The sequence below is a fragment of the Rahnella sp. BIGb0603 genome, from assembly GCF_024808755.1.
Lineage (GTDB): Bacteria > Pseudomonadota > Gammaproteobacteria > Enterobacterales > Enterobacteriaceae > Rahnella > Rahnella contaminans.
In genome coordinates this window covers 1-53090 of record NZ_JANUEX010000011.1, presented here as the reverse complement: position 1 = coordinate 53090, position 53090 = coordinate 1, and the positions used below count along the sequence as shown (strand labels likewise).

Sequence of the window (53090 nt, the reverse complement as noted above, 5' to 3'; positions counted from 1 at the left end):
CAGGCAGACCATGGACCATCAACACCGTTCCACGCCCCCGTCATGGAGCGGGTGAATTGCCGCCCGTTATTGTTAAAGGCAATCTGCTGCGTGGCATTCGGACCCCAGGTCACGAAAATCACACCGACAAAATTATTCATCGGATAGCCTTTGTCCATCGTCGCTGCCGCCACGCCTGGTACGCCGTAATGCCCAAACATGCCGCTGCCGCGCAGGGTGTTCGGGGTATCGGTTGCGGTTAGGTTCGTGCGGATTTTAAAGGCTGTTGCAATTTCATCAGACAGCGCCTTTTCACTGGCGGCGCTTTGCGCTGCCGTCCATGCGCCCACGTCTGCGGCTGTCGGTTTGTTGTTGGTGCCATATGCGGCCACCCACGGCCGCCAGGGTCCATCTTTCCCGTTCCAGTTGGTGGAAAGGCCGCGCATCCAGACGTTGCACGTATCGAAAGTGATATACATCTGCTGGCAGCCATAGGCGCTGCCGGTCACAAAGAGCGTGCCCGCTTTGGCTTCGGGGTAATTCCGGTCTGCTGTCGCGGAGGCATTGGCCGACTGGTGATAAATGACGGCTTGCACCGCCGTAAGACTGAAACCTACCGTGTTCAGGTCAGTTGAGCCGAGGGCGGTGTTTGCCGCAACGGAACCGGCGGTGCTGGCCTGCACCCAGTCACGCCAGGGTCCGTCCGTACCATTCCAGGACGCATTCAGCGCACGCGTCCACACCATGCCGGTGTTTTGCACCGTGTAACGCTGGAGTACTCCACCCGTCCAGGAGGCAGGGATAATCTCCAGCACGCCCGCCGCCTGCGAGCCTGGCGGATAGCCGTTTGCTACCGTGGCATTCGCGCCGGTGCTTTGCACATACAGGCCAATTTTTGCCAGGTTAAACGTGTTGATGTTGGCGGTGCCCAGAACGGCAGAAGCGACGGGCAGCGCGCCGACCTCAGAAGCCGTCGGCGGGTTGGCGGTGTCGTACACTTTGCGCCATCCGTAAGGCAGCACGCCGTCGGTCTGACGCCATTGCCAGCCCGTCGGGTCTGTCGTACTGACAATGCCCACGCGCACGTAAATTGTGCCGGTTGTGCAATGCAGATACTGAGTCAGCGCCGCGCCTGCGTTATACCACCGGCGATAAGTCATCAGCGTATCCGCTGCCTGAAAGGTTGCCCCGAGAGGGTGATCGTCGAAATAGCCCGCCAGGGTAACGCCACCGGTCAGCGCAACAATTGACGGGTCATAAATGGTCTTCACCGTAGCGTTATCGACGTTAGTCAGAATGTTACTGACCGCCCCCACATCCGCCGCCGCCAGGGTGATGTCAGCGCCCAGCGCTTTATTATTGACCTTGCGGGTGGAAGGCACGCGGGTATTGGCGTTGTCATTGGCGGCCTTGACCGCCTTTGGCGTAGCGGCCAGAATTTCGCTGGTACTGCTGACCGAGCTGCTGAGCTGGACAAAACCTTTTGCCGTCAGCGTGCCGTCGGGATGATTGCGGGATTTTTCATGCGCGGCCAGCAGGTCATTCACATACTGTTCCGTTGCCATAATCACCGAGTCGTCGATCAGCAAACTGATGGCTTCAGTGTTACTGACGGCAATCACCATCCGCAGCGTCTGCGTGCGGCCGGAACCTTCCGCCAGGGTCGGTTTGTAGGTGTCCGCCATATTGCAGACGGCAATCAGCACGCCGTCGTCAGCAAACAGCCCCATTTCGCGCATCCAGAAGCCGCCGACACTGGCAGAAATCACCGCCTCAGCAATCACCCAGTTGCCGTGAGTAGGATCCAGCTTTAAGGAATTGAGCGGCGTGCGGTACACCTCTTTAACCAGTTTGGTCTGGGTGGCGACGGGCGTGGTCGCCTTGCCGTTGCCGTCACCGACGGCAAGCTGCGTAATGTTGATGTCAGTCCCCGCCGCAATGGCTGCCGCGATACGCGACTGGCCGAGCGTGGTGACGACGGATTTAAATGTGCTCATAGCGTCCTCTTATGCGGGGTAAACGGTCAGCAGTTCGCCGGTGTACTGCGCTGCGCCAATGTAAACATCACCTTTGATATCCTGGGTGATGGTCAGGCCGATCAGATGGCGGCTGGCCGGTTTGGCGTCGGCAATCAGCCTTTCCATCTCGTTATACATCTCTTCGGTGATGCCGGTTTCCAGCACGCCGATATCCAGCCGAAACGTCCCGGGCTCGTCATTGGTTTCCCACCACTCGGTCACGTTAATCAGGTAGCCGAGCGGCTCCACCACGCGCCGGATGGCACCGAGGGTTCCCTTGTGGCAGTGAATGAACCACGCCGACTGAATGACGCGGCGCTTGGTGGCGACAGGCCAGTTTTCATCCCAGCGGTCAACCGACAGCGCCCACGCCAGGTACGGCAAAAACCTGGCCGGACAGGTCAGCGGATCCCAGAGCTGCCGCAGCGGCACCGGCACGTTTTCCAGCGCGGCGCAGGCATCAGCAGCAGCAACCTCAAGAACAGAGGAACCGACGGGCAGCAGGCGATCACTCATCGTAGCCGCCCACTTTCAGTGTGTACGCGGTGCAGAATGACGCCTGCGTTTTATCCAGCTCGATATCAGCGGCAGGGCTTTTCAGCTCCACCCGCTGCACGCCTTCAACGTGCAGCGCGGCATAAATGGCGGACAGCCGGATGTCGCGGCCTAAACGGTGCTGCGCGGTGGTGTAGGCGATAAGCTTCGTCTCGGCGGCTTCGCGGATGGGTTCGGCTTCCGGACCAGGGAATAAATACAGCACGGCATCAATGGTGTAATTCACGACAGTTGCCGACTGGACAGTCACGCGGTCTGCCACGGGGCGCACGTTCTCGTCATTGAGCGCGGCCTGAACCACCGCCAGCAGGTCAGCGGGGGCGGTGCCGTTGCCGGTCTGTGCCAGCACGGAAATCGTCACGCAGGCGGGCGACGGACTGATAACTGAAATGTCCGCCACGCGCCCGTCAGCCGAACGCCCGTGATATTCATAAGAGCCGACCGGACCGGCTACGCTCAGTCCTTCAAACGCCTGCTGCGCACGGATACGCAAATCCGCATCGTTTTCCATCACAGCAGCCACGGCGGGCACGCTGACCGTATCGGCAGGGATGATCGTCAGGCGTTCCACGCTGAACGTGGCGGCGATATTGTCGAGATCATTACCGGAGGCATAAGCCAGCATCACCGCCTGCGCCGCCTCGTTTACCCGCTGACGCAGGATCACTTCGCGGTAGGCGTTCTCCTCCAGCAGCTTCACAATGGGTTCAGATTCCAGCGTCAGCGTGCGCGAAATCGCTGCCTGCTGGTCTTCGGGGTACAGCGATACCAGCGTGGCTTTGCGTTCTGCCAGCAGGGTTTCGTAATCCAGCACCTCCACCACGTCGGGGGCGGGTAACTGGCTCAGGTCGATAGTTGCCATGGTTAGCTCACGGGTAAAGTTAAGGAAATGGCGGCGGACGTGTCTTTGCGGGTGCCGGTGATATCCACCACCATTTTCCCGTCGAACGTCGTTTCAAAGGTGATGCCGGTCAGGCTGACGCGTGGCTCCCACTTGAGGATCGCGCTGTAGCAGGCCGCCATGATTTGCAGGCGCAGCGCCGCATTCTGCGGGCGGTCAGTCAGTTCCGACAGCAGTGAACCATAGTCACGGCGCATGACGCGGGAACCGACGGGCGTGCGCAGAATGTCGCTGACCGACTGCTGAATGTGCGCCAGGTCTTCGACGCTGCGCCCCGTATCCGAAGCCAGGCCGATGTATTTTGCATTTGTCATGAAGGCACCTGAGTCTGACCGCCGCCCGTCTGGACGCCGCCGTGTTTATGGGTATGAACCACCACGCCGTTTGACGTGATGCTGCCGCCTGAATGGGTGAGGTTGCCGGTCATCGTGCCGCCCTTTTTAATCTCGATAGTGCCAGTGGTGAGTTTGTTGGTGCAGACCACTTCCGGCGTATCAAGCGTGATGCGCGTTTTTGCCGTGCAGGTGATTAGCGGGGCGGTGACGGCCACCTTATCGGCGGCGTTCACCGTGGCGGACTTGATGCCGGTAGCCAGCAGCGCGCCGGTTTTGGGTTCGTACTCGATCACCGCACCGTCAGGGAATGACACATGCAGGGCATCGGCTGACGCCGACGGTGCCGGGAATTCATCAGAAAAAATGCCGGGCATCACAAAGGCGGTATCCAGTTCGCCTCCCAGGCAGAACAGCAAAACCTGCTCACCGGCAGACGGTGCCCACCAGGAACGGGCGCGCCCTGCGCGGGTGGTCAGCCAGTGCAACCAGTCGGTGACGTTGCCGCCGGTGTTGACGCGACAGGTGCCCGCAACCAAATCCACCTCGGCAACGGTGCCAATACGGATCAGATTGCGCAGCAGGCGCGGAATGTCGTTCTTTGGGATGGAAGTATTCATGCATAAAAGAATGCCGACCTGTCAGACGGCATACAATTTGAGGCGGGTTGATGGTTGATGGAACAACGTAGGGATCACTGACTGAGGAGTATTAACTCAAACTTCAGCTGACACAATTCGTAGGTAGAACACCATCAAATCTGACAGTCTGGTTTGAGCGAAGAGCGGACGCCTGCATCAAGTAAACAGGTGCCCGCTAATATGAAGTGAATAGATTACTTAACCCGCTTCCCTGTTTCGTCAGTGACCTTTTCACCATCCTCTTTCGTGAATGCTCCTTGCTGAGCCTCCGGCAGTATATCCAGTACGACTTCGGAAGGTCTGCACAGGCGGGTTCCAAGAGGAGTCACGACGATGGGACGGTTAATTAAAATGGGGTGTTCGAGCATAAAACCAATCAGTTGCTCATCGCTGAATGTTTCTTCTGAAAGTCCTAATTGCTCGTAAGGCTCCACGTTTTTACGCAACAGAGCACGGACTGTGATCCCCATATCTGCAATAAGTTTAACCAGTTCATCGTGAGCCGGGGGCGTTTCAAGGTAATAAATAATGGTGGGCTCATTGCCACTGTTGCGGATCATCTCCAGCGTATTACGTGACGTGCCACAGGCTGGGTTGTGATAGATGGTTATGTTGCTCATATCAGTATCTCATTACAAAGTGACAGAGAGCCGCAGCGCCAGCGCGGCCAGAGTGACAAACAGCACAGGCAGGGTCATGATGATACCCGTGCGGAAGTAATACCCCCAGCTGATGGTCATATTTTTCTGCGACAGGACGTGCAGCCACAACAGGGTCGCCAGACTGCCTATTGGCGTGATTTTGGGGCCTAAATCGCAGCCAATCACGTTGGCGTAAATCATCGCTTCCTTGATGACGCCGGACGCCGTGCTTCCGTCAATCGACAGTGCTCCAACAAGAACGGTTGGCATATTGTTCATGACTGATGACAGGAATGCAGTCAGGAAACCCGTGCCAAACGTTGCCGCCAGCAGTCCCTTATCCGCCAGCATATTCAGAACCCCGGAAAGATACTCCGTTAAGCCAGCATTGCGCAGGCCGTAGACCACCAGGTACATACCCAGTGAGAACACAACGATCTGCCACGGCGCACCGCGCAGCACTTTTCCGGTATTAATGGCATGACCCTTTTTCGCAACGGCGAACAGCACTGCTGCGCCGACGGCTGCAATAGCGCTGACGGGGATCCCCAGAGGCTCAAGCACAAAGAACCCGGCAAGCAACAGAACCAGAACAACCCAACCGGCTTTGAAGGTTGCGGGATCTTTAATCGCACTGGCAGGTGCTTTCAGTAGAGTGACGTTGTAGGTTGCAGGAATATCCCGGCGGAAAAACAGATGCAGCATACCCAGAGTGGCGGCGATGGCAGCAATATCAACGGGAAGCATGACGGATGCGTATTCCGTAAAGCCAAGCCGGAAGAAGTCAGCAGAGACGATGTTCACCAGGTTCGACACGATAAGCGGCAGGCTGGCGGTATCGGCAATAAACCCGGCAGCCATGACAAAGGCCAGCGTTGTCTGTTTGCTGAACCCCAGCGCTAGCAACATGGCGATGACGATGGGGGTCAGGATAAGCGCTGCGCCATCGTTAGCAAACAGCGCCGCAACTGCCGCGCCCAACAGGACAATCCAGGTAAACAACAGACGACCACGTCCGTTGCCCCAACGGGAGACATGCAGCGCAGCCCATTCGAAAAAACCCGACTCATCGAGCAGCAGGCTGATGATAATTACCGCGATAAAGGTTGCGGTTGCGTTCCAGACGATATTCCAGACCACCGGAATATCACCCATATGAATAACACCAAATACCAAGGCCAGCGCAGCACCAATGCTGGCGCTCCAGCCAATACTGAGTCCCCCGGGTTGCCAGATAACCAGGATCAGTGTCAGTAAAAATATACTCCCTGCCAGTAACATTTCCGACTCCATTACATATGATTAAAAGAATGTGTTCGATTCATCTCAGCAGGATGATGCCGCTGATTTATCCAGCCACTGACGAACGTCTTCCCGCAGGCAGTGCCAGGATGTCTTGATGGTTTCTGCTGCCCATGCGGGCATATGTGGAGAAAGTCGGTAATGGACCCATTTCCCTTCCCGACGGTCCAGAACGAGCTCAGCCTCCCGCAGAATTGCCATATGCCGGGAAACTTTGGGCTGCGACTCGGAGGTGGCCCCGCAAAGGTCACACACGCACATCTCGCCTGATTCCCTGAGAAGCATCACGATAGCCAGACGGGTTTCGTCTGACAGAATTTTGAAAAGCTGAACAGGCTGTAGCATTTTCTCTTCCGGTAAATTTAGAATACACATATGATAAAACATATGTATTGGTTTGAACATTATCGATTTTAGAGAGGAAGAAAAAATGGATCAGTTTCCAGCCCTGAATGCTGAGTGTTTCGACAGGCAGATCGCTGAGCGGCTTCAGCATCCGACACCACCACGTATCCTGATTCTGTATGGGTCAGTACGTGAACGTTCATACAGCCGTTTTGCTGCCGAGGAAGCGGGTCGATTGCTCATTGCTATGGGTGCTGAGGTCAAAACGTTTAACCCGTCCGGCTTGCCTCTGCCTGATGATGCACCAGAAACTCACCCTAAAGTGACGGAGCTGCGCGAACTGGTGAGATGGTGTGATGGCATGGTTTGGAGTTCCCCGGAGCGTCACGGGGCGATGAGCGCAATAATGAAGGCGCAAATTGACTGGATCCCTTTGTCAGAGGGCGCTGTTCGTCCTTCCCAGGGAAAAACGCTGGCGGTCATGCAGGTATGTGGGGGTTCTCAGTCCTTCAATGCCGTCAATCAGATGCGTATTCTGGGACGCTGGATGCGCATGTTCACCATCCCGAATCAGTCCTCCGTGGCGAGAGCCTGGCAGGAATTTGATGAAAACGGGCGAATGAAACCATCATCCTGGTATGACCGCATCGTGGATGTGGCAGAAGAGCTGTTCAAAATCACGCTGCTGCTGAAAGGTCATACGGAGTACCTTGCCGATCGTTACAGCGAACGCAAGGAAAGCCATCAGGAACTGTCAGCCCGCGTCAATCAGGAGAAAATATAGAGTTCCTTGTATCGTGAACCCATCCTGAGTGAACTCAACAACGTCCGCTCCTGGCACAGAGCTGCCTGTCAGATTAGATTTGGCTCTGTGCCGCAGTTATGTCAGGTGAAGTCTGAGCTAATAAGTTTTAGCAATTCATCTTCCACAATTTTCATATCCTCCGCGTCCAGTCCTAACAGCGGGCGCGCCGGATACTGCATTTCTTTTGCACGGACAGACGGGCGATCCCGCAGCCCGTACTGATGCACTTTCGCCATGCGCTGAACCTGGCCGGTAAATTCCACCACCGCGTCCTCAGCGGTGCCTTTGGCCTTCATGTATTTAGCCGTGCGCAGTTTGGCGAACATCTCCCGCTTAATGCGGCCTTTCTTTGCCCGCAGCGGCTGCGGGCGGCGCGGCGTGAAAGGCTGCCCCTCCGGCGTAACCTGCTGCTTAATACGCTGCTGCTGATGTTTGCGCAGACGCTTCGCAATGGTTGCCGCCATCGCCTTCCGGCTTTGCGGTGACAGCGCCGCAATCAGCCCCGCCAGGCGGGTATCAAACGCTGACAGCTCACTCATTCCACTGACTCACTAACTCGCCGTGCAGGTACAGTTCACGCGGCCTTTCCACCGGCTCCGGCAGTGGCGGTTCCGGAAAATGCTCCACGTACAGACCGGCATCAACCTGTTTCACGATCACGCGCTCTGTGAGCTGCACGTCAATCGCGATATCGTAGGAACCATCATCCAGCATATCAGCCTTGAATTTAAAGCCGGTCTGCTGCTTTTCCGGTGTCGCCATGATGTCCGGCTGGTTCTCACGCAGCCAGGCCAGGATTGGGACAATGATCAGATCGCAGTCCTGGGCAAAGTTGGTGATCAGCAGCTCGGTCTGATACTGGTATTCAAACGACAGCGAGCTGGCTAACGTGGAAACGATGCGCCCGTTATCCACAAACATCCGCAGGGTGTCGGGGCTGGTTTGCAGCACCGGCACGGCGTCAGTCAGGGCTTTTCGCAGCTGTGCGGGTTTTAACACGGTGTTCCTCCTGGCATTGTTTGACCGCTTCCACCTGGAGGCCGCAGGCGGTCAGCGCGGCCTCCAGGTTTCTGACGTCACTGCTTAAATCGCCGTTAGTGACCGGTTCGCTTGCCGGTATCGGGCAACTGGCTACCGCCGGACAGCCAACGTAAATAATCTGCGGCGCTGGCAAATGCGGGACGTTGGTGCATCCGGCTAATACCGTCAGGCAGGCGAGCGCTATACCAATCGCGCATTTCCTGATTTTCATTAAGTAACCTTTGAATGTCATATTCACGATCCCGCGCCTGCTGACTTGCCCGTGCGAGCTGGGTGCGCAGGCTTTGCTCCTGGCGTTCGCGCGTCACGGCCTCATCGCTCAGGCGGTTAATGGCGTTGTCGCGGCTTTCGATACCGGCGGACAGCGTGCCGATGATTAGCTGCGCCTGGTCGGCTTTTTCAGTCAGGCCGCCGATACGCCAGGTTTGCAGCCCCGCCAGCGCGCAGGCTGCCAGCAGTAAAACAATCACAATGCGCATCAGACACCCCGAAGGCAGTAGGCCAGCTCATTCGCGCGGCGGCGCTCCAGGCCGGTGACGCGCTCGCCCTTCACAAACACCCAGCGCGGCAACTGCTCGCAGGCGTCACGCCATCGCCCTTTGTTGATGAAAAACGCCAGTGTGGACTTGCACGCCGCCGTCACGCCGACGTTGAACGCGAACGACACCACGGCGTCGTACACCGGCTGCGGCATGGCAACCGGCATACAGCGCGCAATGCTTTTCTCCACCCGCATCACGTCTTCCATCAGATTCACGGCGGCCTGACGTTCGCTGATGTGCGTCTGCGGCTTCACGCCCGCCGTGTGCCCGATGCCGTTTGTCCAGACGCCCGCGCTGCACTGGTACGCCGACAGGCGGCAGCCTTCAAAATCAGCGATAAGTGCCAGACCGGCGGCGGACGTTTTCAACGTCGGCGTTTGTGGCAGCACTGCGGCAATCGCCAGGACAGCGGCGACGGCGCAGCGTCTAACGATTGATGGCTGCATTGATTTCCCCTCTCACGCCCATTTGTTTGAGCAGGCGGTAAGTTTTGCGCCTGTAGTACCAGTTCACCAGGAAGGTCGCGACGCCGACGCCTGCGCCCACCAGGAAGGCGATATCCTGCGGTGACATTGCGCCGAGCCAGGCTAGAAAAGCCGCGACGCAGTAACAGATAAACGAGGTGATGCGCTCCATGGTCATCAGTCCCAAAGTGAGACGGTTTCACTGACTGCGGCCTGAGTAATATCCGGCAGCTCCACCGCGTAGCCATGGGGCAATATTGCCCCGGCGGCAGCTAACCCAACGTTAGCCGCGTAAACCTGCTCAACCACCGATTCGGTGCGCCCGTAGTAACGCCAGCAGAGCGAATCCACGGTGTCGCCCTGTTCGGCAATGACTTTCATCAGAGCAGCCCGATGATGCAGTGAGACACACCGGCGACGTCGCTGATCGCATTTCTACCGTCACGCCATAAATCATCAACGGTGCTTTCGACAATCACGGCCTTTTTGCTGCCCGCGTCGGTGGTGTCGCTGTTCGGGTAACGCTCCGCCAGAAAGGCCGCCGCAATGGACGCCACGGCGCGTTGATAGGCACCGACCTTCACGCTTTCATCGTCAATCTGATCGGCGGGTACGTCTTCCAGCGTCTTAAATCCCTGGGACTTTTGCGCTTCGCGATAGCTGTACAGCTCGGCGTTTACCTCGGTCATGGCGAACTTCGCGGCGGCGCGCAGGCGCTTAGGCGTGACAGTGCCCTCCAGCCGCAGCGTGTCGCGCAGCTCAACCGGATCAACATCAGGCCAAAAATGGGTGTTCTTAATCGCGGGTTCCGTCGCGGCGTCCGGCTTTGGTGCAGGTATAACAAGAGACGACATGTTGACCTCTGAATGGGGGGCGGTGGACGCCAGCGTTGAACAGGGTCAAAGACCTGTCTCGGCTGGCGTGCCGCCCTGCGCGGGGCGCATTCTTTTAGCTGCCGGATGCCTTTCTGATGGCGGATTCCAGGCGCTCAATGTCTTTCTTAACGCCTGATTTGTTATCAAGAATTAAGGCATTTTTCAGGCGTTCCAGGGCTAACGCCTCCTTGCCGCCGTCGCGGTAGAGATAGCCGATAATCTTGTGCAGCTGGGCACGGACTTTATCGGGCATATCCTCGGCGTCGGTCAGCTCCAGCACTTCCAGCATCAGGTCAATGCTGACCGGTTCACCGGCGGCGCGGGCACGCGCCGCCTGCTCAATCACTTCCTCAGTGAAAGCGCAGCCCGCTGTACGGGTGCCAAACGGCATCGCCAGCCGGTGTTTAAAGGCGTAGCGGGCAATGTCCAGCGCACCGGCAATATCACCGGCATCAATACGCCAGATCATGACGGTCATCAGGATGGCATCCTGTGCGCCGTTCCCTCCGGCGAGTACGCCCGACACCCATGGGGCGTATTCCGGCAACAGCTTGCGTTTCAGTTCCGCTTTCGCCTGGAAGGACTGGAGTTTGTGCAGTGCCTGTTTATCCGCATTGAGCTTCTGCATTTGCAGTTCGTAGCCGGTGGCATGGGTCAGCTGACCGGCGGCCTGCTGTGCGGCGATGATGGCTGACTGTCGCAACATGTGACGACGGCAAGGGCTAATCATGACGTCCCCCTTTATTCCGCTGGTTTATCTGCGGTGGTTTTGAAGGTGCCGAGCTGAATGTTTTCGACCAGGCAGCCGCCGCGGTAATCTTCAACCACGAAATCCTCATTAATGGATTCGTAGTTTTCGATGCGGTCACGCTTTGGCACTTCTTCAATGTGACGGCGGTGCGTACCGTCCTGCCAGTAGATGGACAGGTTATCCAGGCGGGTGATCATGAAGGCATTGGCAGGGAAGCCAGGTACACGCACCGCCGGTAAGTTACCGATGCGTTTCTGGCTGATAATCATATCCGCCGCCAGGCTTTCCGAGTTCTCCTGAGCCTTGTTCACCAGCGGGAAATACTTGTCTGCCAGCAGCTGACGGCCGCAGATCACCACCAGTCCGGTATCATCCTGATAAATCGGGTCAACCATATTGTTGGTGGCATCCATCACCAGCGCGTCGAGGTTCTCAAAGTCGCCCCCGGCACCGACGCGGACAGTCGCGGAAATCACGGCGTCATCCTCACCGAGAATTTTGCTCATCACGCGCTCCGGCGCATTGTTGCGGTACTTTTGCAGCCAGCCCACGTTCACGTCCTGCAACAGCGGGTTTTTGGTGCGGTTTGATGTCGCCGCACGCTCAACACCGTTAAAGCCGATGGTGATGCGATCCAGCGCCTGGCGTTTCACGATGGCATCACGTAAACGCGCCTGGAAATCCTGATAGCGTGCCCAGAGATCGAGCGTGGCGTAACGGAAATGGAAATCGTAGTTCGTCTGGCGGCACTCATAACCCTCAGCGGTCAGGGTATTAAAATCAGCCGTCTGACGTTCGCCGGTGCCGCTGGTGTCTGCGGTGCTGGCAATGGAACCGGACACGCCGACGCCGACCTTTTCACCCTTCATTTCATCCACCGGAATGATGTTAATCATCTGCAGGAAGGCGGAAGATTCCTGCACGCGGGTCATCAGCGTCTGCGTCACCGACGGCTCCACGCTGAATTTTTTATCCAGGTCGCCGGTGTCAACCGAGTTCAGCTCGGCAATGCGGGACAGGTAGGCGTTAAATTGAAAGCGGGTTGTTTGTTTCATGCGTTTTTTTCCAAATGGGTTAACGGTTAATCGCGAGCGCAGTGCTTAGCAGTCGGTGAAATGGGCTGCATCACCCTTGCCGCCGCCGCTTGAAACAGGGCGCTGCGTGTAGTTCTGCGGCGCGGATTTCTCCAGCTTGCCTTTGAGCGTGCTGAACTGTTCGCGGTCATCTTTTGCGGTTTGCTCCAGCGCGTTCAGGCGTTGTGTCACGGTGTTTTCCAGCGCGGACAGCTTTTCATCCGTGTCTTTCATGCCGGTTTCAACGTGCGCAACCACCACTTCAACCGCGTCATGGACGTCTTTAAAACGGGCATCGTCTGAGGTGGATTTGCTGGACAGCAGCTGTTTCACACGCGTGAACAGCGACGGCGCAGCCGGTTTCTCTTCCTCAAACTCGAACGCCGTTTCTTCGGCGGCGGTAAAGAGGTTTCCGGCATCTTGTTTGCGGCCAGCCAGCGGGTTTTGCTGTGCCTTCGCGCTGAATTGCAGGTACTCGGTGCCGAGGCTGGCGGGGCTGTCGGTCACGGCCAGGCCGATCAGGTAGGCTTTGCCGGTGTCGGAAAACGAGGGGTTCACTTCGATGGAGGTGTAAACCTTCTGGCGGGCTTTCACCATTGACACTAAATCAGGCGTCGGGTCGATATCGGCATACAGTGCCAGCTTGCCTTTCAGGGCACCGTCCGCCACTTCATCGGCGTAAACGCCGGTGACATCGCCGTACATACGAAACGCACTGTCAGGGAAATAGCCCTTGATGTGCTCCATGTTGATGCGCGCGCCGTAGACCTTCGGGTCATAGGTCGCGGCCATCTGTTCGATCCAGTCGCGGGTAATTTCGCGGCCGTCGGTGGTTGCCCCTTCGGTACAGATACGAAAGCGCTTTGTTGCTTTTGCCATTTGTCGGACTCCAGTCGGTGTGTACTTCTGAGAACCCCAAGTTTCCAGACACACGCCCGACACCGCTAGCCGATGCGGGTTGATGCTCGATGGCACAACGTGGACAGCAGGAAAATCAGCAGGCCGCTCGTTAACGTGGCAGTCATGAAAATGACAAACTCAACCATCATCAGCGACCCACGGCGACAGGCGGCACTGCTTTACTGGCAGGGTTTTTCAGTGCGTCAAATTGCGGAACTGCTGACCCAAAAAATACCGACAGTGCAGAGCTGGAAAACACGCGACGCCTGGGATAACGCCGCGCCCATTTCACGCGTGGAATCCAGCCTGGAAGCACGGTTGATTCAGCTCACCACCAAAGACGTGAAAGGGAATGCGGATTACAAAGAAATGGAGGCGTTAGGCCGGTTAATGGAACGCCTGGCAAGGGTGAACCGCTACAGCCAGAGCGGAAACGAGGTGGATTTAAATCCCAACGTCGCCAACCGGAACAAAGGGGAACGTAAGAAGCCAACTAAGAACTATTTCAGCGACGAAGCCCTGGAAAAGCTGGAGGATATTTTCCTTGCCCAGTGCTTCCAGTATCAGCGCGTGTGGTACGACGCGGGGCTTAAACATCGTATCCGCGACATCCTCAAATCCCGCCAGATTGGTGCGACGTTCTTCTTTGCCCGCGAGGCGTTACTGCGCGCCCTGGCAACCGGCCACAACCAGATTTTTCTGTCGGCCAGTAAAACCCAGGCTTATGTGTTCCGTGAGTACATCATTCAGTTTGCGCGCCTGGCCGGTGTTGAGCTGACCGGCGACCCGATTGTGATCGGCAACAACGGCGCAAAGCTGATTTTCTTAGGCACCAACTCCAACACCGCACAAAGCCATAACGGCGACCTGTACGTGGATGAAATCTTTTGGATCCCCAACTTCCAGAAGCTGCGCAAGGTCGCCAGCGGAATGGCATCGCAGGAACATTTGCGCACCACCTATTTTTCCACGCCGTCGGCACTGACGCACGGTGCTTACCCGTTCTGGTCAGGCGAGCTGTTCAACAAAGGGCGGGAAGATCGCAACGACCGGATTGAGCTGGATATCAGCCATCACGCCCTGGCGAAAGGACAGCTTTGCGGCGACGGGCAGTGGCGGCAAATCGTCACGATTGAGGATGCCTTAGCCGGTGGTTGCAACCTGTTCAACATCGACACGCTGAAACAGGAAAACAGCGCGGAGGATTTCCGCAACCTGTTCATGTGTGAATTTGTAGACGACCAGGCGTCGGTTTTCCCGTTCGCCGAGCTGCAACGCTGCATGGTGGAGAGTGCGGAGGAATGGGAGGATTTCAGCCCGTTCGCGACGCGTCCGTTTGGTTATCGCGCCGTCTGGATTGGTTATGACCCGTCGCACACCGGCGACAGTGCAGGCTGTGCCGTGCTGGCTCCGCCGCTGGTGGACGGCGGCAAATTCCGCGTACTGGAACGCCACCAGTGGAAGGGTATGGATTTTGCCGCCCAGGCGAAAAGCATTGAGGAATTAACAAAACGCTACTGCGTGGAATATATCGGCATTGATGCCACCGGCATCGGTCAGGGCGTTTTCCAGCTTGTCCGGCAGTTCTTCCCCGCCGCGATGGAAATCCGCTATAGCCCGGAAACCAAAACGAAAATGGTACTGAAAGCGAAGGACACCATCACGTCCGGACGCCTGGAGTACGACACCAACCACAAAGACATCACGTCGTCATTCATGGCGATCCGCAAAACCATGACCGCCAGCGGCAGCCGCTCCACCTACGAGGCCAGCCGCAGCGAGGAAGCCAGCCACGCCGATGTCGCCTGGGCAATCATGCACGCACTGCTCAATGAACCACTGACCGCCGCCAGCGGCGGCCAAAGCCCTAACATCCTGGAGTTTTACTAATGAAAACCACCCACATCAGCAGCCACGTCGCCCCACAAAAAAACGTCTGGACGGGCAAGGATAATTCCAGCGAGCCGCATCGCCTGAAACATCAGCCGTCAGCGGATGAATTCCGTGCGCAATACCAGGGCGGCGCGCACATCAACCACCCACACCCAAAAGGTGAACAACGTGGCTAAGCGCAAATTCCGCAAGGCGGCACAAAGCACGGTCACGGCAACGGCGCAGCAGACCAGCGGCGCGGAGGCGTTCAGCTTTGGCGACCCGACGCCAGTTTTAGACCGTCGTGAAATTCTGGATTACATCGAATGTATCGGTAACGGCCAGTGGTACGAGCCGCCGGTTAGCTTTGACGGACTGGCTCGCACGCTGCGGGCAGCGGTTCACCATAGCTCGTCACTGTACGTAAAGCGTAATATTCTGGCCTCGACCTTTGTCCCGCATCCACTGTTATCACAGCAGGAATTCAGCCGGTTTGCCCTGGATTACCTGGTGTTCGGGAATGCGTTTTTAGAAGTGATCCGCAACCAGCTCGGCGACGCCGTAGTGATGAAAACCGTACCCGCCAAATATGCGCGGCGCGGCGTGGAGCCAGATACCTACTGGTTTGTGCAGCAATGGAAAGAAGCGCACCTGTTTGAAACGGGCAGCGTATTTCATCTAATTGAGCCGGATATTAATCAGGAGCTGTACGGCCTGCCGGAATATCTCAGCGCCCTGAATTCTGCCTGGCTGAATGAGGCCGCCACGCTTTTCCGCCGCAAGTACTATCAGAACGGCGCGCACGCCGGATATATCCTGTACATGACTGACGCGGCACAAAGCAGCTCGGATATCGATCAGATGCGCAAAGCGATGCGGGACACGAAAGGCCTGGGCAACTTCCGGAATCTTTTCATGTACGCCCCAAACGGCAAGCCAGACGGGATCAAGATTTTGCCGCTGAGTGAAGTCGCCACCAAAGACGATTTCTTTAACATCAAGAAAGCCAGTCAGAATGATTTGCTGTGCGCGCACCGCGTGCCGCCGCAGATGATGGGCATTATTCCGGAGAACAGCGGCGGGTTTGGTGATTCGGTTAAGGCATCGCAGGTGTTTGTCCGGAACGAGCTGACGCCGTTGCAGGAACGTTTCAAAGAATTAAATGCCTGGTTTGGGAGTGAGGTAATCAAATTTACATCATATGAGTTGACGCCAGAATAAAACAATAAGCCCTGTGCTGCGGGGCTTTATCGCATATTACCGTTCAGAATAGACGTTCCTCCACTCCTCGCCGTGTATCTCATAGGCGCAACTCCACGCATCACCACAGCTTTCAAATATGCGCGCAGGGTTGCGCACCCACCCCGTTTTCCATTTGTGCCGAAGGATCTCAAAACCACCCTCAACAGGATGAAGAAGGAAAGTATTGTCCGTGCAGATTTTAAAATCTTTTTGGGGGATTTCTTCGCCTGGCTCCATAAACACGAATAACGCCCCGATCTTTATCATTCTCACCTGCAACCTCCCGTCATCCGAGCGCCTCAGAGCCACGCAGAGCGCGCCCGCCTGAAACCTCACCAAATCCCGCCGAATATGAGAAAACGCCCCTGCGCGCTGCTGGCTGCGTCGTTTTCGTGGTTCTGCACCTCGGCGCGCGCAATGTTACCCGCCTGCCCGCTTCTGACTTAGCTCAACGTTTTTAATGCATTACTCAGATCGTCCCTAAGCACAGCCATAGGGACGATCAGGCGTTTTTTGATCCTTACGGGATCATGCAAAACAATGCACGTAACGCATGCTATCAAGGGAGGGGGTCTTCTTTCACTGAAAACGCGTCAAAAGATTTATAGGTTGATGTATCAAAGAGAGAAATGGCTTCTACCTGATCCATAGGTACTACGTGCCTAAAATGTTGAAGGTTTAATGGATCCGAATCAGCTGTGATGTTTTTATCAAGGTAGAGTTCATAGTAGCGGTGCTGTTCGTGATAACGAAGAGTATCTTTATCTCTGTATCCACTGATATAGGGGATTAACGCAAGGTGTTGAGTATGGGAGTGTTCTATTCTAGGCGCCGCGACATACCCGATATAAACCTTTCGAGATTTGAGCGTGACGAAGATTAATTTACCTTCATCAATGGCTTGAACGAGCAGTGCTTCAATACCGTCCATTGCAGCCATTTCTCTATACGCTAGCAGTCTTTCCTTTTCATCTTGCATTTTTTGTTTAGCGTTATTGCCTGCTGCGAAGGCAAAAAGACAAGCAAGACCTAGGGAAAGAACAAAACTCCACGGATAGGACATTACATTTTTATCAGTCAGCCACCAATAAAGGTTTTTATATTCATATACATCTGCCCAAAATAGATGTGGAATCGAGATAATCAGGCTGATAAAAAAAAGTAAGGCGTATAAAGCTAAAACAGTAAAAAATCCCTGAACAACGAACTTGCATCCATGCATTGCTACTGAAAAATAAGATGTCCAACCATTTGTTCTGGCGTGGCGTATGCGGGACTGGTAATGATTTTCCGTGTACCAAAACCCGCATACCAAAACGACCATTATGACTAGTGGTCCCATCGATTTTCCTTATCGTCTGTTCGCCAACTCTTCCATACGAGCACGCATAGAGTTACGAACTTGCTGATTTTCCATGTTCAGCGTGGCATTACCATTTGTATCAGTAATGATTTTACTGTCGTTCGATTGCTTGATTTCCGAACTAATCACGCTTTGCATGACTTCACTTGGCGCTGACAGGATCTTAGCTATGTTACGTCGGCTAAATAGAGTAGTCATAAACCCTCCTCGGTGTTACCAGCCTCTGATGAGGTGTGAATATTGCCTGTTGTTTTTATAATTTGATTATAGGTTAACGCTGAATAATAAGCGCGTATTGAGGTTTGTTATCTACCTTGTTTCATAGCCCCTTGCAATGAAAACCGGCAGGCTAAATGATTACTTTACACACAACACTACATATTGTGTCTTATGCAGTTATTGACAACTATTTTCTTTCACAGTTGCTTAAATCATTAAAGCAACTGTAATTCAATCGTGGCCACTATGTTCTATCATCGTGTCAGCAAGGTCTGAAATCATTTCAAGGACCATATTCTGTTCGTCGATGTTGCATTGAGCAGAACGCGCAATATCAGCCATAAGCCGGATTTTTATCAGAGCAATTTTTAGCTCATGCGAGGAATCCATTACTCACTCCTGATTTATGACTACTGTTTATGTATACAGTACTATAAATTTGTTAGGGGACAATTTCCATAAAAATCTGCTAGTTATTTTTTAAATTATTGACTCAGTGAGTGAAATTTCTTGTTGATTGCACGCAAATTTTTACAAAGCTCACTCATTTCAGAAGAAGGCTGATGACCAAGGCCACGATTGAGACGAGTAACGCTATTACTGAGATAAACAAACTCACTGCTGTAAGCCATATAGACAACATTACATGCATGCCAGAACGGTAAAACTCCTTCATATCAACAATCTCCTTGGCAGCAAATTTGGGATCGGTGTTGTTAGGGTAACTCTCCTGGAAAGCCTTAATAGCTCTTATGTTTACTTCATGCGTGAACATACCGTTCCAAGTTTCAGCACCGTTCATAATTTTTAAAATAACCCACCGTTGAAACTTTATAAATTTCATACTATTAAATCTCCATCGCTATGATTTTTGACTGATTGCAATAGCAACACTTTGCTGTCTTTGAACAACCCATATTACAACCTTTTATTGAATTCAGCCCAATCCGGCAGCGGTTCAAAACTCATAACCTGATCCCCAAAGCTGAATTTCGCCCCACGGCTTAGCGCCTCCAGTTCCCAACGTTCCGCTATGATGCTGTGCTTCCTCAATTCGCTCTCAATTTGCGGCAGGCGTGCCCGTTCTTCGGTCGTCAATCTTGCCGACGGGGCAATATCACGGCCTTTTGTCGGGTCAAAACTTCGCTGCGCCTTGCTGACTCTCGGTGTTTCCTCCCTTATTCGCGCCACAATCGCCCTCACGGCGGCAGTGTCTGACCAGTCAATAACTCGCAGGTTGTCAGAAGTGGACGCTGTAGGCGCGCTCCCAGCCTGGCTATCACGCCAATTTGTAGCCGGTTTAATTACACCTAACCCACAGTTATTGACAGGACTCCGAGGCGCGCCGGAGGCGCTTTTTAAGGTCAAAACCTCAACGTCAACGGCAGAAGAAACGATCCGCCATTGTGTTGTACGGGTTTCATAAACACGGGAGTCGCCGAGGTGAGGCGCGAAAATACCGACAACCTTTTTCACTTCCTCATCGTATGCGTTCAGCTCATCAGCCACTCGGCGGGCTACACGCACAGTCTGATCGTCGCGAGGCACATTAGCGCCGCCCTGGGCTGACATGTACGCCATAAAATCACCGGCATCAGCAGCAGCGCGGACAGCCTCCACTTCTTCGTCAAAGGTTTCGGTCAGACTGATGGAGCGGATACGGCGACACTCACGGTATGAGCCCATGGTTGGCAGGCCGATAGGGTGAAACTGAGGAATGCGCCAGGTAGCAGCCCAGGCAGTAACAGCGGCGGCGGAATCTGTCAGCAGCTCGCCGGTTTCGTGGTCGCGTTCGCCTTCCAGTGCATAACCGTCAATGTTCTTTGCAATATATTTAGCAATGTAGCCAGCCGCGCCGCCACGGTTCAGGTGCTTACAGTCAAAGCGATTTTTAGCAGCGCCACGCTCGTCACCATCTTCTTTCATGGCGTATTTGCGCATGATATCGATCACCGGCTGACGCATGGCGGGCTTAGTGAATAACATCATATGCCAGTGCGGCGTCGCGTCGTGGTGTGGTTCCACTACCCGCATACCGTATACAGACAAATCGTTATCTTTAAACGCGGTGCGCATTTTGCTCCAGATGCCGCACAGATAACGCTGCGCATCTTTCGGGGTAAAGGCTTCCTTGTCCCAAGAGTGATTTCGCTGGACGCGTTTTTTATCGCCCTTGCCGACCATGCGGGTCGGGTGATATTTAGAAGGAGTGGTGATGGTCAGGAACATCCCAACGTCACCATTTGCGGCAGCATATTTTTCGGTGCCGGCGATCGTGCTCATTAACTCCATGCGACGGATTTCAGGGTTTGAAATGCTCGCCATCACTTTGTCGATCAGACTGAAACGCTCGCCGGTTTCGATGTTCTCCAGGTCGCAGCTTTTCAGGTAGTCGAGATTAGACAGACGGCGCGCACGTACTTCACGGATAGCCTGCTTACTGGCATAGGGAGAGGCGTCACGGTTTACTTTGCCGATGGCGATCAGCAAAGACTCACGCCAGCGGGTGCGCTGGCCTTTCAACTGACTTATCCACCAATCCGGATTTACCAGCCGTGACATACCGGCGATTGCGGAAACTGCATCTAATTTCCCTTTGCAGTATTTCTTCCAGTACATCGGCGCGACGTTGAAAGCGCGAGCCATTCCGGCGATTTCACCGTACAGGTGGCCTTGCGTGAAAGCTGAGAAAAGCGCTGTATTATCTCCGCCATTTTCTTCCAGCAATTGATCGCAATAGTCTTCATAGATTTCTTTCAGTTGTCCGGCGATATCCTGTGCGAACCGGCGCAGCGGTTTATCGCTCATGCTCGGCAGGCCGTGATACGTGTCCGCCTCCGACATGAATTTTATGGACGCATGAAGATTCATTTCATGCGCTGAATTGACGGCATCCACACGCGGCAGAATGCTGCGCCCAAGGGTATAAACCAGGTATTTATTGGCGGCGTGGATACCCTGGGTTTTCAGCAGATGCGAATGGCGGCCTGTGAAAATTTCCCGCAAGTCAGTAGAGAGGGCTTTTATTTTGATTAAAACAGCTTGCCCCTGATCGTATTCATCACGGGTAAGCAGTCTTTCCAGGCCAGAAACGGCCTGACGTGGTTTGTTCCAGGAAAACGCCCAGACTTCGGGCGTTTTAATCTGCGGAGTGAAGCGGCTTAAAATCACTTCACCTCCGACTTTTTGCAGCCCTGGAAAACGTTATAAGCTTCCTTGCGACACATTCCACAAGTTACATCGCCAATGAAAAGATCGGACCACTCTCCAGCATCGCACCACCCGCAAAGCGTAGCGTGGTTAATTCCTACAAGATGGTTAAGCCCGGCGCCGTCTACCGCACGGCTTCCCGATTCATCTTTCATACGGATCACAAATGCCATTAATCAGTCCCTTCCGTTTCTTCTTCACAAACCAGAGGGAGGTATTGCGGATTTTTAGGGGTGATTTTGGCGATGATTTCAGGGGCTGTTTTAATACTACCGGCAGCCGCACCAACTGAACGCGGCGCATCAAAAGAGGCAATTTTAAATTTCCCGTAGAGGCCACGCGCTTCACGGGTATCCGCATTTGATGCGATCACGGGATAGCTACGCTCAGCCAGTACGAGCAAGTTGGCACTCAGTTGCTCATGCTCAAGCTTGCCAAAACAGGCAGCGGCATAGCCGGTAAAATTTGCAGTTGAAGAAGCAGGAAGATATGGAGGATCACAATAAATAACATCACCAGGAAGAACCATCGCCAGCGCTTCATCAAAAGAACAGCAGATGAAAGTTGCTCGTTTCGCTTTTTCTGCGAATGCACGGATTTCTTTTTCAGGGAAATATGGGGCTTTATACTTACCATATGGAGAATTAAATCCGCCAGACCGGTTATATCGGCAAAGTCCGTTAAAACAGTGGCGGTTTAAATAAAGAAACATTACCGCACGTTCTTCGCTGGCAGATGAAAGATTGAAATCTGCACGCACGATATAGAAATCTTCTGCACTATTGCACAATTCGAAAAATTTTCTTGCGTAAGCAATAAAACGCTCTGGGTTTAATTTTATATTCTGATAAAGGTTAATTAAATCAGGATTAATATCCGCAATAAGATACTCCTCATAATCAGTATTCATCATCACAGCACAGGAACCCGCAAACGGCTCAACCAGGCGGCGGCCTGCTGGCAGATGTTGTTTTAAAATATCCATGATGCGGATTTTAGAACCCGCCCATTTCAGCACAGTGCGCACTTGTTCCATTACATGCCGCCTTTCATATCAATAAAGAAATAACCGGCGGCATTAACCGCCAGGATAAGAACAGCCACGGATAAACTGATCATTGATTGCCTCGATAATGCTTAGCGTTGAGTTCAGCCAATTCTTTGCAATACACGCACAGCTCAACACCTGGCAGAGCTGCGCGGCGTTCTTCGGGAATAGGTCGGTCACAGTCCAGACAGAACATTGCAGAAATGCCCGCAACTGGTGTGCGAGCGGCGTAGATTTGGGCAGCCAAAATCAGGTCTGCGCGTTCCTGGGCGTTGTCGATAACATCAGCCATTTGCCACCTCCGGCTGTTGCAGTTTCACCAGGGCAGCAAACACCAGATCAGCAGCTCGGTTGTACTCATTGCGCATCGCTGTTGCGCTAGTGATTTTCTTAGCCCATATAGCGCGGTCAACGCAGCGGTTGATGAATTCGGTAGCGAGGGAAAACCTCAACTGAAACACGGCCAGCGTGGAGCAATACTGCGTGTGGGTTTCTTTATCCGTCTTAATTTCAGCCAGAATCAGATCACCGTTCTTTTTAGGAATGATGGTGAATGCCAGATCGATATCAATGCGGCTCGCCATGGCTTCCGCCATTTCTGGCGTGGCTTCTTCATGCTTCATCATTAGTGCAGGTCTCCCGATTCGTTTTGAACGCGTGTAGCTTCCTGGCGTAATGCCTCGGCAGCTTCGATTCCTGTCATTTCGTTCTGAATGATGAAGCAGGCGATAGCTTCCAGACGTGCGGCAAACACCTGTGCACGATTACCGCGCTCGTCATTACGTGCAGCATTGAGCATCAGAGTCAGATCAGGAGAGTAATCGCCCTCCGGTGAAGCCAGATCAACGCCGATAATTGCTGAACCAGCAAAACCGAATCGGGATTTATTAATCATTTCTTTCATATATAGAACTCCTGTTTTTGGGCAAAAGAATGCCCGGCGGGTTTACGCCTGTTAATTTCAATTTGGATTAATGTTTAATATTTATTTTGCAATCATCTTTACTGATAAATTTCGGCAGTGATTCAGTCAAACCAATAAAAGAATTCAGCGCCGCAACCACTTGATGCCTTTCGGTAGGTGTTAATTCTGCAAACTTCATTTCAACATGGCGACTTTTCAGGCCAGCGTGAAAGCAGATTGTTTTGCGCATATGTAGCGGCTGACTATCAAATGTTTCCTGCGCTACATTCTTTTTGTGTTCCAACATCTCTTTAATTTTAGAAAGATGCTTTATACCGATTTGAATATGTTCTTCATTTCCTAAAAACATAACCACCTCAACTAAACAGGCGCTTTAAAAGCGGCTTTGCATTTCTCACCGCCTGCGGGGCAGTGGCTTTTGACTGTGAAGGATTCCAACGCTTTCCGCCTGGTAGCTCAATGCAACCGTGACCGAAATGGCGTGAAGGGCTTTGCTGTTTTAGTAATGGAGCAATTGAAATCACCATGTTCAAACCATCCCGTTAGTGGCAACGCTGGCAACAGCACCAACAACGGAAGCCAAAGCGGGCGATGCTTCAACGCGCCCCTGCATGGCTAAACCGATTAGCGAAAGATGGCGAATGCCAGCATTAACACTTTCGATAATTGAGTTTTTAACCTGACGGGATTGACGTTCTGGTGAAACGGCGCTATTTGCGAGAGCACCCACGGCAGCAGCTGCGTGCAAAGTATAATTTGCAATATTGCCGTCTGATAATTCATTAACCGGAACCGCTGGCATGCATTGTAATTGAGCCAAAAGGCCATCAAGTAAAGTAGGGTCTTCTGTTAAATCTGTAAGACTTAGAAGTTCCTGACAGCTTAAGTTGTGAGCCTGGTCTGGATTAAGCTTATTTCTCAAAACCTGCGCACTAACACCCATTTTGTTAGCTAAATCTGTAACGTTATGTTTTTTAACGAAAGAGACGCAAGCTAAATCAAAATGCGGTTGTTTGGATTCACGGTAATCAAACATGACAACCTCCGGTAATTCTTGAATACTCAAGATTAATTAAACGCGTTATTAACGAATGTACTTACAGTCTTTAGCTTGCTGATGCTGCTTAGCACGCCAGGCTGTCATGTTGATAAGAGTGCGTGATCTGCTGACACCACTTTTTTTAGAGGCGCGAATTTTAGAGGCGTCTTTAGTCGGTGCCGGTAACAAAATGCCATCTTCCAGCCATTGCCATACAAGCCGCTCACTGATTCCGACGGATGTAGCAAAGTCGCTGACAGTCACTGATTCAGCAGTATTGATACCAACCGAGCGAGACAGACTAGGCAATAAAGCTTCAACCAAAGCTGGAACAAGCAAAGAAACAAGCTGGTTTAACTGCGGTATTGAAGAAGGGATTTCTTGAGGTTGAACGGGTGAGTGCGTTGCAATTTGTAGTGTCATATCGCATTATCTCCGGTTATGTGTATTTTTAGTGCAGTGTTGTGCATCTTGGTCGATGAACGACACTTTAGATCACATTGTGTGATGTTGTAAACAATCATTCTGTGTGTTTTAGGGCGGTGTATGAAAGAAAATCTCGATTCCTCAGGCGCGATTATCGAAAGAATGCTTATTTCTTATGGGGTTAAGACTCAAAAGGAATTGGGCGAAAAATTAGAGATCCCAGCTAATGCTGTAAGCAATTGGCAGCAGCGCGGCAGCGTTCCAGGTAAGGCCATCATTGATTGTGCTATATCCACTGGCGTGGATCTCAACTGGCTTGTTAATGGAAATCTCACAGATGCAAGAAAGTTGGTGGGAGAAGGTGAGGGGCTTCGTGGAAGCCAGCTCCGCGAGAAGCTATTAAAAGCCTCTGGTGGCAAAGAGCTAATTCGGCGGATTATGGATGCCTATGGGTTCAAAACTCAGACAGAGCTTGGTGATTATCTTGGACTTTCATCAGGCACTATCAGCACCTGGATTCGTCGAGAGTTTTTCCCTGGGGAGGTCGTCGTTACTTGTGCCCTCGATACTGGTGCGCCGCTTTACTGGCTCGCTACTGGGCTGCAATCAAAATTCTCACCAAAACAAGTCGAGCCTGACAATGAACTCCCAAGCGGGAGAACAACTTTAATCAGCATCAACAAATACCAACTCACAGCAGGACAACTGAAAGAGTCCGGCAGTGTATTCTGTGACCCGGAAATATTACCTCAAACGGTGAACAAACCTGCCTATATCTTCTCCGGTCGTTATATTTGGCTAGCAGATATGGGAGTGACTAACATTGCCAATGGCAAATGGCTCATAGATTTAGACGGTAATGTCGATGTCTACAGCATTTCACGTTTACCAGGTAATAAGTTACAAGTAAAAAATGATTCTACTGAGTTTCAATGCTCCCCCGATGAGTTAAAAGCAATCGGATTAATTTCTGCAACAACAGAGGCACATTTCTAAGGAGTTTAAATTAAATGGATTTTTATTCATCAGGGTTTATGTAAGTACTTTATATACAGGATAGTTATTAACTAAGGATATCTTCATGGGAACTTTATTAGCATTAATTTCTTTTGCAGCATTCATTGCCTTTTTTGTAGGCCTGGCTAAACCTAAACTTGTTCTAATGCCGAACAGGAAACGATCGAGCGTCATCTATATTGCCGTTTTTATAATTGCAGCAGTGGCCGGAGCAAAGCTCGATCCAACCCCTAAGACCGCGGTGGATGCCAACACTAAAAATGAACCGAAGGTTGCAGAACCAGCAAAATTTGAATACGCAAATTTATCTTTAAGCGATTATCGACGCGAAGCCCAGTCAAAACGGCATGAAATTATTAGCGACTATGTAAATTTCAAAAAAATTGATTCTAAAAGTAGCGATCCGTTTTATGCGTGCATGAGTGAAAATAGTTTATTAAAAGATGGGAACCTACCTTTAAGCACTGCCTTAGGATGGTGCGAGGGTGAGTATGAAACGAACCCCGCCGCTTTATCGAAACGTATCAATCTCGATGCTTTCCAGGGTAATTTTAGCGGCTGGAATGGGGCTTACCGCCCACTTGAAAAACTCATCAAGAAAAGCATGAATGATGATGATTCCTACAAGCATGTTGAAACAGTATCGAGCATTGTTTTAGGAAAGGATCCCCATGGTATTGTCAAAACAACATTCAAAGGAAAGAACGCTTACGGGGCAGTTGTTAAGGAGCAAGTTGCCGCAAGAGTTGATTTGAATACCGGTGATATCGTGAGCATTATCGAAAATTAAGCTCTCTCATCAGCCATGTGTCGATTTATGACCATGGCTAATCATCTCATTTTTGCGTAGGTACTACATGACCGTAAGAAAGCTACCTTCCGGACAATGGTTAGTTGAAAGCTATCCTAACGGGCGTGACAAAAAACGCCTGCGAAAAACTTTTGCAACTAAAGGGGAAGCCATTGCTTTTGAAACCTACACCCAAGATGAAACAAATAATAAACCGTGGTTAGGTGAGAAGGAAGATCGCCGTAAACTTAGTGAGCTTATCGAATTATGGGATAAGCTGCATGGTCAGACCCTATCAGCCGGAAAGTCTCGCATGGGTAAACTGCATATCATTTGCAACGGACTTAAAGATCCAATTGCCTCGCAATTAACCGCTAAAGATTGGTCAACATATCGTGGCAAGAGACTACGTGGTGAAATCAGCAACGGCTACCATGAAAACCCTGAAAAATGGATTGCTAAGCCTGTAACTGTAAACAGAGAGCAGCAATACCTTGATGCCATGTTTAATGAGCTAAAGCGCTTAGGGGAATGGTCTTTACCTAACCCACTTGATGGGGTCAGGACATTCAAAGAAGAAGAAAAAGAAATGTCCTGGCTGACAGAAGCTCAAATCAAAGAATTGTTGGCCGCATGCGAAAGCTACGGGAAGGATAATTTAACTTGCATTGTCAAGATATGCCTAGCGACTGGAGCTCGCTGGAGTGAGGCAGAAGGGCTGAGCCGTTCTCAATTATCACCAAATAAACTGACTTTTTTTAAAACAAAAGGGAAGAAAAACCGAACGGTTCCGATAGCGAATTGGCTCTATGATGAACTGAAAATGAGTCAGGGGAAGATGTTTAAACCTTGCTACCAAGAGTTCAAAAAAGCATTGGCTTTAACAAATATTGAGCTTCCGGAAGGGCAAAAAACACACGTTTTAAGGCACACTTTTGCATCTCATTTTATGATGAGCGGAGGCAATATTTTAGTGCTCCAGCGCATACTCGGACATGCCAATATTCGGGAAACTATGCGCTATGCTCACTTCGCTCCCGACCACCTGGAAGAGGCTGTAAACCTGAACCCCTTGGCATTTAAAAATGGCGGCAAAGTGGCGGCAGAGGTTGCATGACACTGCATTTCATTGCATTAAATATAGATTTAACTATATGAATAATAATGAAAATCTATATTTATCAATGCACTCCCTTAAAAGCGTCTTAACTAAGGTATCGCTAACGCGACATCGACTAGTTAATAGAGAACAAGGGGTTAGCCATCGGCTAACCCCTTTTTTTGTGTTCAGTGGCGGCAAAATGGCGGAAAATTGACTACGCAGCAGGGCGCTGGCTGCCGGGTTTTGAGATGACCCGGGCGACGGATTCGTGGGTGGCAAACGTACAGCTGCATTCAATATTCTGGCACTGATGATAACGTTCTTTAGTTGATTCACTCAGATAGCGGCTTGAACGGGTATGAGCGACTTTTCCACACAGCGGGCAATGCATCATAAAAACCTCCGGCATGACAGGTAAGCGATGGAGTCATTATGAAATTCATAACTTGCAAAAGCAAGTTATAATTGCGATGTTGAAGATTTATAAGTGATGTCTGCAATATAAATCTTCAAATCCAATGTCGTGGTAAACCCTTTGGCATTGATGTCATGTTTTGCCGAGTTAATGACCCAATTTTCATTATCAATAACCTCCTTAAAACCTTGTACATTGACCGGCGTTTGCGCACTCAGGTCTGCCCGCCCAAGTGCCAGCTGAATAGTGAAGGAAGACGAGTCGTTCTGGATTTGGTTAAAAACAGAATCAGCCGCACGTTTTGCCGTTTCCTCATCAGGATAAATTTTACTCAGCTGAAGAGGGTTTTGATTTTTACCCGCGATATAGCTGTTGTCTGCGTCCCCTTTGTTCTGGCCAGCGGTTCGTTTGAGATCGACGTTGCTGGTGGTCGCCGTTTTGACGTCATGCCATTGCGCTTTCACACCGCCATACGCCAGTTGATCAACCAGTTTAAAGGCGTATTTATCCCCATCACTGCGCTCGATGGTTCTCCACGGCAATGCCTGACCGGACGCGGTACGTCCTACGCTGGCTTTGTAGAAAATGATCGAACCGTTTTTGACTGTTACCTGAGCGCCGTAAATTTGCGCCAGCCGTGTCAGGAAATAGCTGTCGGCTTCGTTCGTCTGATCGATGTGCGAGATCTTGATGCTATCCAGCTCCGCCGGGATCACCGGAAGGGTGAGTTTATTCCGCGCAGAAATGATACGAACGATCGCGCCCAGCGTGTAATCGTCATACGACTGGCTGAGTTTGGTATCAAAGGAACCACTCAGGTCTGCACTGCGGGCAGTGACGGTGATGATGTCCGGTGCGCCGGAATATGTCACCGTATCGACGATAAAATAGCCGCAGTCATATAACGCCAGCTTCGACCACCCGAGATGCAAATGCAAAACGGTTCCCCGGGCAGGCATCTGCAACCGACCATCGCTGTCGTCGAAGGTCAGGTTCAGAGTATCCGCCACAAAACCGCTGTTATCTGTAACGGATAAACTGATGATACGGCTGGAAATATTCTCTTCCAGGACTTTGTTTTTTACCGTCAGGGTAAACGCCGGCGCAATGCGTGCGCCAGCCGGTAACTGATAATCGGTAATCATAGTCAGACTCCCTGAACGAAGTTGCTGACTGCCGAACTGGCCTTGTTAAATAGCCCTTCAGCCTGAGCCAGCAGATCGCCAAACATGGCCGCCTGAGATTCATCGACGCGTTTTAAACTGACCGAAAAGCTGATGCTCCGTGCCTGACCGTTCGAATTAATTTCGGTGTTATCGTGTGTCATGTTCTCAATAATAAACATACCGTAGATGGTTCCGCTGCCTTCGATCAATGGCCACGCCCGCCCGGACTCGGCCATACCTTCTAAAACTTGCAAATAGCTTATTCCACCGGTAACTTCCGGCAAAAGCAGCCCGCTGAGTTTCATCGACTCTTTCCCCAGCCCCAGAAACTGGGAAACCGGACGTTGCCCGATACGCGTGTTTTCCTGCCAGTTGTAATTTACTTCCCGGTGAAGCGTCTGATAGGGAAGGGTATTTAGTTTAAAAACGAACAAACCCAGTGACATCATCATCCGTAAAACCCTCCGTTAGTAAACTGGCTGTACCCGGCGTTGGTGGCGTTCCATTCCCGCTCGTTCATGGTGTTTGCGATAAGCTCACGAATTTGATTCTGATCGGTGTCCGGCGTGGCGGTGAAACTGACATTGACGGTGGTTGCGCGGTTGTCGGTCAGGTTATTCGCCACACTGTTTTTGGCCGGCTGATACATGCCCAGAATGCCGCCCGTAGGGGAAATGCTCTCCACTGGCGGCGTTGACATATCCGGGGCAGCGCCAGGTTCGTCGCCGCCGAAAATAGAATCCCACCCTTTTTTAGCCCAGCTAAAGATTTCGCCGATCTGGGAAACCGCCTTGTTCAGCGTGACAAAAACTTCACCGATTGCGATGCCGACTTCTTTACCTATATTGGTGAAGCCACTCAGTTCGTCCTGACTGAATTTTATCGGTTCGAACAAATCCGTGATCCAGCCCAGCGCGCTTTTGAAAGGCGCAAACGCTTCACTGACCGGCCCCATCACGGAACTGAAGCCTTCAATTATGCCGCCAACAACGGCACTGATCGGCTCCCAGAGTTTCACCACGGCAATGCCAATACCGGCTATCAGCGCGATGACGGGCAGAAGTGGAAGCCCGATGGCGGCGAAAGCCGCGGCAATCGCGCCGCCCGTGCCGGTAAAAATGGTGCCTAACAGACCGGCACCGGCGATCAGCATGTTTACACCGCTCAGAACCGGCGCAATGACCATGCCCAGCGAGCCCAACCCGCCAACAATCCCGGTGACGCCTAATGCCAGCCCGAGCAGTGAACTCACCAGCTGCGGATTATCGGTGATCCAGGTATTAAGCGTGTTTAGCCATCCGGAAGCTGTCTGCGTCAGCTCGCGCAGCGCAGAATTCTGACCTTCGAACAGGTTTATGCGCAGCGTGTCCCAACCTGCGAACAGCTTTTTGACGTCACCATCCAGATTGTCGCCTTTCACCGTCACGGCCATTTTCGCCTCCGGCGTGGCGCCATTCAGTTCGCCAGGCGTTTGAGCCAGAACCTGATCGGCATTCATGCCTTTTGCAGCCAGATCTTTTTGTTTCGCCACGACTTCAGAAGGCGCATGGCCGGAAACCGCCATGGAAAGCCCCTGCTGGCGCAACGCAGCAATGCGCGGATCGCCATTTTTCAGGCGGAGGAGAGACTGAACCTCGGAAATCCCGGCCTCAAAATCTGCGCCGGGTTTGAGAACGCTTTTGGCCAGCTCGAGTTTCGGCTGTGCAAAAGCGAGGGCCGACGAAGCCGCACTTTTGAGCTGCCCGGTTTGCTGTTCACGCGTCTTGAATTGCTGCCCGATTTCCAGCCCTTTTTGTTCTATCAACATCGGTCGTTGCTGGCGGCGTTGTTCCCCGGGCTGTTCTTTTGCGGCTGTTTTTACGCCGCGATAGGCCTGTTTTTCTGCCGTTTTATCCGGCTCGAAAATCGACTCGCGGAGCGATAAAGAAGCATCAGTAATATCTTGCGACATCGTGCTGAATAAATTCTTGTCGGGCACGGTCATGTAGGTCTGCCAGACGTTGGCCGTCGCCTTGCGCAGCGACGCCAGTTCGTCGTTCATTTTTCCCATCGTCGTGGGTAACTGTTCGAGATTACTCATCTGTTTTTACTCCGCTGCGTTGCAAAGCCTTATGCCGCCAGTTCAGGAGCTCCGTCAGCGACATGCCGCCCATTTCGGACGGCGGCCAGTGGAAGATCACCGCGATGTCTGCCATCAGATCATCGACGGTGAGACGGGACGCGATTTTTACGCCTCCGGTTTCGGTGATAAAAAACCAATCACCTTGCCTGCCAGCGCAATCAGGTCCGGCAATTCAAGGCGCGCGCATTCTTCTTTGGTCAGGTTGGGCATCGTGATGCGCGGCAAAATAGTGATTAACGCGTCAACATCCGCATTGGCCAGTGCCGCAAGGCCGATACCGCGCAGGCTGCCCGCGGTCGGTTTAGTGACCTGGATTTCGGTGATTTCGGTTTCACCGCGTTTTAGCGGAACATCCAAAATGACGGTGTTGTATTCAGTCTGGCTCATGATTTTTCCTGTTAAAGGAGAAGAAGCCGGCAAGGTTCTGCCGGCTGAGGGAAGGGGGTTACAGGCCGAGCGCGGTGCGGTGTTCCGCCAGGCGGTCAACGCCATTGACGATTTCCACCATATTGACGGTGTCGATCTCAATCAGCTCTTTGCCGTCGATGGTCAGCTTGAAGTAAGTACACTGCGTGGTGACTTTGGTTTCAGTGTCTTCGCCCTGTTTGTATTCGCCGAAATCAAACTCTTTGTGGCGGCCACGCATCATCACTTCGACTGCGGAAACGTCACCGGTGTCGTCGCGTTGCAGTGAACCGGCAAAGCGCAGCGGAATATCCGACGTGCTGCCCCATTGCTGTAAAACCAGCTCATCCAGGCCGCCGATAGACCATTCCAGGGTCAGCGCGTCGTCGTCCAGACCGAAGTCCACGGCGACCGAACCGCTCATGCCGCCGCCGCGATAATTCTCCAGCTTGCGGGTCAGTTTCGGCAGGGTCAGGGAAGAGACCAGGCCCAGATAGCTGTTCCCATCGTTGAACAGGTTCAGGTATTTCAATTTCTTAGGAAGTGCCATGAGTCATTGTCTCCTTAGCTGTTAATGGACGCGGCAAAATTCACCAGATAAGAGTCGGTGATGCGCTGGCGCAGGGTCAGATCTTCCAGTGGAGGAACCGGGGTGTAGTCGTAATCGATAAACAATTTCCCGGCTTTCAGGGTTTCAGCGGTGTTCGCGGTTTCGTCGTACCAGCAGTCGCCGTCGATGATGTAACCGGCTGATTTCATTTCACGCATTTTGGCTTTAATGCCGTCGATCATGTCGCGAACCAGCGTCGGGGTCATTGGCTTATCGACCGCCCACATATGTGCTTCAGCCATCGTGTCCGCCAGAACCTGCGCCGTGCGGGTATAGTTTTCAAACAGGAAGAGGGTGTCATCGCTACAGGTACGGTTGCCCCAGAAACGGAAGCCGTCTTTGCGCACCAGTGTGGTGACGCAGGCTTCGTTCAGCAGATCGGCGTCAGTGCCGCTAGCCTGCAAATCCCAGAAGACGCTGGCAGAAAGGCCGGTAACCCCGTTGACGCCCACGTTGGATAACGTTTTGTGCCAGCCGGTTTCCTGGTCAATTTTGGCGCGCAGGCCCAGGGCTCTTGCGGTGGCATAAGCAACGTCAGGCTGGCTGGTGGCAGTATTCCAGTTCACGAAATCAGGCCAGATCAGCATCAGTTCGCGCTGGCTGAAGTTATCGCGATACTTGATGGCATCGGAAATATTTTTTGCGCCATACACGCCGACATAGCCGAAAGCGCGCAGCTGCTGGCAAACGCCTGCCAGTGCCGTGGCAACGGCCTGATTATCCAGCCCCGGAACGCCCAAAATACGCGGTTTCACGCCAAGTTCTGCCTGTGCGGAAAGCAGCGCTTTCATGCCGGTGTAGCGGCCATTGGCATCGGAACCGCCAATAATATTGGTGGTCGTTTCTGCTTCATCTTCACCTGTCGCGACGCGTACTACGACGGTGACCGGTTTACATTGATCGGCAATCGCCAGCAGTGCTGCACGCAGCGTACCGGAAGTGCCCGCTTTACCGCTGGCGGCCAGAACGTCGGTGATCAGAACCGGCGTGTTGAGGGGAAATAAAGTGGCATCCGCATCTTCTGCGGTACACACCATGCCGATAATTGCTGTTGAAACGGTGGAAATAACGCGGGTGCCGTCGTTGATTTCGACGACGCGTACGCCGTGATGATAATCAGCCATCAGGTCGACTCTCTCTGTTGTGGGTGGTGAAGCAAGGATGCCGGTTCACAAAAGAAAGCGCATTCGATGGCAGGCGTGGCAGGAGTGGCACAACAGAGGGGGAATAAAAAAGAGATAATGAAAATTATCTCTTTAAAAATAGTAGGTAATATTAGTAAGTTAAATCAGAATCAGGCTGCCCGGACTATATAATTAAAAGCGATATTGCGGGGACGCATAGTGATCCATATCCCTGCGGGGTTTGATAGATTGGCAGGTAATTGTACGGCGGTCATGCTGTTATCCGCCATGATGGCAGCAAGTGTAGCATTGGACGGCGTTTTAGCTCCCGCAGGCTGTCCGGCAATCGCTGAGTCAGCGGAAACAAAAGGAGTGCCTATTGTTCCTCCTGTTGTTGTTTCATCAACTCCGAAGTAATCCAGTGCAGCGGTTCTGATACCGGTTGCTCCCTGAGCGCCATAGATGACCCGCCCTGCATCAACCCCTCGTCCATCATCCCAGCCACGAATAAATTCGCCTCGCAAATCAGGCAACAAACCCAGAGGGTAAACAGCGGCAAGTTTTGGATACTTTGCCTTATCAAATGCCGCGCCATTACATTTTAACCACCCTGCTGGTGGCGTTGCTGTCGGCCAGGGGAGGGGAATACCCACTGGCAGATCGTATTGCGGATGTGGATTCGCTGCCGCCACATGGTTCGCCATCACATTGTCTGCGTACGCTTTGACCTCAATGACTTTATCATCGACATATTTGCGCGTCGCCAGCACCACCGACGGGTCAATTTTCAGCGTCACTGCGTCTGTGCTGTTTACCACTAAGATCATGCGAACCGTCTGAGTCCGGCCGCTGCCTTCCTGCAATTGCGGTTTATAAGTTTCCGGGCAGTTGGCAATGGCAATCAGCGTATTGTCCTGATCGAATAAGCCAATCTCACGGATCCAGAACCCCCCCTGATCTTCAGGAATGATTTGTTCTGCGATGATCTGGTTAGTATTCGCCGGATCAACTGTGAGTGAGTTGAGTGAGGCTCGACGCTTTTCGCCGATCAATTTTGTTTGCGCCGGATCGGGGGTTGGCAAAATACCGCCACCGTCTCCCACTGCCATTTGTGTCAGGCTAAGTTGTGTACCCAGCGCAGTCGCATTAGCCAGTTTCGCTGCACCCAGATTGGTCAGCAACGCATAATATTTAGCTGTCATAATTAACTCTCAGGTTGTCGATTAAATGAATGGCTGAACCGCTATATACAGAGCCGGAGGCAGTAATGGTTTCAGGGAAATAGGGATAAACCGTCAGCTCTTCGCCGTCGTAAGTCGCTGCGGCGAGATAAAAATCTCCCGTGACGTCCAGATTGATAGACAGACCAATCAGATGGCGGCTACAGGGTTTAGCATCGGTGATCAGGCGTTCGAGTTCCTGATACATTTCTTCTGTAATGCCCGTTTCAAGAACGCCGACATCGAGGCGAAAAGTGCCGGGAGCATCCCTGGTCTGCCACCATTCGGTGACGCGAATTAAATATCCCAGCGGTTCAACAACCCGGCGTAATGCGCCGATGGTGCCTTTGTGTTTATGCACGAACCAGGCGGCGCTAACGGCAGAGCGTTTTGCCTGTTCGGTCCAGTTCTCATCCCATCGGTCGACCGAAAATGCCCAGGCCAGATAAGGTAATAATTCCAGCGGGCAGGAATCAGGATCCCAAAGTTTACGCAGAGGTACGTTGATATTGCCGATTTGAGAAAGCGCCTGAGCCGCGGCAATTTCAAGCTGTGTTGAGCCAGAGGGAAGGAGCCGCTCATTCATCCGAGCCTCCGACGGTAAGCGAGTAGGCCGTACATAAAGAGGCCTGAGTTTTATCAAGCACGATGTCCGCCATCGGCGACGACAGCTCGACCCGCTGAACGCCTTCAACATGCAAGGCGGCATAGATTGCAGAAAGCCGGATGTCCCGACCTAGCCGGCTTTGCGTGTTGATATAGGTTTTGAGTTGCGCTTCAGAAGCTGCGCGGACAGGCTCAATTTCTGGCGTTGGCAAGACATAGAGCACGGCATTAATCTGATAAGGCACAATTTCAGCGGCCTGGACTGTGACGCGATCGGCAACCGGACGGACATCTTCATCGTTCAGGGCTTTTTCTACCGCAATGAGCAAATCACCGGAGGCAGCGCCGTTGTTGTCACGTGACAAAATAGTCACTGTCACTACCGCGGGCGACGGGCTGATTGCCGATGCATCTGCAATACGTCCGTCTGCCGAGCGGGCATGATATTCGTAAGCGCCCGTCGGACCGGCCACGCTTAGTCCTTCAAACGCCTGAGGGATGCGCATACGTAAATCGCTATCGGTTTCCAGAATGGCAGCTGTTGGCGGAATAGTGGTGGTATCCGCAGGCTGTAAAATCAGACGCTGGACGTTGAAATTCGCTGCCAGCTGATCCAGATCGCTGCCCGTGGCATACGCTACCATCACCGCGCGGGCGGCTTCGTTTACCCGCTGGCGCAGGATCAGTTCGCGGTAGGCATTCTCTTGTAAGAGTTTGACCAGTGGCTCGGATTCCAGCGTCAGCGTACGGCTGATGGCTTCCTGCTGATCGGTGGGATACAGGGAAATCAGCGTGGTTTTACGTTCTTCAAACAGACTTTCATAATCCAGTTTTTCGACCACATCGGGGGCCGGTAACTGGCTCAAATCGATCGTTGCCATAGTGTCAGCTCACAGGAATATTGAGAGAGAAATCGGTTGCCGTATCGCTACGGTTTCCGGTCAGTTCCACGACCATTTTGCCGGTGTAACTGGTGTCAAAAGTAATGGCCGAGAGTGAAATACGCGGTTCCCAGTGCAACAAAGCGGTGTAGCAGATCGCCATCATTTGCAGGCGCAGTGCGTCGTTTTGCGGCTGGTCGATGAGCGATGAAAGCAGTGAACCGTAGTTCCGGCGCATCACCCTGGAACCGGCCGGTGTGTTCAAAATATCGCTGACGGACTGGCGGATATGATCGAAATCTTCAATCGCCGTGCCGCTGTTTTTGTTCATCCCCAGGTACTTTGGATTACTCATTGCGGGCCTCCGGTTTGACCGCCGCCAGTCTGAACGCCGCTGTGGCGATGGGTATGTACCACGATGCCGTTGGACGTCAGGCTTCCGCCGCTGTGGGTTAAATTGCCGGTCAGCGTGCCGCCTTGTTTAACTTCAAGAGAGCCGGTGGTCAGTTTGCGGGTGCAGACGACTTCCGGCGTATCCAGCGTGATGCGTGTGGTGGCGGTGCAGCGGATTTCCGGCGCGGTGACATCAACCTGCTCCGACGCGTCGATCACCGCCGTTTTGATGCCGCTGACTTTCAGGGCGCCGTTCGCCGGTTCGTACTCAAAAATCGCGCCGTCCGGAAATGCCAGATGCAGGGCATCTGCCGAAGCTGACGGTGCCGGTGAGGCATTGGAAAACACGGCCGGTAAGACGAATGCGGTATTGAGTTCGCCGCCCATCGACAGCAGTAAAACCTGTTCGCCCGGAGAGGGCGCCCACCAGCTGCGGGTCCGGCCCGCGCGGTGCGTCATCCACGGCAACCACGCCGTCACGTTGCTTCCGGTCGTAACGCGGCAGCGGGCGTTGGGTAAATCCAGTTCTGACACTGTTCCGATGCGTACCAGATTGCCAATCAGACGCATGATGTCGTTGAGTTGAAAGTTTGTATTCATGGGATTAAGGATGCCGTTTCACAGGGTTGAGCGACAACTGATGGCCGTCTGCCAGCGGATGGCACAACAGTTGTTATCGGGTTATTCGGTCCAGCTGCTGATCAGTTCTCCGTTGAGATAAACCTGGCGCGGCAACGCGACGTTCTCCGGCAGCGGCGGTTCCGGCAGGTGAGTGATCGTCCGTACGACATTCTCGTCGGCGACCTGAACCCGCTCAGTGAGTTGCAGCGTGAATGACAGCGCTGCGCCCGGCTGCACAAAAGCAAAATCGGTCAGCCGGTGCGCCGCGTTGCCGAGAATCTCAGGCTGATTGATCCGGAGCCAGTCGAGGATGGCGACCACCATCTGGTCAGTCAGACTTTCATCGGGCGCGTTGTCGCTGCTGACGCTTAACGTCAGCGGATAGCGATATTCGAAAGAAAGTGAAGAGGCCGAGGTGGCGACGACATTTCCCGCACCGGTGGTCATCACCAGCTTTTCAGGGGCGGATTGGAAAAAGGGGATTTGCTCAATCAGCCGTTGTTTTAGCTGTAGTGGTTTTTGCATGTTGTGCCTCCTGACACTTTTTGATGGTCTCAATCTGCAGGCCGCAGCTCAGCAGGGCGGATTCCAGCTGGAGAATATCGGCGCTCAGCGCCGCGTTAGTGCGCGGATGGCTGGACGGAACCGGGCAGGAACTGACCGCCGGACAGCCAATGTAAATAATCGCTGGCGGAGCTGAAGGCTGGCCGGTCGTGCAGCCGGCTAACATCAGCAGGCAGCTCAGCGTCAGCCCACTGGCGCGATTGCGGATTGTCATGAAGGCTCCTTTGCCGTTCCTGTTCCCGGGACTGCATCACCTGCGCGGCGGTGCTCAGGTCTTGACGTAACGCCAGTTCGGCGTCCGCGCGTTGCTGCATTTGCTGATTCAGCTCTGTAATCAGTTGATCCCGCTGGTGTAATTGCACGGTCAGCGCGTCGTGCTGCTGAACGGCGTTGTTGAGGTCGTGCTGTAGTGAACGGTTGGAAAGCAGCAGGATGACGATTAACAGCGCCATTCCTGCCAGAAGTGCCAGCATTGCTTTCATTCAATTCCCTTCAGGCAAACGGTGAATTCGGCGTTTCTCCGGCGTTCCAGCCCGCTGCTGCGCTGGCCTTTCACATAAACCCAGCGAGGAAGTTGTCCGCAGGCCTGCCGCCATTGTTGTTTGTTGATGAAATACGCCAGCGTGGATTTGCAAGCCGCGCCGGTACCGACGTTAAAACTAAATGACACCACGGCATCAAAGACCGGCTGCGGCATGTCGGCGGGCATGCACTTTTTGACGGCGCGCTCGGTTTGCTGGATATCCTGAAACAGTTTTTCTGCCGCCTGATGCTCGCTGATCGCTTTTCCGGGAACCACGCCTGCCGTATGGCCAATGCCGCTGGTCCAGACGCCCGCGCTGCACTGATAGGGTTGCAGCTGGCAACCTTCAAAGTCAGTAATCAGCCGCAGCCCTTCATCTGAAACCTGTAAGGCGTGATAACCGGGCAGCGCCGCCATCAGCGCCAGAACCGCGGCGGCGCTGCACCGCTTAAGAGTTGAGGTCTTCATAGGTGTTCGGATTCAGGTTGCTGCGCGCCAGAAGCTGGAAGCTTTTACGCCGGTAATACCAGTTGACGAGAAAAGTCCCGACGCCCACGCCGGAGCCGACTAAAAAAGCCACATCCTGTGATGTCAGGCCCGCCAGCCAGGTCAGCGACGTGGCAATGAAATAGGCGCAGGCCGAGCTGATGCGTTCAGTATTCAGTCCCATAACTTGATCGCTTCCTGAACCGGTTGTTCAGCGATATCAGGCATTTCAACGGCGGTGCCGTGAGGCAATAACGGGCCTAAGTCCGCGATGCCTTTATTGGCGGCGTACACTTTTTCCACGACAACCGCGGTGCGGCCGTAATAACGCCAGCACATGGAATCGAGGGTATCGCCCTGTTCTGCATAGAGTTTCATCGGTTTTCTCCGCAAGTGAGTGAAATCGTCAGGAAGTGAAATCAGTCTGCGGAATATGGCCGGAGGCAGCAATCTGAGAGGGTTGTTAAACGTGTGGCACAACAGGGAATTGAAGAGGGAGAAATGGCGGGGCGCTTAGCCCGAACAGAAGCCGGAGGAGTAAGCGCCACAACAGGAAAATACCGCCCGCAGATCAGGTTTTCAGTGTGCTTCGTCTGCGCTCCCGTGGTAACAGAGCGCGTCCTGATCCTCACCGGTCAGAGCCTGGCCAGCCAGTTCAGAAATCAGTGACATCACGACAAGAAATTCTTTTGGATTGCATTGCGCTGTCTGCGAAATGTCTGCGATCAATTGTATCCTGGACAACGTTAGCTGTTGTTTAGTCAGGTTTTCCATTTTCTCCCCTCGCCAGATACTGTGTTTATATACAGTATTCTTTAATTGATCTAATACGTCAACACTCACAGCATTTTAAAAAATATAATTCATTGAATTAATGCGGAAATTTTTATTGGCGCGGTTTTTGTATGGATTTCAGCATTCACGGCAGGGAAACCGATCCACAGTTATTGACAGAACTCCAAGGTGAGTAAAAAGGCGGAGTTTCAGGGCGTGGCTGGCGGTGACGGACAATGCGCCATTGTTCGGTATGCGTCAGGAATATCTGCGACTCGCCGATATGTGGCGCATAAATGCCGATGACTTTTTGTCGCGGTTCATCGTAGGCGTTGAGCTGTTCACTGATCTTGCGGGCAACGCGCACGGTCTGATCTTTTCGCCGGATATGGATGCCGCCCTGCGCCTGAATGTAACGGGAAAAGCTTCCCTGATCCGCCGAGCTGCGAACTTCTTCAACACGTTCGTCAAACCGGCTGGCGAGGCTCTGGTTTCTGATTCGGCGGCACTCGCGCCAGGCACCGACAGAAGGGATGCCAATGGCGTGAAACTGCGGGATCCGCCAGGTCGATGCCCAGGCGGTGACGGCGGTGGCGACATCGGTCAGCAACCGGCCAGAATCATGATCGGTTTCGCCTTCCAGCGCGTAGCCATCGATATTTTTAGCGACATATTTGGCAATGTACCCGGCAGCGCCTCCGCGGTTGAGCGGTTTGCAGTGAAAACGGGATTCCGCTGCACCGGGTTCGTCGGGATCTTCTTCAAGCGCGTAACGGCGCATCACGTCGATCACTTTTTGCTGCTGTTCAGGCGGCGTGAACAACATCATATGCCAGTGTGGCGTTCCGTCGTGATGGGGCTCAACTACGCGAACTCCGTAAACTTTCAGGCCTTTATCTTTAAATGTGGTGCGGATCTTTGCCCAGACGGCGACCAGGTATCTCTGCGCATTCTTAGGCGTAAAAGCGTGCTGATTCCATTTGGGATTGAACGTCGGAGCTGAATGCGGACTGTAAGTTTTCATCGGATGGTATTTTGACGGCGTCGTCATCGTGATGAACAGGCCCCGATCCTGCTGCTGACAGGCAACATCTTCGACGCCGGCAATCAGTGTCATCAATTCCATGCGCCGCAGTTTAGGGTTCGAAACGCTGGCTAAAACGGTATCCAGCAGGCTCAGTCTGTCACCGGATTCGACGTTTTCCAGCTCACACTGCTTCAGGTAACTGAGCGTGGAGAGGCGCCGGGAAACCACGTCACGGATGGCATTTTTGCTGGCATAAGGCGAAGTAGACCGGTTTACATAACCGCAGGCGATCATCAGCGCTTCGCGCCACAGACGCTGCTGCGAACGCAGTTGCCTTTCCCACCATTCACCGCTGACCAGCCGCGAAATACTGGCGACCGCCGCCTGCGCGGTCATCCGGCCTTTTTGCCATGCATTCCAGTACAGTGGCTGTACGCGAACGGAACGCGCCATCGCCGACAGATGCCCGAAAATCTCACGCTGCGTGCTGTCTTGCAGTAAAACGTCCGGTTCAGGCACCTGTTCCAGCCAGCGTTCACAATGATGTTCGTAAGCATCCTGCATATGAATGGCCAGGGTGTTTGCCAGCCGTTTCAGTGCGTCATCATTCAGATCGGGCAGGCGGTTGAAGGTTTCCTCTTCTGTCAGCAGCTTTTCCGAATACTGGCGGTAAAGTCTGTGGCGCGCGCTGACCCGCTGGATACGCGGCCATAATCGCTGTACAAACACGGTCATCAGGAAATGAAATGCCGGATGCACGCCCTTTGTCTCCAGTAAAAACTGATACCGCTGATGCAGGGGCGCGCGCAGGCAGCGCGGAAGGGCGGCAATCTGAGAAAGTGCCGCCTGCTGGCGCTGGCAAAAATCACGGCTCAGCGGTTTTTCCAACGGGCTGCTTATTGCCGGGCGCGGCGCATTCCACCACCACGGACCGGCTTCATTTTTTCCGGTCAGGGGAGCGAACGCAGAAGATGATGTTATCTCCGGCAAATTAATTTTCATAAACTAGTTCCCCCAAACGGTTTTGCAGAAAAAAGGCAGCAACATGCCTTCCCGGAAAAGGAATATTTCCAGAATGAATTTATTAAAAACTGAAAAAGAAAAGTTACTTATACGGGGCGGTAATTCTTTTTCCTGAGCTCATTAATCTCCTGACACTCAATACAACGCTGAACGCCCGGAATAATCTTTCTGCGCTTTTCCGGAATGACACTCCCGCAATCCTCACAGAAGTATGCAGACGGGGCACGCGTCGTGCGGGTTGCGCGGGCGATTTGTTCCTGTAAAACAGTTAACTGATATTCCTGGGATTCATCCATCCAGTCTGCCATCAGCAAAATTCTCCTGTATATCGCGCGGTAAAATGGCGCAGGGATAATATGGCCTGAGCAATTTTTAATTGCTCCTCGGGTTTTAATTCTGAATACGTCAATAAGGTATGACGGCGCTTAAGTCCGGCATGGAAACATAATGTGGTTTTCAATTTATCCGAAGCCTGATCAAAAATTGTTTCCAGTTTATTTTTTCTGTCAGAAAAATAGGTTTCCTTTAAATGCGCGATCTGGCGCAAGCCTGTGAGCCGCTGCTGCTCTGTGCCTAAAAACATAGCCCCTCCTCAATGACCCCATTCCGTGAGCAGGAGATCCTCCTCTCTTTGCCGCCTGTTGCTTCAGGAACGCATTGCGGATTCTCCACTGCGCCGTAAATTTGGTATCATGGCTTTCTATTGGTACATTACATAATCAATCTAAACTTGTATTTGCAAGTTGTCAAGATGATATTTACAGGCCCAGGGGTTTTCGCCAGATGCAATTAGATGAACTCGAAGGTGGGAAAGCCGTTCTGACGCGTATGCTTCAGGCTTACGGCTTTAGCATGCAGAAAGAACTTGGTGATCTGTATGGGTTATCCTCTGGAACGATAAGTACCTGGGTAAGAAGAGATTATTTTCCCGGTGATGTGGTTGTCGCCTGTGCGCTGGATACCGGTGTTTCACTGCGCTGGCTTGCAACGGGCAAAGGGAATATGCAGGATGCGCCGTCCGCAGGATCATCCGCTTCTGCAAGTGTGCTTCAGCTTAAAAAGTTGAGATTGCGAGGTGGCGCTTTAGAAGAGGAAGGCATGTGGGTAGTCGATCCTTCTTTACTGGACGGTTCTCTGGCTGAACCGGCTTACATCGTTAAAGGCAATCACTCCTGGATCATCGATTTAGGCAGCACAATTCCGGGCAACGGGCGCTGGCTTTTGAATATCGATGGCGATGTGGATGTCTATGACGTGGCGCGTATCCCGGGAAATCGCATTAAAGTGACGCGGCAGGACAGCCATTTCGAATGCGGCGTGGAAGAAGTCACGGCGTTAGGGCAGGTCTTTATTACGCTTGATCGCAATCTGTAATTCTTCACCCTCAGCAACCGACCGGACGCTGAGGGAAATCCCGTAAAATTCCCCTTATCTTTCTGACTTCCCAATCTGACTTTTCCTTATCCTTTCACACTGTGTGTAATTTTCACGGTACAGCAGGTTCAACCCCTGAAGAATTAGTGTAAACTTAACTTTCCATATTCTGGTTTAAAGGCTGGTAATGGTAATTTTAAGTTTACAACTAAGGCTTGATAAGTTTACGCGCTGTGTTAATGTTGTCCGCAGATGCCTCAATGGCAGCCCATTTTCCTGATAAGCGGAACACCATCATGCAAAAAGACGCCCTGAATAATGTTCATATCACTGCCGAACAAATCCTCATCACCCCGGAAGAATTGAAAAATCGCTTTCCTTTAAGCGTCAGTGACGAAACCAGCATTTCCGAAGCACGTAAAACCATCGCTGATATTGTGCATGGTCGTGATCCTCGTCTGCTGGTGGTGTGTGGTCCTTGTTCCATTCATGACGTTGACGCCGCGCTCGATTACGCGCGTCACCTGAAAACGCTGGCAGCGGAACTGAGCGACCGTCTGTACATCGTGATGCGTGTTTACTTCGAAAAGCCCCGCACAACGGTAGGCTGGAAAGGTTTGATCAACGACCCGCACATGGACGGCACGTTTGATGTTGAAGCCGGTTTGCACATTGCGCGTGATTTGCTGTTGCAGCTGGTTGGCATGGGATTACCGCTGGCGACCGAAGCGCTGGATCCAAACAGCCCGCAGTACTTAGGCGATTTGTTCAGCTGGTCGGCAATCGGTGCGCGTACGACAGAATCTCAGACTCACCGCGAAATGGCGTCAGGTTTGTCCATGCCGGTAGGCTTCAAAAACGGTACCGACGGCAGCCTGGGCACGGCAATCAATGCTATGCGTGCAGCGGAAATGGCGCACCGGTTTGTTGGCATCAATCAGGCCGGTCAGGTTTGTCTGTTGCAGACCCAGGGTAACCCGGACGGTCACGTGATTTTACGCGGCGGCAAAACGCCAAATTACAGTGAGCAGGACGTTCAGGCGTGTGAAAAACAGATGAGCGACGCGGGACTCCATCCTTCCTTGATGATAGATTGCAGTCACGGTAACTCAAACAAAGACTATCGTCGCCAGCCCGTTGTGGCTCAGTCCGTAATTGATCAGATTAAGGCCGGCAACCGCTCTATTACGGGCCTGATGCTGGAAAGCCATCTGAACGAAGGTAGCCAGTCTTCTGAACAACCGCGTTCAGAAATGAAATACGGTGTGTCGGTAACCGATGCCTGTATCAACTGGGAAACCACGGAAAACCTGTTACGCACCATGCATCAGGAACTGGGTGACGCACTGGCGGCACGAATCGCAGGAGAGTAAGTTTTTATGGTGGCAGAACTTAACGCGTTGCGCGATCAGATCGACGACGTCGATAAAGCGTTGTTAGATCTCTTATCACGGCGTCTGGCGCTGGTGGCAGAAGTCGGGGAAGTCAAAAGCCGTTATGGTTTGCCGATTTATGTGCCTGAACGGGAAGCCGCAATGCTGGCCTCCCGCCGTCAGGAAGCGCAGAACCTCGGGGTTCCGCCGGATCTGATTGAAGATGTATTGCGCCGCGTAATGCGTGAGTCCTACTCAAGCGAAAACGATAAAGGCTTTAAAACGTTGCATCCGGCGCTGCGTCCGGTAGTGATTATCGGTGGAAACGGGCAGATGGGGCGTTTGTTCACGCGTCTGCTGGAGTTGTCCGGTTATCAGGTCAAGGTTCTGGAGCAGGAAGACTGGCCGCAGGCAGAAACATTGCTGGCCGATGCCGGAATGGTGATTGTCAGCGTGCCGATTCATCTGACCGAAGAGGTGATTGCCCGCCTGCCAAAACTGCCTGATGACTGCATTCTGGTGGATCTGGCGTCGGTAAAAAACCGTCCGCTTCAGGCGATGCTGGCAGTACACGAAGGCCCGGTGCTTGGCCTGCATCCGATGTTTGGTCCGGATGTCAGCAGCCTGGCAAAACAGGTTGTGGTGTATTGCGATGGCCGCGAACCGCAGGCATACCAGTGGTTACTGGAGCAGTTGCAGGTGTGGGGCGCGCGGTTGCATAAAATCAGTGCGGTTGAACACGATCAGAACATGGCCTTTATTCAGGCGCTGCGCCACTTCGCGACATTCGCGTATGGCTTACATCTGTCGGAAGAGAATGTTCAGATTGAACAGTTACTGGCGCTGTCTTCGCCGATTTACCGCCTCGAGCTGGCGATGGTCGGGAGACTGTTTGCACAGGATCCTCAGCTTTATGCAGACATTATTATGTCCTCCGAAAGCAATCTGGCACTGATAAAGCGTTACTATCAGCGATTTGGTGATGCGCTGGCGCTGCTGGAAAGCGGTGATAAAGACGCGTTTATCAGCAAATTCAGAAAGGTTGAGCACTGGTTTGGCGATTATGCGCCACGCTTCCTGAAGGAAAGCGGTGCGTTATTGCGACAGGCCAACGACAACCGTAAGTAACGGCTGATTCAGTTAAAAAGAAGGGCGCCGCATCATGATGCAGCGCCCTTTTATTTTGGCTCAAATAACCGGTCAGAGATCGACAGACACGACGTTTTCGCTGGGATAACAACCGAGCACTTTCAGGGAACGTGTGATCGGGGCCAGATCCTTCAGCGCTTTTTTCATCTCTTCCGAACGCAGGTTGGCCTGCACGTCGATATAAAACATCTCTTCCCACGGATTGCCGTTAATCGGGCGAGATTCCAGTTTCGTCATGATGATGCCCTGATCGCGCAGAACCAGCAGCGCATTCACCAGCGCACCTGCCTGCTGACCTGTCGCCATGATCAGAGTGGTTTTGGCAGGAACCTGATCGGTCACTTCAATTGCTTTGCGTGCCAGAATAATGAAGCGGGTGATGTTTTCCTTCTGGTTCGCCAGATTGTGTTCAAGCACTTGCAGTTTATACAGTGCGCCACCGGCTTCGCTGCCGAGTGCGGCAATGTGCGGCGAATTTGCGGCGGCCACTTTTTCCATGGCAGCGGCGGTGCTTTCGCAGTATTCAATTTTCCAGTGCGGGAAGCGGTTGATGAACTGGCTGCATTGCTGGAACGGCTGCGGGTGGCTGTAGACCGTCTGGATCTGCGAAAGGTCCGTATCGGTCGCGACCAGAACGCAGTGATCAATAGGGTTAGTCAGTTCGCCGACAATCGACAGGCTGGTGTGTTGCAGCAAATCGTAAACGTCATTGATTGAGCCGGAACTGGTGTTTTCGATAGGCAACACTGCGTAATCTGCCTGACCGGTTTCTACCTGCGAGAAGATATCCTGGAATTTCTGGCAGCCGCATTCGATGAACTGATCGAAATGACGGGCAGCAAACTGGCGGGCGGCGAGGTGTGAATAGGAGCCTTTCGGGCCAAGAAACGCGATACGTGCGGAGTCGGAACTGGTTTTGTTCAAATGCTGCTGAAGAAGTGCCTGCTGTGTCAGAACGGAATCTTCGATAATAAGCTGATAAACGCGGGTGATGTAATGTCCGTCCAGACCTTGTTTTTTTCCTTCCTGAATCAGTGCATTAATCAGTTCTATCTCGCGCTCTTTATCGCGAATAGGGCGGTGAGAGTGCATCTTGGATTGCGCGACTTCAATCGCCATCGAACGTCGTTCTGCCAGCAGGGCCAGCAGTTTCAGGTCTAATGCACTGATGCGCTCGCGCAGTGCCAGTAATGAATTCTCGCTCATGTTATTACCCTTTTTGATGTTCTTTCTTTCAGCAAAATTGTGTGAAACGCAGGTATAAAAAAAGCCCCCTTTTCAGGAGGCTTTGTTGTTCGTCTTCGCATTCATTCTTTCGCGACGAAACGCCTCCCAATCAGGGGAAGGTAAAAAAGAATGCGAAGAAAAACAGACGGGTATTCATGTAGGTGTTATTTCCATAAAGTTGAACTGAGTCTTAAAGTAACCGCTGGGTTTTCCCTGTGTCAATAAGGATTTCTTTCAGGCACAAAAAACGCGCTCCTGAGAGCGCGTTGTGAACTGCCTTTTCGGATAACCCGGTTATTCCTCTTCTTCCTGCACCGGTTCCAGATTGAGTTCTTTGACGCCGGATTCTGCACGGCGGGCTTCACCCTTATGCTGCGCTTTGTTGAGCTGACGCTCAAGCTTGGTGGTCATGTCGTTAAGGGCAGCATACATATCATCATGCGTGGCACTGGCAACCAGTGTGCCATTCGGTGTACTGATGGTCGCATCGGCGACAAATCCCTGAGGTCCTTTCGACAGGATTACGTGCGGGTTAATGAGCTGAGTTTGCCATTTATCCAGTTTTTTCAGACGTCCTTCGATGTGTTCACGAATCGCGGGAGTGATGTCCATTTGTTTACTGGTAATGTTAACTGTCATATGACTTACCTCTCTTTTTCCGTCTCCGATGAATCCAACATACCAGCCTTTTTTGTGAAATGCGTGCTCAAATCCACGGTTTTTTGTCACTTTTTGTCAACTTTGAAGATTCTGTGACCCAGGGTAATTTATGGCGGGAAAGGTCTTGAGACTTGCTGCCGGAGCAGGCATGATTGATGGGATCAGTACGCTATTGTTTCGGTTTTTTCCAGAATTTTGCCGCGCATTTTTTTATCCTTTCTGTTTTCACTCCCCCAAAAAAGAGCCAAAAAAAACGGCAGCCTGAGCTACCGTTTGTGTACGGACATGTAAAATTACGCTGCGCTATTGGCGGCAATAATTTTCGCGACTTTGTCAGCCTGGTTGTTCAGCTGCAGTTCGCGGTAGGCATTTTCCATCAACGGCAGCGCGTCGTGCGTTGCTTTCGTATCCGGATAATCTTTCAGCATTTGCTCTACACGGTTAACGACAGCGACGTAAGCGCCACGTTTAGTGTAGTATTGCACCACTGACAGCTCGTATTTCGCTAAACGATCTTTCAGGAATACCAAACGTTTCGTCGCATCAGTGGCGTACTGGCTGTTTGGATACGAGTGGATCAACTGGCTGAAATCACGGAATGCTGCACGTGCATGCTGTGGATCGCGGTCTGAGCGATCAACACCGAAAAATCCTTGCAGTGCACTGTCATCCAACGCCATATCCGTCAAACCACGCATGTACATGACGTAGTCGATATTGGGATGGGTTGGGTTCAGGCGCATAAAGCGATCAATAGAAGCCTGAGCCATTGGCAAGTCAGCAGACTTGTAATAGGCATAAATCAGATCTAACTGAACTTGCTGCGAGTAAGGCCCAAACGGATAGCGGTTATCCAGCGCTTCTAATTGCGCAATCGCGCCTTTAAAGTTACCGTCCTGCAGCTTTTGCTGGGCAGTCGCATAAAGGACGTTAGGCGGATTATCGGGAACCGTTTCTTTGGAACTGGAGCAACCGACCAGCGCCAGGCTCAACGTGGCTGCTGCCACCAGATATTTCACACGCGTCATGACGTTTTGATTATCCTCAGGTGTTATTCTGGGAGACTGTCCGTTAAGCTCCCGACAAAGACCAGCTACAATAGCACATTATTTTAAACGGCATCGCCGTGAAAACCCAACGTTAACCAAGAAGCTGCATATGGCACAACAAGTACAACTCACCGCAACGGTGGCCGAATCTCAACTCGGTCAACGGTTAGATCAGGCTTTGGCCGAATTGTTCCCTGATTATTCAAGATCTCGCATAAAAGATTGGATCCTTGAAGACAGGGTCACGGTCAATGGCAAAAAAGTGACCAAACCAAAAGAAAAAGTGTTGGGTGGCGAGGCTATCGCAATCGATGCGCAAATTGAAGAAGAAGCGCGTTGGCTGCCACAAGATATCGCGTTAGATATCGTGTATGAAGATACTGATATTTTAGTCATCAATAAACCCCGCGATTTGGTTGTTCATCCGGGCGCAGGGAATCCGGATGGAACAGTGCTCAACGCATTGCTTCATTATTACCCTGCAATTATCGACGTTCCGCGCTGTGGCATCGTTCACCGTCTCGATAAAGATACTACCGGTCTGATGGTGGTCGCAAAGTCGGTTCCGGCACAAACGCATCTGGTGACGGCACTTCAGGCTCGCGAAATCACCCGCGAATATGAAGCCGTCGCGATTGGTACAATGACGGCAGGCGGCACAGTGAATGAGCCGATTGCGCGCCATTCCACCAAGCGTACGCACATGGCGGTCCATCCGACGGGTAAACCGGCGACTACGCACTATCGCATCATGGAGCATTTCCGTGCTCATACGCGTTTGCGTTTGCGCCTGGAGTCCGGACGTACACACCAGATCCGCGTACATATGGCACACATCAACCATCCTTTGTTAGGCGATCAGCTCTATGGTGGTCGTCCGCGCCTGCCAAAAGGTGCCTCCGAGTCGTTCATTAATATGCTGCGCGGATTCGATCGTCAGGCTCTTCACGCGACTATGCTGCGTCTTTATCATCCGGTCACCGGTATCCAGATGGAATGGCATGCGCCGCTTCCTCAGGATATGGTCGATCTGATCAATGCGCTCAAAGCCGATACCGAAGAGTTCAAGGATCAGATGAACTGGTAATGAGCTCGCTTATCCAGCCTCAATGGCCGCAACCGGCATCGGTGCGGTCATGTGCAACAACCCGTCAGGGAGGCATCAGTTTGCCTCCTTACGGATCGCTTAATCTCGGCGGACATGTCGGAGATAGCCCTGAACATGTCGCGGCGAATCGTCAGCGCCTGGTCGAACTCGGTGAATTGCCGTCTGCGCCGCATTGGCTGGAGCAGGTTCATGGCACCGATGTTGTTAACCTGACGCATCAAACTCCTTCACTTCCTGCTTTAGTTGCCGATGCGGCTTATACCTGTGAACCGGGTGTAGTGTGTGCCGCAATGACAGCTGACTGCCTGCCAGTTCTTTTCTGTAATCAGGCTGGTGATGAAGTGGCAGCAGCGCATGCGGGCTGGCGTGGATTGTGTGCAGGTGTGCTGGAAAATACGGTTTCCCGTTTTGCATCAGTTCCGGACAAGATTATGGCGTGGCTCGGGCCAGCCATCGGGCCGTCGCAGTTTGAAGTCGGGGGCGAAGTGCGTGAAGCCTTTATGGCTTTTGATCCCGCATCATCGGCCGCATTTGTGCCAGCGGGTGAGAAATTCATGGCGGATATTTACCTGCTTGCACGGCTACGCCTTCAGGCGGCGGGCGTTACGGCCATTTATGGTGGCGAGTATTGCACCGTGTCTGACAGTACCCAATTTTACTCTTACCGGCGCGACGGAATTACCGGGCGGCTGGCAAGTTTAATTTGGCTGATATAACCTGTCGAATCAAGACGATCCATCGCGCATAGCAGCTGTCCTCCGAATATACTGCCAAGATAACCTTGAAAACGTGAGGGTCGACCTCATCTAATCTCCAGTAGCAATTTTGTTCAGTATTGGAGGTGTTATGCGTCTGGATCGTCTTACCAGCAAATTCCAGCTTGCCCTCGCGGATGCTCAGTCTCTCGCGCTCGGGCGCGACAATCAATTTATCGAACCCGTCCATCTTATGAGTGCTTTGCTCACTCAGGAAGGCGGAACCGTGCGTCCTTTATTAACAGCAGCCGGGGTTGATACCCAGAAACTGCGCACGGATGTTGATCAGGCTTTGGGGCGTCTGCCGCAAGTTGAAGGTACCGGTGGTGATGTTCAACCATCCCATGAGCTGGTACGTGTTTTAAATCTTTGTGACAAATTGGCGCAACAACGCGCTGATACCTTTATTTCTTCAGAACTCTTCGTTCTGGCTGTCATGAAAGACCGCGGCTCTTTGACTGATATGTTGAAAGCCTGCGGCGCAACGGCCGAGAAGATTACTGTGGCTATCGATCAAATGCGTGGAGGTGAGAAAGTGGATGACCAGAATGCCGAAGACCAACGTCAGGCATTGAAGAAATTCACTATCGATCTGACCGAGCGTGCCGAACAGGGCAAACTGGACCCGGTCATCGGTCGTGATGAAGAAATTCGGCGGACTATTCAGGTATTGCAACGCCGTACCAAGAATAACCCCGTGCTGATTGGTGAGCCTGGCGTCGGTAAAACCGCCATTGCGGAAGGTCTGGCGCAGCGCATCATTAATGGTGAAGTCCCGGAAGGGCTGAAAAACAAACGCGTGTTGTCCCTTGATATGGGCGCGTTAGTTGCCGGGGCGAAATATCGCGGTGAATTTGAAGAACGTCTGAAAGGCCTGCTGAGCGATCTGGCAAAACAGGAAGGGAACGTCATTCTGTTCATCGACGAATTGCACACAATGGTCGGTGCAGGTAAAGCGGACGGCGCGATGGATGCCGGTAACATGCTGAAACCAGCGCTGGCGCGAGGTGAACTTCACTGCGTGGGTGCGACGACGTTAAATGAGTATCGCCAGTTCATTGAAAAGGATGCGGCGTTAGAACGTCGTTTCCAGAAAGTGTTTGTGGCCGAGCCTTCTGTCGAAGACACCATTGCGATTTTGCGTGGGCTGAAAGAACGCTACGAGCTGCATCACCATGTGCAAATTACCGATCCGGCGATCGTTGCGGCGGCAACTCTGTCGCACCGCTACATCTCGGATCGTCAGTTGCCGGATAAAGCAATTGACCTGATAGATGAAGCGGCGTCCAGCATTCGTATGCAGATGGACTCTAAACCTGAGTCTCTTGATCGTCTCGACCGCCGTATCATCCAGCTGAAACTGGAACAACAGGCACTGAAGAAAGAGTCGGATGACGCCAGTGTGAAACGTCTGGAGATGCTAGAAACTGAACTGAACCAGAAAGAGCGCGAATATTCTGAGCTGGAAGAAGAGTGGAAAGCGGAAAAAGCGTCCCTGACCGGCACACAGAATATCAAAGCCGAACTCGAGCAGGCGAAGATCACGCTGGAGCAGGCTCGTCGCGTGGGTGATTTGGCCCGTATGTCAGAATTGCAGTACGGGAAAATCCCTGAACTGGAAAAACAGCTGGCAGCCGCCACTCAGGCGGAAGGTAAAACCATGAAGCTGTTACGCAACCGCGTAACAGATGTGGAAATTGCCGACGTGCTGGCGCGCTGGACCGGTATTCCGGTGGCACGCATGCTGGAAAGCGAACGTGAAAAACTGCTGCGTATGGAAGAGGAGCTGCACAGCCGCGTGATTGGTCAGAACGAAGCGGTCGAAGCGGTATCCAATGCGATTCGTCGTAGTCGCGCAGGATTGTCGGATCCAAACCGACCTATCGGGTCATTCCTGTTCCTCGGGCCGACCGGTGTCGGTAAAACAGAGCTGTGTAAAGCACTGGCGACATTCCTGTTTAACAGTGATGACGCGATGGTCCGCATCGATATGTCAGAGTTTATGGAGAAACACTCCGTGTCACGTCTGGTCGGTGCGCCTCCGGGTTATGTTGGTTATGAGGAAGGGGGCTACCTGACCGAAGCGGTTCGTCGCCGTCCTTACTCTGTCATCTTATTAGATGAAGTAGAGAAAGCGCACCCGGATGTGTTCAACATTTTATTACAGGTGTTGGATGACGGTCGCTTAACGGACGGGCAGGGCAGAACGGTCGACTTCCGTAATACGGTAGTGATCATGACTTCTAACCTGGGCTCCGACATTATCCAGCAGCATTTCGGCGAAGCGAGCTATGCGCAGATGAAAGAATCCGTCATGGAAGTGGTGACACACAGCTTCCGTCCGGAATTCATCAACCGTATAGATGAAGTGGTTGTGTTTCATCCACTGGGTCATGCGCATATCAAAAATATCGCGAAGATTCAGCTGGAGCGTTTGTATAAACGTCTGGAAGAACACGGCTATTCAGCAACGCTGACCGATGCCGCGCTTGAACTGCTTGGCAATACCGGTTTTGACCCTGTTTATGGTGCGCGTCCATTGAAACGTGCCATCCAGCAGGAGATTGAAAACCCGCTGGCGCAGCAAATCTTGTCAGGTAAGCTGATTCCAGGTAAGCCAATTACTGTTGATGTGGAAAATGATCGCATTGTCGCAAGACAGTAATCAGTGGATAAAAAGCCAGTTACGGGCTCCAAAGCGATTTGGAGCCCGTTTTTTATTCATTCATTGAGCGTAATTAACGCATTCGATGTTTTTCTGAACGGTTGATAAAATAATTGAAATTAGGGGTTGCGGCTTGCTGAGAACTCCCTATAATGCCGCTCCATCGACAGGGAACAACGTGAACAACATCACGAAGTGACCGGCTCGGAAAGATTAAAAACAGCGGCAACCGGATGAAATAAACGGTTGACACTGAATGAGGAAAGCGTAATATACGCCACCTCGAGTTAGCAAGCGAAAGCGCGTAACTCACTGCTCTTTAACAATTTATCAGACAATCTGTGTGGGCACT

The 53090-nt window shown here is 52.5% G+C and carries 72 protein-coding genes and 1 other annotated feature (1 of these 73 running past the window's edge); of the genes, 13 read left to right on the top strand and 59 right to left on the bottom strand.

Annotated features, from left to right (window positions below; all coding sequences use genetic code 11):
- The 8 genes from M2403_RS22605 to arsR all read right to left on the bottom strand — a co-directional run.
- Positions 1-1976, bottom strand: the 5' portion of a protein-coding gene (locus M2403_RS22605) for a phage tail protein (RefSeq protein WP_259231040.1). It extends 709 nt beyond the left edge of the window; 1976 of the gene's 2685 nt are visible here — the first part of the coding sequence; its start codon is at positions 1974-1976; the stop codon falls past the left edge of the window.
- 9 nt (positions 1977-1985) lie between these two features.
- Positions 1986-2513 (bottom strand): phage tail protein I, encoded by a 528-nt coding sequence (locus tag M2403_RS22600; protein WP_259231039.1) that lies wholly within the window; start codon positions 2511-2513, stop codon positions 1986-1988.
- Positions 2506-3414 (bottom strand): baseplate assembly protein, encoded by a 909-nt coding sequence (locus M2403_RS22595; protein WP_259231038.1) that lies wholly within the window; start codon positions 3412-3414, stop codon positions 2506-2508. The genes M2403_RS22600 and M2403_RS22595 overlap by 8 nt, the downstream gene beginning before the upstream one ends.
- 2 nt (positions 3415-3416) lie before the next feature.
- On the bottom strand, positions 3417-3767 hold the full coding sequence (locus M2403_RS22590) for a GPW/gp25 family protein (RefSeq protein ID WP_259231037.1): 351 nt from the start codon (positions 3765-3767) through the stop codon (positions 3417-3419).
- The gene (locus tag M2403_RS22585) at positions 3764-4405 is read right to left on the bottom strand and encodes a phage baseplate assembly protein V (protein WP_259231036.1); all 642 of its coding nucleotides are present in this window, start codon (positions 4403-4405) and stop codon (positions 3764-3766) included. Before M2403_RS22585 ends, M2403_RS22590 begins: the two co-directional genes overlap by 4 nt.
- A gap of 215 nt (positions 4406-4620) precedes the next feature.
- Positions 4621-5046: a glutaredoxin-dependent arsenate reductase gene (arsC, locus tag M2403_RS22580; protein WP_259231035.1), complete on the bottom strand. Its 426-nt coding sequence runs from the start codon at positions 5044-5046 to the stop codon at positions 4621-4623.
- 12 nt (positions 5047-5058) lie between these two features.
- Entirely contained in the window at positions 5059-6348 is a 1290-nt protein-coding gene (arsB, locus tag M2403_RS22575) for an arsenite efflux transporter membrane subunit ArsB (protein WP_259231034.1), read from the bottom strand.
- Positions 6349-6393: 45 nt separating this feature from the next.
- On the bottom strand, positions 6394-6714 hold the full coding sequence (gene arsR, locus M2403_RS22570; protein ID WP_259231033.1) for an As(III)-sensing metalloregulatory transcriptional repressor ArsR: 321 nt from the start codon (positions 6712-6714) through the stop codon (positions 6394-6396).
- Between the two features lie 85 nt (positions 6715-6799).
- Between arsR and arsH the strand changes: the two genes are divergently transcribed.
- Positions 6800-7498, top strand: a complete 699-nt coding sequence (gene arsH, locus M2403_RS22565) for an arsenic resistance NADPH-dependent reductase ArsH (RefSeq protein ID WP_259231032.1) — start codon at positions 6800-6802, stop codon at positions 7496-7498.
- Between the two features lie 101 nt (positions 7499-7599).
- Here the strand turns inward: arsH and M2403_RS22560 are convergent, their stop codons facing one another.
- The 11 genes from M2403_RS22560 to M2403_RS22510 all read right to left on the bottom strand — a co-directional run bounded on the left by M2403_RS22560 (position 7600) and on the right by M2403_RS22510 (position 13144).
- Entirely contained in the window at positions 7600-8058 is a 459-nt protein-coding gene (locus M2403_RS22560) for a phage virion morphogenesis protein (RefSeq protein ID WP_259231031.1), read from the bottom strand.
- Positions 8051-8518, bottom strand: coding sequence for a phage tail protein (locus M2403_RS22555; protein ID WP_217152514.1), 468 nt, complete (start codon positions 8516-8518; stop codon positions 8051-8053). Before M2403_RS22555 ends, M2403_RS22560 begins: the two co-directional genes overlap by 8 nt.
- Positions 8481-8729 (bottom strand): Rz1-like lysis system protein LysC, encoded by a 249-nt coding sequence (lysC, locus tag M2403_RS22550; RefSeq protein ID WP_259231100.1) that lies wholly within the window; start codon positions 8727-8729, stop codon positions 8481-8483. Before lysC (M2403_RS22550) ends, M2403_RS22555 begins: the two co-directional genes overlap by 38 nt.
- Entirely contained in the window at positions 8614-9039 is a 426-nt protein-coding gene (gene lysB, locus M2403_RS22545) for an Rz-like lysis system protein LysB (protein WP_259231029.1), read from the bottom strand. The genes lysC (M2403_RS22550) and lysB (M2403_RS22545) overlap by 116 nt, the downstream gene beginning before the upstream one ends.
- Positions 9039-9548, bottom strand: coding sequence for a lysozyme (locus M2403_RS22540; protein WP_259231027.1), 510 nt, complete (start codon positions 9546-9548; stop codon positions 9039-9041). Before M2403_RS22540 ends, lysB (M2403_RS22545) begins: the two co-directional genes overlap by 1 nt.
- Positions 9529-9738, bottom strand: coding sequence for a phage holin family protein (locus tag M2403_RS22535; protein ID WP_259231026.1), 210 nt, complete (start codon positions 9736-9738; stop codon positions 9529-9531). Before M2403_RS22535 ends, M2403_RS22540 begins: the two co-directional genes overlap by 20 nt.
- 5 nt (positions 9739-9743) lie before the next feature.
- Positions 9744-9947, bottom strand: coding sequence for a tail protein X (locus M2403_RS22530; protein ID WP_056779122.1), 204 nt, complete (start codon positions 9945-9947; stop codon positions 9744-9746).
- On the bottom strand, positions 9947-10420 hold the full coding sequence (locus M2403_RS22525; protein ID WP_259231024.1) for a head completion/stabilization protein: 474 nt from the start codon (positions 10418-10420) through the stop codon (positions 9947-9949). Before M2403_RS22525 ends, M2403_RS22530 begins: the two co-directional genes overlap by 1 nt.
- Positions 10421-10514: 94 nt before the next feature.
- The gene (gene gpM / locus M2403_RS22520; RefSeq protein ID WP_259231022.1) at positions 10515-11171 is read right to left on the bottom strand and encodes a phage terminase small subunit; all 657 of its coding nucleotides are present in this window, start codon (positions 11169-11171) and stop codon (positions 10515-10517) included.
- Positions 11172-11182: 11 nt separating this feature from the next.
- Positions 11183-12247 carry a phage major capsid protein, P2 family gene (locus M2403_RS22515; RefSeq protein ID WP_259231021.1) on the bottom strand — a complete coding sequence of 355 codons (1065 nt, stop codon included), beginning with the start codon at positions 12245-12247 and terminating at the stop codon, positions 11183-11185.
- Between the two features lie 45 nt (positions 12248-12292).
- The gene (locus M2403_RS22510) at positions 12293-13144 is read right to left on the bottom strand and encodes a GPO family capsid scaffolding protein (RefSeq protein ID WP_259231020.1); all 852 of its coding nucleotides are present in this window, start codon (positions 13142-13144) and stop codon (positions 12293-12295) included.
- Positions 13145-13288: 144 nt separating this feature from the next.
- On the opposite strand from M2403_RS22510, the gene M2403_RS22505 reads away from it, so the two are divergent.
- Genes M2403_RS22505 through M2403_RS22495 form a run of 3 tightly spaced genes read left to right on the top strand, consistent with a single transcriptional unit; the run spans position 13289 to position 16258 of the window.
- Positions 13289-15055 (top strand): terminase ATPase subunit family protein, encoded by a 1767-nt coding sequence (locus tag M2403_RS22505; protein ID WP_259231019.1) that lies wholly within the window; start codon positions 13289-13291, stop codon positions 15053-15055.
- Positions 15055-15234 (top strand): hypothetical protein, encoded by a 180-nt coding sequence (locus M2403_RS22500; RefSeq protein WP_259231017.1) that lies wholly within the window; start codon positions 15055-15057, stop codon positions 15232-15234. The genes M2403_RS22505 and M2403_RS22500 overlap by 1 nt, the downstream gene beginning before the upstream one ends.
- Positions 15227-16258, top strand: a complete 1032-nt coding sequence (locus tag M2403_RS22495; RefSeq protein WP_259231016.1) for a phage portal protein — start codon at positions 15227-15229, stop codon at positions 16256-16258. Before M2403_RS22500 ends, M2403_RS22495 begins: the two co-directional genes overlap by 8 nt.
- 580 nt (positions 16259-16838) lie before the next feature.
- On the opposite strand, the gene M2403_RS22490 is transcribed toward M2403_RS22495, so the two are convergent.
- The 13 genes from M2403_RS22490 to M2403_RS22430 all read right to left on the bottom strand — a co-directional run bounded on the left by M2403_RS22490 (position 16839) and on the right by M2403_RS22430 (position 24506).
- On the bottom strand, positions 16839-17621 hold the full coding sequence (locus M2403_RS22490) for a hypothetical protein (RefSeq protein ID WP_259231015.1): 783 nt from the start codon (positions 17619-17621) through the stop codon (positions 16839-16841).
- A 9-nt stretch (positions 17622-17630) separates the two neighbouring features.
- Entirely contained in the window at positions 17631-17840 is a 210-nt protein-coding gene (locus tag M2403_RS22485; RefSeq protein ID WP_259231014.1) for a hypothetical protein, read from the bottom strand.
- A gap of 252 nt (positions 17841-18092) precedes the next feature.
- Positions 18093-18251, bottom strand: a complete 159-nt coding sequence (locus M2403_RS22480; RefSeq protein WP_259231013.1) for a hypothetical protein — start codon at positions 18249-18251, stop codon at positions 18093-18095.
- A 154-nt stretch (positions 18252-18405) separates the two neighbouring features.
- Positions 18406-18705: a hypothetical protein gene (locus M2403_RS22475; protein WP_259231011.1), complete on the bottom strand. Its 300-nt coding sequence runs from the start codon at positions 18703-18705 to the stop codon at positions 18406-18408.
- 74 nt (positions 18706-18779) lie between these two features.
- Positions 18780-21032 carry a replication endonuclease gene (locus M2403_RS22470; protein ID WP_259231010.1) on the bottom strand — a complete coding sequence of 751 codons (2253 nt, stop codon included), beginning with the start codon at positions 21030-21032 and terminating at the stop codon, positions 18780-18782.
- A 211-nt stretch (positions 21033-21243) separates the two neighbouring features.
- Positions 21244-22107: a Dam family site-specific DNA-(adenine-N6)-methyltransferase gene (locus tag M2403_RS22465; protein WP_259231009.1), complete on the bottom strand. Its 864-nt coding sequence runs from the start codon at positions 22105-22107 to the stop codon at positions 21244-21246.
- 79 nt (positions 22108-22186) lie between these two features.
- Positions 22187-22411, bottom strand: coding sequence for a TraR/DksA family transcriptional regulator (locus M2403_RS22460; RefSeq protein ID WP_259231008.1), 225 nt, complete (start codon positions 22409-22411; stop codon positions 22187-22189).
- The gene (locus M2403_RS22455; RefSeq protein WP_259231006.1) at positions 22404-22745 is read right to left on the bottom strand and encodes a DUF5405 family protein; all 342 of its coding nucleotides are present in this window, start codon (positions 22743-22745) and stop codon (positions 22404-22406) included. The genes M2403_RS22460 and M2403_RS22455 overlap by 8 nt, the downstream gene beginning before the upstream one ends.
- The gene (locus M2403_RS24890) at positions 22745-23023 is read right to left on the bottom strand and encodes a DUF2732 family protein (protein WP_310503651.1); all 279 of its coding nucleotides are present in this window, start codon (positions 23021-23023) and stop codon (positions 22745-22747) included. The genes M2403_RS22455 and M2403_RS24890 overlap by 1 nt, the downstream gene beginning before the upstream one ends.
- A gap of 67 nt (positions 23024-23090) precedes the next feature.
- On the bottom strand, positions 23091-23393 hold the full coding sequence (locus M2403_RS22445; RefSeq protein ID WP_259231005.1) for a hypothetical protein: 303 nt from the start codon (positions 23391-23393) through the stop codon (positions 23091-23093).
- Between the two features lie 7 nt (positions 23394-23400).
- Positions 23401-23571 (bottom strand): phage filamentation protein Fil family protein, encoded by a 171-nt coding sequence (locus M2403_RS22440; RefSeq protein ID WP_259231003.1) that lies wholly within the window; start codon positions 23569-23571, stop codon positions 23401-23403.
- A 2-nt stretch (positions 23572-23573) separates the two neighbouring features.
- A complete protein-coding gene (locus M2403_RS22435; protein ID WP_259231002.1) occupies positions 23574-24080 on the bottom strand; it encodes a phage regulatory CII family protein in 507 nt (168 codons plus the stop codon).
- A 48-nt stretch (positions 24081-24128) separates the two neighbouring features.
- Entirely contained in the window at positions 24129-24506 is a 378-nt protein-coding gene (locus M2403_RS22430) for a Cro/Cl family transcriptional regulator (RefSeq protein WP_259231001.1), read from the bottom strand.
- Positions 24507-24629: 123 nt separating this feature from the next.
- Here M2403_RS22430 and M2403_RS22425 point away from each other — a divergent pair, with 123 nt between their 5' ends.
- The 3 genes from M2403_RS22425 (at position 24630) to M2403_RS22415 (ending at position 27433) form a co-directional block, all read left to right on the top strand.
- Positions 24630-25505, top strand: coding sequence for a phage repressor protein CI (locus M2403_RS22425; protein WP_259230999.1), 876 nt, complete (start codon positions 24630-24632; stop codon positions 25503-25505).
- An 85-nt stretch (positions 25506-25590) separates the two neighbouring features.
- Positions 25591-26316, top strand: coding sequence for a hypothetical protein (locus tag M2403_RS22420; protein WP_259230997.1), 726 nt, complete (start codon positions 25591-25593; stop codon positions 26314-26316).
- 67 nt (positions 26317-26383) lie between these two features.
- Positions 26384-27433 (top strand): site-specific integrase, encoded by a 1050-nt coding sequence (locus M2403_RS22415; RefSeq protein WP_259230995.1) that lies wholly within the window; start codon positions 26384-26386, stop codon positions 27431-27433.
- 199 nt (positions 27434-27632) lie between these two features.
- Here the strand turns inward: M2403_RS22415 and M2403_RS22410 are convergent, their stop codons facing one another.
- The 23 genes from M2403_RS22410 to M2403_RS22300 all read right to left on the bottom strand — a co-directional run bounded on the left by M2403_RS22410 (position 27633) and on the right by M2403_RS22300 (position 41961).
- A complete protein-coding gene (locus tag M2403_RS22410) occupies positions 27633-27812 on the bottom strand; it encodes an ogr/Delta-like zinc finger family protein (RefSeq protein WP_104924474.1) in 180 nt (59 codons plus the stop codon).
- Positions 27813-27877: 65 nt separating this feature from the next.
- Positions 27878-28978 carry a contractile injection system protein, VgrG/Pvc8 family gene (locus M2403_RS22405; protein WP_259230994.1) on the bottom strand — a complete coding sequence of 367 codons (1101 nt, stop codon included), beginning with the start codon at positions 28976-28978 and terminating at the stop codon, positions 27878-27880.
- A 2-nt stretch (positions 28979-28980) separates the two neighbouring features.
- Entirely contained in the window at positions 28981-29451 is a 471-nt protein-coding gene (locus M2403_RS22400; RefSeq protein WP_152323994.1) for a phage tail protein, read from the bottom strand.
- Positions 29448-31079, bottom strand: a complete 1632-nt coding sequence (locus tag M2403_RS22395) for a phage tail tape measure protein (RefSeq protein WP_259230993.1) — start codon at positions 31077-31079, stop codon at positions 29448-29450. The genes M2403_RS22400 and M2403_RS22395 overlap by 4 nt, the downstream gene beginning before the upstream one ends.
- Positions 31072-31194 carry a GpE family phage tail protein gene (locus M2403_RS22390; protein WP_104924478.1) on the bottom strand — a complete coding sequence of 41 codons (123 nt, stop codon included), beginning with the start codon at positions 31192-31194 and terminating at the stop codon, positions 31072-31074. The genes M2403_RS22395 and M2403_RS22390 overlap by 8 nt, the downstream gene beginning before the upstream one ends.
- Positions 31195-31226: 32 nt before the next feature.
- On the bottom strand, positions 31227-31508 hold the full coding sequence (locus tag M2403_RS22385) for a phage tail assembly protein (protein WP_165061568.1): 282 nt from the start codon (positions 31506-31508) through the stop codon (positions 31227-31229).
- 58 nt (positions 31509-31566) lie between these two features.
- Positions 31567-32076 carry a phage major tail tube protein gene (locus tag M2403_RS22380; RefSeq protein WP_152323991.1) on the bottom strand — a complete coding sequence of 170 codons (510 nt, stop codon included), beginning with the start codon at positions 32074-32076 and terminating at the stop codon, positions 31567-31569.
- A gap of 14 nt (positions 32077-32090) precedes the next feature.
- Entirely contained in the window at positions 32091-33260 is a 1170-nt protein-coding gene (locus M2403_RS22375; RefSeq protein ID WP_165061571.1) for a phage tail sheath protein, read from the bottom strand.
- 170 nt (positions 33261-33430) lie between these two features.
- Complete coding sequence (locus tag M2403_RS22370; RefSeq protein WP_152323989.1) at positions 33431-34462, bottom strand: phage tail protein; 1032 nt, start codon at positions 34460-34462, stop codon at positions 33431-33433.
- On the bottom strand, positions 34452-35066 hold the full coding sequence (locus M2403_RS22365; protein ID WP_152323988.1) for a phage tail protein I: 615 nt from the start codon (positions 35064-35066) through the stop codon (positions 34452-34454). The genes M2403_RS22370 and M2403_RS22365 overlap by 11 nt, the downstream gene beginning before the upstream one ends.
- A complete protein-coding gene (locus M2403_RS22360; protein ID WP_259230992.1) occupies positions 35059-35967 on the bottom strand; it encodes a baseplate assembly protein in 909 nt (302 codons plus the stop codon). Before M2403_RS22360 ends, M2403_RS22365 begins: the two co-directional genes overlap by 8 nt.
- A gap of 4 nt (positions 35968-35971) precedes the next feature.
- On the bottom strand, positions 35972-36322 hold the full coding sequence (locus M2403_RS22355) for a GPW/gp25 family protein (RefSeq protein ID WP_259230991.1): 351 nt from the start codon (positions 36320-36322) through the stop codon (positions 35972-35974).
- The gene (locus tag M2403_RS22350; protein WP_152323985.1) at positions 36319-36960 is read right to left on the bottom strand and encodes a phage baseplate assembly protein V; all 642 of its coding nucleotides are present in this window, start codon (positions 36958-36960) and stop codon (positions 36319-36321) included. Before M2403_RS22350 ends, M2403_RS22355 begins: the two co-directional genes overlap by 4 nt.
- Before the next feature lie 81 nt (positions 36961-37041).
- A complete protein-coding gene (locus M2403_RS22345) occupies positions 37042-37506 on the bottom strand; it encodes a phage tail protein (RefSeq protein ID WP_259230990.1) in 465 nt (154 codons plus the stop codon).
- A complete protein-coding gene (gene lysC / locus M2403_RS22340; RefSeq protein WP_229893707.1) occupies positions 37469-37711 on the bottom strand; it encodes an Rz1-like lysis system protein LysC in 243 nt (80 codons plus the stop codon). Before lysC (M2403_RS22340) ends, M2403_RS22345 begins: the two co-directional genes overlap by 38 nt.
- A complete protein-coding gene (gene lysB, locus M2403_RS22335) occupies positions 37602-38027 on the bottom strand; it encodes an Rz-like lysis system protein LysB (RefSeq protein WP_165061588.1) in 426 nt (141 codons plus the stop codon). The genes lysC (M2403_RS22340) and lysB (M2403_RS22335) overlap by 110 nt, the downstream gene beginning before the upstream one ends.
- A complete protein-coding gene (locus M2403_RS22330; RefSeq protein ID WP_259230989.1) occupies positions 38024-38536 on the bottom strand; it encodes a lysozyme in 513 nt (170 codons plus the stop codon). The genes lysB (M2403_RS22335) and M2403_RS22330 overlap by 4 nt, the downstream gene beginning before the upstream one ends.
- Positions 38517-38738 carry an HP1 family phage holin gene (locus M2403_RS22325; protein ID WP_152323981.1) on the bottom strand — a complete coding sequence of 74 codons (222 nt, stop codon included), beginning with the start codon at positions 38736-38738 and terminating at the stop codon, positions 38517-38519. The genes M2403_RS22330 and M2403_RS22325 overlap by 20 nt, the downstream gene beginning before the upstream one ends.
- Complete coding sequence (locus M2403_RS22320) at positions 38729-38932, bottom strand: tail protein X (protein ID WP_152323980.1); 204 nt, start codon at positions 38930-38932, stop codon at positions 38729-38731. Before M2403_RS22320 ends, M2403_RS22325 begins: the two co-directional genes overlap by 10 nt.
- Before the next feature lie 201 nt (positions 38933-39133).
- Positions 39134-39328, bottom strand: coding sequence for a hypothetical protein (locus M2403_RS22315; RefSeq protein ID WP_152323979.1), 195 nt, complete (start codon positions 39326-39328; stop codon positions 39134-39136).
- A gap of 145 nt (positions 39329-39473) precedes the next feature.
- Complete coding sequence (locus tag M2403_RS22310) at positions 39474-41357, bottom strand: replication endonuclease (RefSeq protein ID WP_259230988.1); 1884 nt, start codon at positions 41355-41357, stop codon at positions 39474-39476.
- A gap of 107 nt (positions 41358-41464) precedes the next feature.
- Complete coding sequence (locus tag M2403_RS22305) at positions 41465-41686, bottom strand: TraR/DksA family transcriptional regulator (RefSeq protein WP_152323977.1); 222 nt, start codon at positions 41684-41686, stop codon at positions 41465-41467.
- The gene (locus M2403_RS22300) at positions 41686-41961 is read right to left on the bottom strand and encodes a DUF5347 family protein (protein ID WP_152323976.1); all 276 of its coding nucleotides are present in this window, start codon (positions 41959-41961) and stop codon (positions 41686-41688) included. The genes M2403_RS22305 and M2403_RS22300 overlap by 1 nt, the downstream gene beginning before the upstream one ends.
- 200 nt (positions 41962-42161) lie before the next feature.
- Between M2403_RS22300 and M2403_RS22295 the strand changes: the two genes are divergently transcribed.
- The 3 genes from M2403_RS22295 (at position 42162) to tyrA (ending at position 45253) form a co-directional block, all read left to right on the top strand.
- Positions 42162-42752: a phage repressor protein CI gene (locus M2403_RS22295; protein ID WP_152323975.1), complete on the top strand. Its 591-nt coding sequence runs from the start codon at positions 42162-42164 to the stop codon at positions 42750-42752.
- Positions 42753-43048: 296 nt separating this feature from the next.
- Positions 43049-44125 carry a 3-deoxy-7-phosphoheptulonate synthase gene (locus M2403_RS22290; protein WP_152323974.1) on the top strand — a complete coding sequence of 359 codons (1077 nt, stop codon included), beginning with the start codon at positions 43049-43051 and terminating at the stop codon, positions 44123-44125.
- Between the two features lie 6 nt (positions 44126-44131).
- Positions 44132-45253, top strand: a complete 1122-nt coding sequence (tyrA, locus tag M2403_RS22285; protein ID WP_101078506.1) for a bifunctional chorismate mutase/prephenate dehydrogenase — start codon at positions 44132-44134, stop codon at positions 45251-45253.
- A gap of 72 nt (positions 45254-45325) precedes the next feature.
- Here the strand turns inward: tyrA and pheA are convergent, their stop codons facing one another.
- The 4 genes from pheA to bamD form a co-directional block, all read right to left on the bottom strand.
- A complete protein-coding gene (gene pheA, locus M2403_RS22280) occupies positions 45326-46480 on the bottom strand; it encodes a bifunctional chorismate mutase/prephenate dehydratase (protein WP_259230986.1) in 1155 nt (384 codons plus the stop codon).
- Positions 46481-46534: 54 nt separating this feature from the next.
- Positions 46535-46659, bottom strand: a sequence feature (Phe leader region).
- Positions 46611-46658, bottom strand: coding sequence for a hypothetical protein (locus tag M2403_RS24975; RefSeq protein WP_369794779.1), 48 nt, complete (start codon positions 46656-46658; stop codon positions 46611-46613). (Overlaps the previous feature by 48 nt.)
- Positions 46660-46795: 136 nt before the next feature.
- The gene (gene raiA, locus M2403_RS22275) at positions 46796-47140 is read right to left on the bottom strand and encodes a ribosome-associated translation inhibitor RaiA (protein ID WP_152323971.1); all 345 of its coding nucleotides are present in this window, start codon (positions 47138-47140) and stop codon (positions 46796-46798) included.
- A 314-nt stretch (positions 47141-47454) separates the two neighbouring features.
- Positions 47455-48189, bottom strand: a complete 735-nt coding sequence (gene bamD, locus M2403_RS22270) for an outer membrane protein assembly factor BamD (RefSeq protein ID WP_104924502.1) — start codon at positions 48187-48189, stop codon at positions 47455-47457.
- Between the two features lie 130 nt (positions 48190-48319).
- On the opposite strand from bamD, the gene rluD reads away from it, so the two are divergent.
- The 3 genes from rluD to clpB all read left to right on the top strand — a co-directional run bounded on the left by rluD (position 48320) and on the right by clpB (position 52738).
- A complete protein-coding gene (rluD, locus tag M2403_RS22265; protein WP_152323970.1) occupies positions 48320-49297 on the top strand; it encodes a 23S rRNA pseudouridine(1911/1915/1917) synthase RluD in 978 nt (325 codons plus the stop codon).
- A complete protein-coding gene (yfiH, locus tag M2403_RS22260; RefSeq protein WP_259230985.1) occupies positions 49297-50034 on the top strand; it encodes a purine nucleoside phosphorylase YfiH in 738 nt (245 codons plus the stop codon). Before rluD ends, yfiH begins: the two co-directional genes overlap by 1 nt.
- 130 nt (positions 50035-50164) lie before the next feature.
- On the top strand, positions 50165-52738 hold the full coding sequence (clpB, locus tag M2403_RS22255; RefSeq protein WP_259230982.1) for an ATP-dependent chaperone ClpB: 2574 nt from the start codon (positions 50165-50167) through the stop codon (positions 52736-52738).
- The last annotated feature ends 352 nt before the right edge of the window (positions 52739-53090 follow it).

Bases quoted from the DNA above. Each gene is read 5' to 3' on its own strand.
- M2403_RS22600 (WP_259231039.1), bottom strand. From the start codon at position 2,513: ATGAGTGATCGCCTGCTGCCCGTCGGTTCCTCTGTTCTTGAGGTTGCT.
- M2403_RS22595 (WP_259231038.1), bottom strand. From the start codon at position 3,414: ATGGCAACTATCGACCTGAGCCAGTTACCCGCCCCCGACGTGGTGGAG.
- M2403_RS22590 (WP_259231037.1), bottom strand. From the start codon at position 3,767: ATGACAAATGCAAAATACATCGGCCTGGCTTCGGATACGGGGCGCAGC.
- M2403_RS22585 (WP_259231036.1), bottom strand. From the start codon at position 4,405: ATGAATACTTCCATCCCAAAGAACGACATTCCGCGCCTGCTGCGCAAT.
- arsC (WP_259231035.1), bottom strand. From the start codon at position 5,046: ATGAGCAACATAACCATCTATCACAACCCAGCCTGTGGCACGTCACGT.
- arsB (WP_259231034.1), bottom strand. From the start codon at position 6,348: ATGTTACTGGCAGGGAGTATATTTTTACTGACACTGATCCTGGTTATC.
- arsR (WP_259231033.1), bottom strand. From the start codon at position 6,714: ATGCTACAGCCTGTTCAGCTTTTCAAAATTCTGTCAGACGAAACCCGT.
- arsH (WP_259231032.1), top strand. From the start codon at position 6,800: ATGGATCAGTTTCCAGCCCTGAATGCTGAGTGTTTCGACAGGCAGATC.
- M2403_RS22560 (WP_259231031.1), bottom strand. From the start codon at position 8,058: ATGAGTGAGCTGTCAGCGTTTGATACCCGCCTGGCGGGGCTGATTGCG.
- lysB (WP_259231029.1), bottom strand. From the start codon at position 9,039: ATGCGCATTGTGATTGTTTTACTGCTGGCAGCCTGCGCGCTGGCGGGG.
- M2403_RS22540 (WP_259231027.1), bottom strand. From the start codon at position 9,548: ATGCAGCCATCAATCGTTAGACGCTGCGCCGTCGCCGCTGTCCTGGCG.
- M2403_RS22535 (WP_259231026.1), bottom strand. From the start codon at position 9,738: ATGGAGCGCATCACCTCGTTTATCTGTTACTGCGTCGCGGCTTTTCTA.
- M2403_RS22530 (WP_056779122.1), bottom strand. From the start codon at position 9,947: ATGAAAGTCATTGCCGAACAGGGCGACACCGTGGATTCGCTCTGCTGG.
- M2403_RS22525 (WP_259231024.1), bottom strand. From the start codon at position 10,420: ATGTCGTCTCTTGTTATACCTGCACCAAAGCCGGACGCCGCGACGGAA.
- gpM (WP_259231022.1), bottom strand. From the start codon at position 11,171: ATGATTAGCCCTTGCCGTCGTCACATGTTGCGACAGTCAGCCATCATC.
- M2403_RS22515 (WP_259231021.1), bottom strand. From the start codon at position 12,247: ATGAAACAAACAACCCGCTTTCAATTTAACGCCTACCTGTCCCGCATT.
- M2403_RS22510 (WP_259231020.1), bottom strand. From the start codon at position 13,144: ATGGCAAAAGCAACAAAGCGCTTTCGTATCTGTACCGAAGGGGCAACC.
- M2403_RS22505 (WP_259231019.1), top strand. From the start codon at position 13,289: ATGAAAATGACAAACTCAACCATCATCAGCGACCCACGGCGACAGGCG.
- M2403_RS22500 (WP_259231017.1), top strand. From the start codon at position 15,055: ATGAAAACCACCCACATCAGCAGCCACGTCGCCCCACAAAAAAACGTC.
- M2403_RS22490 (WP_259231015.1), bottom strand. From the start codon at position 17,621: ATGGGACCACTAGTCATAATGGTCGTTTTGGTATGCGGGTTTTGGTAC.
- M2403_RS22485 (WP_259231014.1), bottom strand. From the start codon at position 17,840: ATGACTACTCTATTTAGCCGACGTAACATAGCTAAGATCCTGTCAGCG.
- M2403_RS22480 (WP_259231013.1), bottom strand. From the start codon at position 18,251: ATGGATTCCTCGCATGAGCTAAAAATTGCTCTGATAAAAATCCGGCTT.
- M2403_RS22475 (WP_259231011.1), bottom strand. From the start codon at position 18,705: ATGAAATTTATAAAGTTTCAACGGTGGGTTATTTTAAAAATTATGAAC.
- M2403_RS22465 (WP_259231009.1), bottom strand. From the start codon at position 22,107: ATGGAACAAGTGCGCACTGTGCTGAAATGGGCGGGTTCTAAAATCCGC.
- M2403_RS22460 (WP_259231008.1), bottom strand. From the start codon at position 22,411: ATGGCTGATGTTATCGACAACGCCCAGGAACGCGCAGACCTGATTTTG.
- M2403_RS22455 (WP_259231006.1), bottom strand. From the start codon at position 22,745: ATGATGAAGCATGAAGAAGCCACGCCAGAAATGGCGGAAGCCATGGCG.
- M2403_RS24890 (WP_310503651.1), bottom strand. From the start codon at position 23,023: ATGAAAGAAATGATTAATAAATCCCGATTCGGTTTTGCTGGTTCAGCA.
- M2403_RS22445 (WP_259231005.1), bottom strand. From the start codon at position 23,393: ATGTTTTTAGGAAATGAAGAACATATTCAAATCGGTATAAAGCATCTT.
- M2403_RS22440 (WP_259231003.1), bottom strand. From the start codon at position 23,571: ATGGTGATTTCAATTGCTCCATTACTAAAACAGCAAAGCCCTTCACGC.
- M2403_RS22435 (WP_259231002.1), bottom strand. From the start codon at position 24,080: ATGTTTGATTACCGTGAATCCAAACAACCGCATTTTGATTTAGCTTGC.
- M2403_RS22430 (WP_259231001.1), bottom strand. From the start codon at position 24,506: ATGACACTACAAATTGCAACGCACTCACCCGTTCAACCTCAAGAAATC.
- M2403_RS22425 (WP_259230999.1), top strand. From the start codon at position 24,630: ATGAAAGAAAATCTCGATTCCTCAGGCGCGATTATCGAAAGAATGCTT.
- M2403_RS22420 (WP_259230997.1), top strand. From the start codon at position 25,591: ATGGGAACTTTATTAGCATTAATTTCTTTTGCAGCATTCATTGCCTTT.
- M2403_RS22415 (WP_259230995.1), top strand. From the start codon at position 26,384: ATGACCGTAAGAAAGCTACCTTCCGGACAATGGTTAGTTGAAAGCTAT.
- M2403_RS22410 (WP_104924474.1), bottom strand. From the start codon at position 27,812: ATGATGCATTGCCCGCTGTGTGGAAAAGTCGCTCATACCCGTTCAAGC.
- M2403_RS22405 (WP_259230994.1), bottom strand. From the start codon at position 28,978: ATGATTACCGATTATCAGTTACCGGCTGGCGCACGCATTGCGCCGGCG.
- M2403_RS22400 (WP_152323994.1), bottom strand. From the start codon at position 29,451: ATGATGATGTCACTGGGTTTGTTCGTTTTTAAACTAAATACCCTTCCC.
- M2403_RS22395 (WP_259230993.1), bottom strand. From the start codon at position 31,079: ATGAGTAATCTCGAACAGTTACCCACGACGATGGGAAAAATGAACGAC.
- M2403_RS22390 (WP_104924478.1), bottom strand. From the start codon at position 31,194: ATGGCAGACATCGCGGTGATCTTCCACTGGCCGCCGTCCGAAATGGGC.
- M2403_RS22385 (WP_165061568.1), bottom strand. From the start codon at position 31,508: ATGAGCCAGACTGAATACAACACCGTCATTTTGGATGTTCCGCTAAAA.
- M2403_RS22380 (WP_152323991.1), bottom strand. From the start codon at position 32,076: ATGGCACTTCCTAAGAAATTGAAATACCTGAACCTGTTCAACGATGGG.
- M2403_RS22375 (WP_165061571.1), bottom strand. From the start codon at position 33,260: ATGGCTGATTATCATCACGGCGTACGCGTCGTCGAAATCAACGACGGC.
- M2403_RS22370 (WP_152323989.1), bottom strand. From the start codon at position 34,462: ATGACAGCTAAATATTATGCGTTGCTGACCAATCTGGGTGCAGCGAAA.
- M2403_RS22365 (WP_152323988.1), bottom strand. From the start codon at position 35,066: ATGAATGAGCGGCTCCTTCCCTCTGGCTCAACACAGCTTGAAATTGCC.
- M2403_RS22360 (WP_259230992.1), bottom strand. From the start codon at position 35,967: ATGGCAACGATCGATTTGAGCCAGTTACCGGCCCCCGATGTGGTCGAA.
- M2403_RS22355 (WP_259230991.1), bottom strand. From the start codon at position 36,322: ATGAGTAATCCAAAGTACCTGGGGATGAACAAAAACAGCGGCACGGCG.
- M2403_RS22350 (WP_152323985.1), bottom strand. From the start codon at position 36,960: ATGAATACAAACTTTCAACTCAACGACATCATGCGTCTGATTGGCAAT.
- M2403_RS22345 (WP_259230990.1), bottom strand. From the start codon at position 37,506: ATGCAAAAACCACTACAGCTAAAACAACGGCTGATTGAGCAAATCCCC.
- lysC (WP_229893707.1), bottom strand. From the start codon at position 37,711: ATGTTAGCCGGCTGCACGACCGGCCAGCCTTCAGCTCCGCCAGCGATT.
- lysB (WP_165061588.1), bottom strand. From the start codon at position 38,027: ATGAAAGCAATGCTGGCACTTCTGGCAGGAATGGCGCTGTTAATCGTC.
- M2403_RS22330 (WP_259230989.1), bottom strand. From the start codon at position 38,536: ATGAAGACCTCAACTCTTAAGCGGTGCAGCGCCGCCGCGGTTCTGGCG.
- M2403_RS22325 (WP_152323981.1), bottom strand. From the start codon at position 38,738: ATGGGACTGAATACTGAACGCATCAGCTCGGCCTGCGCCTATTTCATT.
- M2403_RS22320 (WP_152323980.1), bottom strand. From the start codon at position 38,932: ATGAAACTCTATGCAGAACAGGGCGATACCCTCGATTCCATGTGCTGG.
- M2403_RS22315 (WP_152323979.1), bottom strand. From the start codon at position 39,328: ATGGAAAACCTGACTAAACAACAGCTAACGTTGTCCAGGATACAATTG.
- M2403_RS22310 (WP_259230988.1), bottom strand. From the start codon at position 41,357: ATGAAAATTAATTTGCCGGAGATAACATCATCTTCTGCGTTCGCTCCC.
- M2403_RS22305 (WP_152323977.1), bottom strand. From the start codon at position 41,686: ATGGCAGACTGGATGGATGAATCCCAGGAATATCAGTTAACTGTTTTA.
- M2403_RS22300 (WP_152323976.1), bottom strand. From the start codon at position 41,961: ATGTTTTTAGGCACAGAGCAGCAGCGGCTCACAGGCTTGCGCCAGATC.
- M2403_RS22295 (WP_152323975.1), top strand. From the start codon at position 42,162: ATGCAATTAGATGAACTCGAAGGTGGGAAAGCCGTTCTGACGCGTATG.
- M2403_RS22290 (WP_152323974.1), top strand. From the start codon at position 43,049: ATGCAAAAAGACGCCCTGAATAATGTTCATATCACTGCCGAACAAATC.
- tyrA (WP_101078506.1), top strand. From the start codon at position 44,132: ATGGTGGCAGAACTTAACGCGTTGCGCGATCAGATCGACGACGTCGAT.
- pheA (WP_259230986.1), bottom strand. From the start codon at position 46,480: ATGAGCGAGAATTCATTACTGGCACTGCGCGAGCGCATCAGTGCATTA.
- raiA (WP_152323971.1), bottom strand. From the start codon at position 47,140: ATGACAGTTAACATTACCAGTAAACAAATGGACATCACTCCCGCGATT.
- bamD (WP_104924502.1), bottom strand. From the start codon at position 48,189: ATGACGCGTGTGAAATATCTGGTGGCAGCAGCCACGTTGAGCCTGGCG.
- rluD (WP_152323970.1), top strand. From the start codon at position 48,320: ATGGCACAACAAGTACAACTCACCGCAACGGTGGCCGAATCTCAACTC.
- yfiH (WP_259230985.1), top strand. From the start codon at position 49,297: ATGAGCTCGCTTATCCAGCCTCAATGGCCGCAACCGGCATCGGTGCGG.
- clpB (WP_259230982.1), top strand. From the start codon at position 50,165: ATGCGTCTGGATCGTCTTACCAGCAAATTCCAGCTTGCCCTCGCGGAT.